General features: G+C 71.0%; 47 protein-coding genes and 1 pseudogene. 31 read left to right on the forward strand and 17 right to left on the reverse strand.

The genetic code is table 11. The features are described from left to right. Positions 1-250 precede the first annotated feature (250 nt). Complete coding sequence (locus tag GFH49_RS24515) at positions 251-877, reverse strand: TetR family transcriptional regulator (RefSeq protein WP_155058242.1); 627 nt, start codon at positions 875-877, stop codon at positions 251-253. Positions 878-997: 120 nt separating this feature from the next. On the opposite strand from GFH49_RS24515, the gene GFH49_RS39495 reads away from it, so the two are divergent. From GFH49_RS39495 to GFH49_RS24525, 3 genes are all read left to right on the forward strand, one after another. Continuing rightward, entirely contained in the window at positions 998-1165 is a 168-nt protein-coding gene (locus GFH49_RS39495; RefSeq protein WP_196218116.1) for a hypothetical protein, read from the forward strand. 32 nt (positions 1166-1197) lie between these two features. Further along, positions 1198-1464 carry a DUF4190 domain-containing protein gene (locus GFH49_RS24520; protein ID WP_155058243.1) on the forward strand — a complete coding sequence of 89 codons (267 nt, stop codon included), beginning with the start codon at positions 1198-1200 and terminating at the stop codon, positions 1462-1464. 234 nt (positions 1465-1698) lie between these two features. Continuing rightward, positions 1699-2868: a cysteine desulfurase family protein gene (locus GFH49_RS24525; protein ID WP_155058244.1), complete on the forward strand. Its 1170-nt coding sequence runs from the start codon at positions 1699-1701 to the stop codon at positions 2866-2868. A 27-nt stretch (positions 2869-2895) separates the two neighbouring features. Here GFH49_RS24525 and GFH49_RS24530 read toward each other — a convergent pair whose 3' ends face one another. Then, the gene (locus GFH49_RS24530) at positions 2896-3618 is read right to left on the reverse strand and encodes an N-acetylmuramoyl-L-alanine amidase (RefSeq protein WP_155058245.1); all 723 of its coding nucleotides are present in this window, start codon (positions 3616-3618) and stop codon (positions 2896-2898) included. 60 nt (positions 3619-3678) lie between these two features. Here GFH49_RS24530 and mnmA point away from each other — a divergent pair, with 60 nt between their 5' ends. Then, the gene (gene mnmA / locus GFH49_RS24535; RefSeq protein ID WP_155058246.1) at positions 3679-4809 is read left to right on the forward strand and encodes a tRNA 2-thiouridine(34) synthase MnmA; all 1131 of its coding nucleotides are present in this window, start codon (positions 3679-3681) and stop codon (positions 4807-4809) included. A 65-nt stretch (positions 4810-4874) separates the two neighbouring features. On the opposite strand, the gene GFH49_RS24540 is transcribed toward mnmA, so the two are convergent. Then, the gene (locus GFH49_RS24540; protein ID WP_155058247.1) at positions 4875-5654 is read right to left on the reverse strand and encodes an alpha/beta fold hydrolase; all 780 of its coding nucleotides are present in this window, start codon (positions 5652-5654) and stop codon (positions 4875-4877) included. A 51-nt stretch (positions 5655-5705) separates the two neighbouring features. Continuing rightward, complete coding sequence (locus GFH49_RS24545) at positions 5706-6029, reverse strand: DUF427 domain-containing protein (protein WP_155058248.1); 324 nt, start codon at positions 6027-6029, stop codon at positions 5706-5708. Positions 6030-6296: 267 nt separating this feature from the next. Between GFH49_RS24545 and GFH49_RS24550 the strand changes: the two are divergent. The 8 genes and pseudogenes from GFH49_RS24550 to gatB all read left to right on the forward strand — a co-directional run. Next, a pseudogene (locus GFH49_RS24550) lies at positions 6297-6992 on the forward strand (SDR family oxidoreductase); the annotation flags it as partial. Positions 6993-7111: 119 nt separating this feature from the next. Next, on the forward strand, positions 7112-8113 hold the full coding sequence (locus GFH49_RS24555) for a methionine synthase (protein ID WP_155058249.1): 1002 nt from the start codon (positions 7112-7114) through the stop codon (positions 8111-8113). Between the two features lie 15 nt (positions 8114-8128). Beyond that, a complete protein-coding gene (gene ligA, locus GFH49_RS24560) occupies positions 8129-10321 on the forward strand; it encodes an NAD-dependent DNA ligase LigA (RefSeq protein WP_155058250.1) in 2193 nt (730 codons plus the stop codon). Between the two features lie 269 nt (positions 10322-10590). Next, a complete protein-coding gene (locus GFH49_RS24565; protein ID WP_155058251.1) occupies positions 10591-12834 on the forward strand; it encodes a putative bifunctional diguanylate cyclase/phosphodiesterase in 2244 nt (747 codons plus the stop codon). Positions 12835-12976: 142 nt separating this feature from the next. Further along, on the forward strand, positions 12977-13273 hold the full coding sequence (gene gatC / locus GFH49_RS24570) for an Asp-tRNA(Asn)/Glu-tRNA(Gln) amidotransferase subunit GatC (RefSeq protein ID WP_155058252.1): 297 nt from the start codon (positions 12977-12979) through the stop codon (positions 13271-13273). Between the two features lie 7 nt (positions 13274-13280). After that, on the forward strand, positions 13281-14780 hold the full coding sequence (gene gatA / locus GFH49_RS24575; protein ID WP_155058253.1) for an Asp-tRNA(Asn)/Glu-tRNA(Gln) amidotransferase subunit GatA: 1500 nt from the start codon (positions 13281-13283) through the stop codon (positions 14778-14780). Next, a complete protein-coding gene (locus GFH49_RS24580) occupies positions 14777-15016 on the forward strand; it encodes a hypothetical protein (RefSeq protein WP_155058254.1) in 240 nt (79 codons plus the stop codon). The genes gatA and GFH49_RS24580 overlap by 4 nt, the downstream gene beginning before the upstream one ends. Positions 15017-15031: 15 nt before the next feature. Beyond that, positions 15032-16546: an Asp-tRNA(Asn)/Glu-tRNA(Gln) amidotransferase subunit GatB gene (gatB, locus tag GFH49_RS24585; RefSeq protein WP_155058255.1), complete on the forward strand. Its 1515-nt coding sequence runs from the start codon at positions 15032-15034 to the stop codon at positions 16544-16546. Positions 16547-16630: 84 nt separating this feature from the next. On the opposite strand, the gene GFH49_RS24590 is transcribed toward gatB, so the two are convergent. Beyond that, positions 16631-17476: an SAM-dependent methyltransferase gene (locus GFH49_RS24590; protein ID WP_155058256.1), complete on the reverse strand. Its 846-nt coding sequence runs from the start codon at positions 17474-17476 to the stop codon at positions 16631-16633. Positions 17477-17842: 366 nt separating this feature from the next. On the opposite strand from GFH49_RS24590, the gene GFH49_RS24595 reads away from it, so the two are divergent. The 6 genes from GFH49_RS24595 (at position 17843) to GFH49_RS24620 (ending at position 25171) form a co-directional block, all read left to right on the forward strand. Further along, entirely contained in the window at positions 17843-20077 is a 2235-nt protein-coding gene (locus tag GFH49_RS24595) for an MMPL family transporter (protein WP_155058257.1), read from the forward strand. Continuing rightward, positions 20055-20630 carry a GNAT family N-acetyltransferase gene (locus tag GFH49_RS24600; RefSeq protein ID WP_155058258.1) on the forward strand — a complete coding sequence of 192 codons (576 nt, stop codon included), beginning with the start codon at positions 20055-20057 and terminating at the stop codon, positions 20628-20630. Before GFH49_RS24595 ends, GFH49_RS24600 begins: the two co-directional genes overlap by 23 nt. Before the next feature lie 35 nt (positions 20631-20665). Continuing rightward, positions 20666-21244 carry a hypothetical protein gene (locus GFH49_RS24605; protein WP_155058259.1) on the forward strand — a complete coding sequence of 193 codons (579 nt, stop codon included), beginning with the start codon at positions 20666-20668 and terminating at the stop codon, positions 21242-21244. A gap of 199 nt (positions 21245-21443) precedes the next feature. After that, positions 21444-21629, forward strand: coding sequence for a hypothetical protein (locus GFH49_RS24610; protein WP_155058260.1), 186 nt, complete (start codon positions 21444-21446; stop codon positions 21627-21629). 131 nt (positions 21630-21760) lie between these two features. Continuing rightward, a complete protein-coding gene (locus tag GFH49_RS41235; RefSeq protein ID WP_196218117.1) occupies positions 21761-24859 on the forward strand; it encodes a helix-turn-helix transcriptional regulator in 3099 nt (1032 codons plus the stop codon). A 105-nt stretch (positions 24860-24964) separates the two neighbouring features. Then, positions 24965-25171 (forward strand): DUF6191 domain-containing protein, encoded by a 207-nt coding sequence (locus GFH49_RS24620; protein WP_155058262.1) that lies wholly within the window; start codon positions 24965-24967, stop codon positions 25169-25171. Between the two features lie 8 nt (positions 25172-25179). On the opposite strand, the gene GFH49_RS24625 is transcribed toward GFH49_RS24620, so the two are convergent. Together GFH49_RS24625 and GFH49_RS24630 are read right to left on the reverse strand one after the other, a co-directional pair. Beyond that, a complete protein-coding gene (locus tag GFH49_RS24625; RefSeq protein ID WP_155058263.1) occupies positions 25180-26388 on the reverse strand; it encodes a PQQ-dependent sugar dehydrogenase in 1209 nt (402 codons plus the stop codon). Positions 26389-26497: 109 nt separating this feature from the next. Further along, positions 26498-27496, reverse strand: coding sequence for an aldo/keto reductase (locus GFH49_RS24630; RefSeq protein WP_155058264.1), 999 nt, complete (start codon positions 27494-27496; stop codon positions 26498-26500). Between the two features lie 217 nt (positions 27497-27713). Here GFH49_RS24630 and GFH49_RS24635 point away from each other — a divergent pair, with 217 nt between their 5' ends. The 6 genes from GFH49_RS24635 (at position 27714) to serA (ending at position 37722) form a co-directional block, all read left to right on the forward strand. Further along, the gene (locus GFH49_RS24635; protein WP_155058265.1) at positions 27714-28712 is read left to right on the forward strand and encodes a 2-hydroxyacid dehydrogenase; all 999 of its coding nucleotides are present in this window, start codon (positions 27714-27716) and stop codon (positions 28710-28712) included. Between the two features lie 375 nt (positions 28713-29087). Next, positions 29088-32135, forward strand: a complete 3048-nt coding sequence (locus GFH49_RS24640) for a putative bifunctional diguanylate cyclase/phosphodiesterase (RefSeq protein ID WP_196218118.1) — start codon at positions 29088-29090, stop codon at positions 32133-32135. A 230-nt stretch (positions 32136-32365) separates the two neighbouring features. Beyond that, complete coding sequence (locus GFH49_RS24645) at positions 32366-34213, forward strand: acetolactate synthase large subunit (protein WP_196218121.1); 1848 nt, start codon at positions 32366-32368, stop codon at positions 34211-34213. A gap of 26 nt (positions 34214-34239) precedes the next feature. Beyond that, on the forward strand, positions 34240-34764 hold the full coding sequence (gene ilvN / locus GFH49_RS24650; RefSeq protein WP_062708926.1) for an acetolactate synthase small subunit: 525 nt from the start codon (positions 34240-34242) through the stop codon (positions 34762-34764). Between the two features lie 118 nt (positions 34765-34882). Further along, positions 34883-35884: a ketol-acid reductoisomerase gene (gene ilvC / locus GFH49_RS24655; protein WP_155058268.1), complete on the forward strand. Its 1002-nt coding sequence runs from the start codon at positions 34883-34885 to the stop codon at positions 35882-35884. Between the two features lie 248 nt (positions 35885-36132). Beyond that, a complete protein-coding gene (gene serA, locus GFH49_RS24660) occupies positions 36133-37722 on the forward strand; it encodes a phosphoglycerate dehydrogenase (RefSeq protein WP_155058269.1) in 1590 nt (529 codons plus the stop codon). Between the two features lie 153 nt (positions 37723-37875). Here serA and GFH49_RS24665 read toward each other — a convergent pair whose 3' ends face one another. The 5 genes from GFH49_RS24665 to GFH49_RS24685 form a co-directional block, all read right to left on the reverse strand. Then, positions 37876-38553 carry an ATP-binding cassette domain-containing protein gene (locus tag GFH49_RS24665; RefSeq protein ID WP_155058270.1) on the reverse strand — a complete coding sequence of 226 codons (678 nt, stop codon included), beginning with the start codon at positions 38551-38553 and terminating at the stop codon, positions 37876-37878. Then, complete coding sequence (locus GFH49_RS24670; RefSeq protein WP_155058271.1) at positions 38540-39499, reverse strand: ABC transporter ATP-binding protein; 960 nt, start codon at positions 39497-39499, stop codon at positions 38540-38542. Before GFH49_RS24670 ends, GFH49_RS24665 begins: the two co-directional genes overlap by 14 nt. Further along, positions 39468-41237: an ABC transporter permease subunit gene (locus tag GFH49_RS24675; RefSeq protein ID WP_155058272.1), complete on the reverse strand. Its 1770-nt coding sequence runs from the start codon at positions 41235-41237 to the stop codon at positions 39468-39470. Before GFH49_RS24675 ends, GFH49_RS24670 begins: the two co-directional genes overlap by 32 nt. Next, positions 41234-42721: an ABC transporter substrate-binding protein gene (locus GFH49_RS24680; RefSeq protein ID WP_155058273.1), complete on the reverse strand. Its 1488-nt coding sequence runs from the start codon at positions 42719-42721 to the stop codon at positions 41234-41236. Before GFH49_RS24680 ends, GFH49_RS24675 begins: the two co-directional genes overlap by 4 nt. A gap of 124 nt (positions 42722-42845) precedes the next feature. Continuing rightward, positions 42846-44063, reverse strand: coding sequence for a PucR family transcriptional regulator (locus GFH49_RS24685; protein ID WP_155058274.1), 1218 nt, complete (start codon positions 44061-44063; stop codon positions 42846-42848). A 107-nt stretch (positions 44064-44170) separates the two neighbouring features. Here GFH49_RS24685 and GFH49_RS24690 point away from each other — a divergent pair, with 107 nt between their 5' ends. Both GFH49_RS24690 and pruA read left to right on the forward strand, forming a co-directional pair. Beyond that, positions 44171-45151, forward strand: a complete 981-nt coding sequence (locus GFH49_RS24690; RefSeq protein WP_155058275.1) for a proline dehydrogenase family protein — start codon at positions 44171-44173, stop codon at positions 45149-45151. Between the two features lie 387 nt (positions 45152-45538). Continuing rightward, positions 45539-47170: an L-glutamate gamma-semialdehyde dehydrogenase gene (pruA, locus tag GFH49_RS24695; RefSeq protein WP_155058276.1), complete on the forward strand. Its 1632-nt coding sequence runs from the start codon at positions 45539-45541 to the stop codon at positions 47168-47170. Between the two features lie 104 nt (positions 47171-47274). Here pruA and GFH49_RS24700 read toward each other — a convergent pair whose 3' ends face one another. After that, positions 47275-47481 (reverse strand): DUF5988 family protein, encoded by a 207-nt coding sequence (locus tag GFH49_RS24700; protein WP_155058277.1) that lies wholly within the window; start codon positions 47479-47481, stop codon positions 47275-47277. 362 nt (positions 47482-47843) lie between these two features. Here GFH49_RS24700 and GFH49_RS41035 point away from each other — a divergent pair, with 362 nt between their 5' ends. Further along, on the forward strand, positions 47844-47975 hold the full coding sequence (locus GFH49_RS41035) for a hypothetical protein (protein WP_155058278.1): 132 nt from the start codon (positions 47844-47846) through the stop codon (positions 47973-47975). Between the two features lie 67 nt (positions 47976-48042). On the opposite strand, the gene GFH49_RS41750 is transcribed toward GFH49_RS41035, so the two are convergent. Beyond that, positions 48043-48801 (reverse strand): fibronectin type III domain-containing protein, encoded by a 759-nt coding sequence (locus tag GFH49_RS41750; RefSeq protein ID WP_456243057.1) that lies wholly within the window; start codon positions 48799-48801, stop codon positions 48043-48045. Between the two features lie 287 nt (positions 48802-49088). Between GFH49_RS41750 and GFH49_RS24715 the strand changes: the two genes are divergently transcribed. From GFH49_RS24715 to cimA, 3 genes are all read left to right on the forward strand, one after another. Then, positions 49089-50132: a 3-isopropylmalate dehydrogenase gene (locus GFH49_RS24715; protein WP_155058279.1), complete on the forward strand. Its 1044-nt coding sequence runs from the start codon at positions 49089-49091 to the stop codon at positions 50130-50132. Positions 50133-50416: 284 nt separating this feature from the next. After that, positions 50417-51505: a branched-chain amino acid aminotransferase gene (locus GFH49_RS24720; RefSeq protein ID WP_155058280.1), complete on the forward strand. Its 1089-nt coding sequence runs from the start codon at positions 50417-50419 to the stop codon at positions 51503-51505. 349 nt (positions 51506-51854) lie between these two features. Beyond that, a complete protein-coding gene (gene cimA, locus GFH49_RS24725) occupies positions 51855-53459 on the forward strand; it encodes a citramalate synthase (RefSeq protein ID WP_155058281.1) in 1605 nt (534 codons plus the stop codon). 25 nt (positions 53460-53484) lie between these two features. On the opposite strand, the gene GFH49_RS24730 is transcribed toward cimA, so the two are convergent. Further along, positions 53485-54219 (reverse strand): SLATT domain-containing protein, encoded by a 735-nt coding sequence (locus GFH49_RS24730; protein ID WP_196218119.1) that lies wholly within the window; start codon positions 54217-54219, stop codon positions 53485-53487. A gap of 79 nt (positions 54220-54298) precedes the next feature. Between GFH49_RS24730 and GFH49_RS24735 the strand changes: the two genes are divergently transcribed. After that, positions 54299-55648: a hypothetical protein gene (locus GFH49_RS24735; protein WP_155058283.1), complete on the forward strand. Its 1350-nt coding sequence runs from the start codon at positions 54299-54301 to the stop codon at positions 55646-55648. Positions 55649-55734: 86 nt separating this feature from the next. Here the strand turns inward: GFH49_RS24735 and GFH49_RS24740 are convergent, their stop codons facing one another. Beyond that, positions 55735-56517, reverse strand: a complete 783-nt coding sequence (locus GFH49_RS24740; RefSeq protein ID WP_155058284.1) for a serine protease — start codon at positions 56515-56517, stop codon at positions 55735-55737. 225 nt (positions 56518-56742) lie between these two features. Further along, positions 56743-57351, reverse strand: a complete 609-nt coding sequence (locus GFH49_RS24745) for a YceI family protein (RefSeq protein ID WP_155058297.1) — start codon at positions 57349-57351, stop codon at positions 56743-56745. Positions 57352-57671: the final 320 nt, after the last annotated feature.

Below are 57671 nucleotides of genomic sequence, written 5' to 3' on the forward strand. Positions count from 1 at the left end.
CGGTGCGCCCTCGGACATGCCGTCCGGTGCTCCCTCCGGTGCTCCCGGCGGCGGGCAGGGCGGCCAGGATGGCGGCTGCGGCTGCGGTGGCGGTATGGGCGGGGGCGGCGGCATGCCCAGCGGTCAGCCGAGCGGTCAGCCGACCTCCCAGGCCACGAAGAGCTGACCACGGATCTCGTACGACGAAGGCGGCGCACCCCGTGAACGGGTGCGCCGCTTCTCCGTGTGCTCTCGCCGTGTACGGGTGGCGTCAGTCGAGCCAGTGCTGCCGGCCGATGCTGATGAGCCGCAGCTGCCGGGTCGCGACATGGGCGACGCGCTCGCGCTCCTCCGGCGGGGCGTCCAGGGCCTCCAGGACGAGCGAGGCCGTGAACAGCATCTGGTCGACGTAGAGGCTGGCGAGCATCGACAGGTCGTCGTCCGTCCATGCCTCGGCCTGGGGGTCCTTGACCAGCTGGGCCTTCACCTCCTCGGCGAAGCGGGCCAGTTGGCCGCGGATGGCCTCACGTACCGGCCGGACCCCGCCGCTGCGCTCGCGGGCGATGAAGCGGATGTGGGCGGGATGTGCCTCCACATGGCCGACGATCAGCCCGATGGCGCTGGCTATGCGTTCGTCGGGGTCGTCCGTCGCGGACACCACCATCCGGATCATCTCGTGCAGACTGCCGAGCGCCTCCTCGACCAGTACGACACCGAGGTCCGCGATGGAGCGGAAGTGCCGGTAGAAGGCGGTCGGGGCGACGCCGACCTCGCGGGTGACCTCACGCAGGCCCAGGCTGCTCAGGCTCTGCTCCTCCAGCAGTCCCAGGGCGGCGTCCAGGAGCGCCTGCCGGGTCTTCTGTTTCTGGGCCTGCCGGACGCCGAGGGTGTGACTCATGCCATGCAGTCAACAACTGTTCTCCGTAATTGGAAAGCCGTAGGGCGCGCTAGACTCGTTGGTCAGTGAACAGTTGTAACCACAGTCGTTCACTGAACCGTAACCGAGGGGGAACCACCCATGCTGTTCATCGTCGCCGCACTCCTGCTGCTGGGCGTCGTGCTGGGCACCGTGGCCCACGCACCGCTCACCTTCACCGCCGTCGCCGCCGTCGTGATCGCCGCCTGGCTCGGCATCTTCGCGCTCCGCGAGCGGCACGCCCGCCGGCGCGTGTCATCCGTCAACTGACCGCTCATCCAGCCCGTCGGGAGCCGACCACCATGCAACTCACCGCACCCGCAACCCGTCAGACCACCGCCCACGACACCGACGGCATGGCCGTCGCCGCCTTCATCCTCGGCCTCGTGGGCCTCCTCGTCCTCAACATCTTCCTCGGCCCGATCGCCATCGTCCTGGCCACAGCAGCCCTCTGGCGCGGTACCGCGCGCAAGGGCCGCGCGTATCTGGGCCTGGGCCTCGGAGTCGCCGACCTGCTGGTCCTGGTGGCATTCATGCAGGCGGACAACACGGTGTCGTGGAGCTTCTGAGGCCAGTCGCCCGACCGCTGCTGTGGAAGGCGGGCACGGCCGACAGCGCGGGGCACGCCCGGTCCTGCGCAACCAAGGCGGTCCTGCACGACCACCGAGGTCCTGCACAACCAAGGCGGTCCTGCACAACCACCGGGGCCTTGCACAACCACCGGGGCCTTGCACAACCACCGGAGTGCAGGCACGACCTGCGGCCCGAGCCCGGCGCGGCGGACCCGTAGAATCGGCGTCACCATGGCATACCTCGACCACGCCGCGACCACCCCGATGCTTCCCGAGGCGGTCGAGGCACTCACCACGCACCTCGGCGTCACCGGCAACGCGTCCTCCCTCCACGCATCGGGCCGCCGGGCAAGGCGAGCGGTGGAGGAGGCCCGCGAGACCCTCGCGGAAGCCCTCGTCGCCCGCCCCAGCGAGGTCGTCTTCACCTCCGGCGGCACCGAGGCCGACAACCTCGCCGTCAAGGGCCTGTACTGGTCCCGTCGAGACGCCGACCCGGCCCGCACCCGGGTCCTGGCGAGCCCGGTCGAACACCACGCCGTCCTGGACGCCGTCCACTGGCTCGGCGAACACGAGGGCGCCACGGTCGAATACCTCCCGGTCGACTTCTACGGCCGCGTCCACCCCGAGGCCCTGCGCGAAGCCCTCGCCCGCAACCCCGACGACGTGGCCCTGGCCACCGTCATGTGGGCGAACAACGAGATCGGCACGGTCATGCCGATCCGCGAACTCGCCGAAACGGCGGCCGAGTTCGACGTCCCCCTGCACGCCGACGCCGTACAGGCCTTCGGCCAGGTCCCCGTCGACTTCGCCGCCTCCGGCCTCGCCGCGATGACGGTCTCGGGCCACAAGATCGGCGGCCCGTACGGCATCGGCGCGCTGCTCCTCGGCCGCGAGCACACCCCCGTACCGGTTCTGCACGGCGGCGGCCAGGAGCGCCACGTCCGCTCCGGCACCCTCGACGTCCCGGCCATCGCCGCCTTCGCGGTCGCCGGACGCCTCGCCGCCGAACAGCGCGAATGGTTCGCACGGGAGATCGGCGGCCTGCGGGACGACCTGATCGAAGCGGTCCGTACGGCGGTGCCGGACGCGATGCTCGGAGGGGACCCCGCACGCGAGGGCCGCCTCCCCGCGAACGCCCACTTCACCTTCCCGGGCTGCGAGGGAGACTCGCTGCTCCTTCTCCTGGACGCCCAGGGCATCGAGTGCTCCACCGGCTCGGCGTGCACCGCCGGCGTGGCCCAGCCCAGCCATGTCCTGCTCGCCACCGGCACCGACCCGGACCTCGCCCGTGGCACCCTCCGATTCTCCCTCGGCCACACCTCCACGGAAGCCGACGTGGATGCGCTGGCCAAAGCCATCGGCCCGGTGGTGGAACGGGCCAGGGCGGCAGGACTCAGCTGACGCCGGTCTCCGCTGATGACCGCGGACTCAGCTGACGCCGGACTCAGCGGCGGACCCAGCTGAAGCGGACCGCCCCTGGGCCCGGCCCGTCGTGCCGGCGCTCGCCTCCCGCACCAGCCGCATATACCGGTCCCAGTCCCAGCCTTCACCCGGGTCGGTGTGGTCCGTGCCCGGCACCTCCACATGCCCGATGACGTGCTCGCGGTCGACGGGGATGTCGTACCGCGCGCATATCCGGGCAGTGAGCCGCGCCGAGGCTTCGTACATCTCGTCCGTGAAGTCCTCCGGCTGGTCCACGAAACCTTCGTGCTCGATGCCGACGCTGCGTTCGTTGTAGTCGCGGTTGCCCGCGTGGTACGCCACGTCCAGCTCGCGGATCATCTGGGTGATGTGGCCGTCCTTGCGGACGATGTAGTGGGCCGCCGCCCCGTGCCCCGGGTCCTGGAACACCTTCACCGCGCTGTCGAAGCTGCCCTGGGTGACATGGATGACGACCATGTCTATGCCGTAGTCGGCGGGCCGGTCCGCGAGCCGCCAGTTCGCCGAGGACGCCGCCACCCACCTCGCGCCCGTGTAGTCGACCTCGCCCGCCTTGCGCGCCTTCTCCACACCCGGCACCCGCCACCACAGGCGCCCCAGCTGGTCGCGCGCCAGCACGGCCGTGCCTCCCGCGGTCGCGGCCAGACCGGCCAGCAGCGCCCGCCGGCCGATGCGCCGGTCGCTGTCCTTGGATGCTCGTCTCGCCCCCATGTGATCGTGAACGGATACTCGTGAGCCTTGGTTCCCGCGGGCCTTTACCCTGGAGGGGTTATGACTGAGACCCCGCAGCGCCCCCACCCCCTCCGCGTCCTCGCCGCCATGTCGGGCGGTGTGGACTCCGCCGTCGCCGCCGCCCGCGCGGCCGAGGCGGGCCATGACGTGACCGGCGTCCACCTCGCGCTCTCCGCGAACCCGCAGTCCTTCCGTACGGGCGCGCGCGGCTGCTGCACCATCGAGGACTCCCGCGACGCCCGCCGCGCCGCGGACGTCATCGGCATCCCCTTCTACGTGTGGGACCTCGCCGACCGCTTCCGCGAGGACGTGGTCGAGGACTTCGTCACCGAGTACGAGGCGGGCCGCACCCCCAACCCCTGTCTGCGCTGCAACGAGAAGATCAAGTTCGCCGCTCTTCTCGACAAGGCCCTCGCGCTCGGCTTCGACGCGGTCTGCACCGGCCACTACGCCAAGGTGCTCGTGAATGAGGACGGCACCCGCGAACTGCACCGCGCCTCCGACATGGCGAAGGACCAGTCGTACGTCCTCGGTGTCCTGGACGACCGGCAGCTCGCCCACGCGATGTTCCCGCTCGGCGACACCGTGACGACGAAGGACGAGATCCGCGCGGAGGCCGAGCGCAGGGGGCTGGCGGTGGCCAAGAAGCCCGACTCGCACGACATCTGCTTCATCGCCGACGGCGACACACAGGGCTTCCTGGCCGACCGGCTGGGCAAGGCGGAGGGTGACATCGTCGACGAGTCCGGCGCCAGGCTCGGCACGCACGAGGGTGCGTACGGCTTCACCATCGGCCAGCGCAAGGGGCTGAGGATCGGCCACCCGGCGCCCGACGGCAAGCCGCGCTACGTCCTCGACATCTCCCCGGTGGACAACACGGTGACCGTCGGCCCCGCCTCCGCCCTGGACGTCTCCGAACTGACCGCGATCAAGCCCCGCTGGTGCGGCGCGGCCCCCTCCGGCCCCGGCACCTACACGGCCCAGCTCCGCGCCCACGGCGGTGAGACCGAGGTCACCGCCGAACTGATCGACGGCACCCTGGAGGTGTCGTTCACCGCCCCGGTCCGCTCAGTCGCCCCCGGCCAGGCGATCGTCCTGTACGACGGCACGCGCGTGGTGGGCTCGGCGACGATCGCGTCGACGACGCGGGCGAGGGCCGTACCGGCGTAACCCGCGCCGGGCGGCGTGCGCGCTGGTCAGCCGGCGGCACCTGGGCGTCACCGGGCGGGCGCCGCCTACTGTGCGTAGAACTCGGCGAGCACCGGCGCCAGAACCTGCGGGTCCACCAAATGCGTCTGGCCCTCCAGGCTCCGGTACGTGCCCTGCGGCACCGTCTCCGCGACCGCCCGCGTCGCCTCGCGCAGCCACGCGGGGCTCGCGCCGCCCGCGACGGCCAGGACGGGGACGGTGATCGAGGCCAGCCGGTCGCGGGGCACCAGTCCGTCGCGCATCACGGCGTTGTCGTGGGCCAGGCTCGGCGCGATGGACTCCATGGCGGCCCACATGGGGGACTGGCGGGCGCCCTGGATCATCTCCTCGGCCAGGCCCGTCAGCCTCAGGAACAGTTCGACGGCGTCCCCGCGCCGACCCTCCGCCAGCGCCGCTGTCAGCCGCTCGGTGTACTCGGCGCGCTCCTTCGCCCCGCCCTCGTACACGGCGAACGGCGTCTCGTAGACGGCCACCTTGCTGACCGGCAGCCCGCTCGCCGCCGCCTCCAGGACCAGCGCGCCACCCGACGAGATGCCGTAGAGCGCCGCCTCCCCGCCCACCGCGTCGATGAGCGCCGCGAGGTCCTCGACCTCCCGCTCCACCGCGTACGGCGGCATGTCACCGCTCTCGCCGCGGCCCCGGCGGTCGTACACGACGACGCTGAAGCCGCCGGAGAGGTGCCCGGCCAGCGGCGCCACCGTGGCGCCGGTGGACATGGCGCCGCTCACGAGGACGACCGCCGGGCCCTGTCCGGTGCGTGTGTACGCGATCGGAGTGCCGTCGCGCGAAAGGATCTTCTTGTCCATGGCGTGGAGACTGCCACCCGGCACGGAACTAATCGGTCACGACACTTCCACTCACACCACTTCGGCGTCGTAGAAGCAGAGATGGTCCTTGATCTGGGAGACGTCCGGCTTGGGGTCGGGGTACGACCAGACGAGGTCGGCCGCGTCGGGCAGCGACCAGTAGGAGGCCGTTCCCTTGAAGGGGCAGTGGGTGGTGGTCTCAGAGGGGGTCAGGAGGTCGAGGCGTACGTCCTCGGCGGGGAGGTAGTAGCGCACGGGACAGCCGGTCTCGCGCACGACCAAGGGGCGGTCGGATTCCGCCAGTACCTGGTCGTCGCGGACCACCCGCACGCGCTGGGTGCCCTGCTCGATCGTGATCGTGTGTCCATCAGTCATACCCGGACAGCACCGGCGGGGCGCTGGTTCTTCCCGCACACGGTGACTTCATGCGAATCTGCGTCTTTCTCTCCGCACTCTCCGCACTCTCCGCCGCCGACCTGTCCGACAGACACACGCCCCCCGCGCGGGAGTTCGCGAAGCTCATCGGCAAGGGCGGCCACACGCTGGTGCGGGGCGGCTCCGACGTCGGCCTGGGCGATGGCGTGCCTGGAGGCTGTTCATCAGAGGCTCCCGCGGTGGGCCGGGGCGCGGCCCGATGCGACCATGGCGCACATGGCTACACATGTGATCACCGGGGCGGGCAGCGGTATCGGTTCGGCCGTCGCCCGCCGCCTCCACGCGCGCGGGGACGAACTCGTCCTGCACGCGCGCGACGCGGGCCGCGCGAAGGAACTGGCCATCGAGTTCCCGGGCGCCCGGACCCTGGTGGGCGACCTTGCTGACCCGGACAGGCTGAGCTGGGCCTTCTCGCACCAGACGCTGCCCGACCGGGTGGACTCCCTGCTGCACATCGCCGGTGTCGTCGACCTCGGGCCGGTCGGCGAGCTGACCCCCAAGTCCTGGCGCCACCAGCTCAACGTCAACCTCGTCGCCCCCGCCGAACTGACCCGCCACTTCCTGCCCCAACTCCGCGCCACCCGCGGCCACGTGGTCTTCGTCAACTCGGGCGCGGGACTTCGAGCCGGTGCCGACTGGTCCGCGTACGCCGCCTCCAAGCACGGCCTGAAGGCCCTCGCGGACGCGTTGCGCGACGAGGAGCACGGCAACGGCGTCCGCGTCACCTCGGTCTACCCCGGCCGCACGGCGAGCCCCATGCAGGCCAAGGTCCACCAGCAGGAGGGCAAGGAGTACGACCCCTCGCAGTGGATCGACCCCGGGTCGGTGGCGACGACGATCCTGATGGCCCTGGACCTCCCCAGGGACGCGGAGGTCAACGACCTGACGGTGCGCCCCGGGAAAACCAGCCCCTCCGGCGTTCGAGGAGCGGGGGTCCAGGGGGCGGAGCCCCCTGGAGGACGGGACGGGTAGGGGCGGCGGGGGCGAAACCATACGCGGGCTTCATACGTAGGCTTCACCGCGTGAACGAAAACCCCACCTTCGCCCCCGCCACCGGCGTCGGCTCCATGCCCGGCGGCGACGCCCGCGAGGCGGCCAAGACGGTCACCGGAACCTTCGAGGACTTCCCGTTCCTCGCCGAGCTGCCCGCCCGCGGCCCCGGTGCCGACATGATCGGCCGCACCGCCGGACTGCTCGTCGAGCTGTACGCGCGCGTGGAGCCCAGCGGCTGGCGGATCGGGGACCGGCCGGGCCGGGACACCCGGCGGGCCCGGTCCTGGCTCGGTGAAGACCTCGACGCCCTGGAGGAGTTCACGCAGGGGTACGACGGGCAGCTGAAGGTGCAGGCCGTCGGCCCCTGGACGCTGGCCGCCGCGCTGGAGCTCAAGAACGGCGAGGCCGCGCTGTCCGACGCCGGCGCCTGCCGCGACCTCGCCGGCTCACTCACCGAAGGGCTGCGGTCGCATCTCGCGGAGGTCCAACGGCGCGTACCCGGCGCCCGACTCGTCCTCCAGCTCGACGAACCCTCCCTCACCGCCGTACTGCGCGGCCGGGTGAAGACCGCCAGCGGTTACCGCACGCACCGGGCCGTCGACCGGCAGATCGTCGAGGCCGTGCTCCGCGACGTCGCCGGGGTGCACGAGAGCGGGCCGGTCGTGGTGCACTCGTGCGCACCGGACGTCCCGTTCGCCCTGCTGCGCCGGGCGGGCGTGACGGCGATCTCCTTCGACGCCTCCCTCCTCACCGAGCGTGATGACGACGCGATCGGCGAAGCGGTGGAAGGGGGCACCCGGCTCTTCACCGGTGTCGTCCCGGGCACGGACGGCCCATTGTCAGACCCTGCCGGTAGCGTCATGGGTGTCAGGACGCTCTGGCGCAGGCTGGGGCTGTCTCCCGCGCTTCTCGCGGAGGCGGTCACGGTCACGCCGTCGTGCGGACTCGCGGGGGCTTCCCCCGACTACGCACGCAAGGCCCTCGCCCACTGCGTCCAGGCGGCGAGATCCCTCGCGGACAACCCAGAGTAACGGGAGGACAACACGGTGGCCGGCGACAAGCAAGCGGAGACGACGGTGCCCGCCGAGGCACGGGAGCAGCACGCGCAACTCGCTGAGCAGATCGAGGAGCACCGCTTCCGGTACTACGTGAAGGACGCTCCCGTCATCAGCGACGCGGAGTTCGACCAGTTGCTGCGCACCCTGGAGGCGCTGGAGGAGGACCATCCCGAGCTGCGCACACCGGACTCGCCGACCCAGAAGGTCGCCGTCGAGTACGAGACCGACCTCGCCGAGGTCGAGCACCGCGAACGCATGCTCTCCCTGGACAACGTCTTCGACGACGAGGGCCTCGCGGCCTGGGCCGACCGCGTGGCCAAGGACGTCGGCACCCCTGACTACCACCTGCTGTGCGAGCTCAAGGTCGACGGCCTCGCGGTGAACCTGACGTACGAGGACGGCAGGCTCACCCGCGCCGCCACCCGCGGCACCGGACGGATCGGCGAGGACATCACACCGAACGTGATGACGATCGCGGAGATCCCGCACCGGCTGAAGGGCGACCGGCTCCCGCGGCTCGTCGAGATCCGCGGCGAGGTCTACTTCCCGATGGAGGCCTTCCAGGATCTCAACGCACGCCGCGTGGCGGCCGGCGAGAAGCCGTACGCCAACCCCCGCAACTCCGCCTCGGGTTCCCTGCGCCAGAAGGACCCCAAGGTCACGGCCACTCTGCCGCTCCACATGGTCGTCCACGGCATCGGCGCCCTGGAGGGCTTCCAGGGCCTCACCCGCCTCTCCGAGGCGTACGACCTGCTGAAGTCCTGGGGCCTGCCCACCTCCCAGCACAACAAGGTGGTCGACGGCCTGGACGGTGTAAGGGAGTTCATCGCCTACTACGGCGAGCACCGCCATTCCGTGGCGCACGAAATCGACGGCGTGGTCGTCAAACTCGACGAGATCCCGCTCCAGGGCCGGCTCGGCTCCACCTCGCGTGCGCCGCGCTGGGCGATCGCGTACAAGTACGCGCCGGAGGAGGTCAACACCAAGCTCATCAACATCCGTGTGGGGGTGGGCCGTACGGGCCGGGTCACGCCGTACGCCCAGGTCGAGCCGGTGACGGTGGCGGGCTCGGAGGTCGAGTTCGCCACCCTGCACAACCAGGACGTCGTCAAGGCCAAGGGCGTCCTCATCGGTGACACGGTGGTGCTGCGCAAGGCCGGTGACGTCATCCCGGAGATCCTGGGACCCGTCGCCGACCTGCGCGACGGCAGCGAGCGCGAGTTCGAGATGCCGGCCGAGTGTCCCGAGTGCGGCACGGCGCTGCGGCCGATGAAGGAGGGCGACGTCGACCTGCGCTGCCCGAACGCCCGCACCTGCCCCGCCCAGCTGCGTGAGCGCCTGTTCTATCTGGCCGGCCGCAAGGCGCTGGACATCGAGCACTTCGGCTATGTCGCCGCCGCCGCGCTCACCAAGCCGCTGGAGCCCGCCGCACCGCCGCTCGTCGACGAGGGCGACCTGTTCGACCTGACCATCGAGCGGCTGCTGCCCATCAAGGCGTACGTCCTGGACCAGGACAGCGGCCTGCCCAAGCGGGATCCGAAGACGGGCGAGGAGAAGATCGCCACGGTCTTCGCCAACCAGCAGGGCGAGCCGAAGAAGAACGCGACCGCCATGCTGGAGAACATCGCGGCGGCCAGGCAGCGCCCGCTCGCCCGTATCCTCACCGGCCTGTCGATCCGTCACGTCGGCCCGGTCGCCGCCGAGGCGCTGGCCCGCAACTTCCGCTCCGTCGACCGCATCGAGCAGGCCACCGAGGAGGAGCTGGCGAACACCGACGGCGTCGGCCCGATCATCGCCGCCTCCCTCAAGGAATGGTTCGCCGAGGAATGGCACCAGGAGATCATCCGTAAGTGGAAGGCGGCGGGCGTCCGTACGGAGGAGGAGGGCGCCGGCGAGGACGAGGGCCCGCGTCCGCTCGAAGGACTCACCGTCGTCGTCACCGGCACGCTCGACCACTTCACACGGGACGGAGCCAAGGAGGCGCTCCAGGACCGAGGGGCGAAGGTGACCGGTTCTGTTTCGAAGAAGACGTCTTTCGTCGTAGTGGGTGACAATCCTGGTTCGAAGTACGACAAGGCGATGCAGCTGAAGGTGCCGGTTCTGAACGAGGACGGGTTCAACGTCCTGCTGGAACAAGGGCAGGACGCTGCCGCCGAAGTCGCCCTTCCGGCAGCGGAGTAGCGGTTGAAGGCCACCCGATCGGCGCATACCAGATGCATACGGGTGGCCGGGCCGCAATCGGGCAACCGACGACGACCGCTGCCCGTGGAAGCCTTCCGCGGCCTACTGTTGAGGGGTGCGCCTGCCGTGCCCAGCTGCGGTCGGGGCATTTCCTTGCTCGGAGAGGGCTTTGAAGAGCAGGGGGAAGGGTTTTCCGACCCGGCGCCACTGAGGGATGTCGGGCACCGGGCCGCGTGGCGAGGGCACCGCCGGCTGTGAGAGGGACGGGAATGGAACCGACCGAGAGCGCCGCCCCGTACTCGCGGCTGCGCCTGCGCCGGGTCGCCGACGCATGGCGGGCGAGCCGGTGGGGCGGACGGTCCGGGGGGCGTCCGGGCGCGGGGGAGCGCGCCGCCGGGCCGTGTGCCGCGGCCGACACCAAGAGCAGCGCACAGCTCACCGTTGACCGGGCGCACAGCGCACTGCCGGGCACCGACGCGGAACGGCACACAGCCTGGCCCGCGCTGCCCGCCGCGGTCGTCGCGGCGGCCGGATTCGTCCTGGGCGGTGGCTTCTTCCGCGCGTTCACCGGGGACCACGCCCTCTTCCCGTCCGGCACCGTCGGCTGGTCGCTCGCCGTGCTGACCGGCATCATCGTCGGCCACCTCGTCGCCCTCGGCCGCGCCCGCTGGTGGGGCGGCACCGGCTCCGGCGCCGCCCTCACCCTCGCCGTCCTGATGCTGTACGGCTGGGTGCCCGCCGGAATGGTCAGCCTCACCGTCGTCGTCCTGGTCGGCACAGCCCGCCGGGGCCGCTGGCGCCAGGGCCTGCTGCACGGCTCGGTGGACATCCTCGGGCTCGGCGCCGGCGCCCTGGTGCTGGCCGCGTTCGGCCGGGTGCCGTCCGTCGAGACCCCCTGGGCCCCCGGCACCTGGACCTTCTACACCGCCCCCGAAGTGGTCCTCGTCGCGGTGGCCTATCTCGCGGTCACCCGCACCCTGCTCTGGTATCTGCACGCCCCGCGCACCGGCGGCCTGCCCACGGTCGCCCGCACCGCCCTGGTCAGACAGGGCCTGGTCACGGTCGCGCTGCTCGGTATCGCACCGCTGGTGTGTGTCGTGGCCGTGGCCAAGCCGGTGCTGCTGCCGCTGTTCTCGATCCCGCTCATCGCCCTCGACTTCACCCTGTGGATAGCCCGGGCCCGGGCCGAGGAGCAGCTGCGCGACCCGCTCACCGGGCTGCCCAACCGGCAGTGGCTGCTCGAACGCATCTGGACCGCGCTGGACGACGCCGAGCGCATCGGCGCACGGTCCGCTCTGATGCTGATCGACCTCGACCGTTTCCGGTCGGTCAATGACACGCTCGGTCATCTCGCCGGTGACCGGCTGCTGCTGCAGATCGCCGACCGGCTGCGGGTGGCGCTGCCGCGCGGGGCGGAGGCCGCGCGGCTCGGCGGTGACGAGTTCGCCGTGTTGCTGCCGGTCGCCGACTCCACGACGTCCGCGACACGTATCGCCCGGGGCCTGGTCGCCGCGCTCAGTTCCCCGCTCGACCTCGACGGACTCACCCTCGTCCTGGAGGCCAGCGCCGGCGTCGCCGTCTTCCCGGACCACGCCCTCGACGCCGAGGGCCTGCTGCGCCGGGCGGACGTGGCGATGTACCAGGCGAAGCGGGACCGTACGGGCGTCGAGGTCTACGAGTCCAAGCGGGACTCCAACACCCCGGACCGGCTCGGGCTGCTGGGCGACCTGCGGCGCGCGCTCGACGCGCACGAGGTGGAGCTGCACTACCAGCCCAAGGTCCGCTTCGACGGGCAGGTCGCCGGCCTTGAGGCGCTGGTCCGCTGGGTGCACCCCGAGCGCGGGAAGGTGCCGCCGGACGAGTTCATAGCGATCGCCGAGTCGTCCGGGCTGATGCCGCATCTGACGGAGTACGTGCTGGACACCGCGCTCGCGCAGGTCGCCGTGTGGCGGGCACAGGGCCTGCGCGTCCCGGTCGCGGTGAACGTCTCCCCGCGCGACGTCCACACCCCCGGTTTCGCGGGCTCCGTCGCCGCCCGGCTCGCCCGCCACGGCGTCCCGGCGGGCTCGCTCCAGCTGGAGATAACGGAACACGTCCTCCTGGAGGACCCGCAGCGGGCCGCCGACACCCTCGCCGGACTGACCGGGCACGGCGTGAAGATGTCGCTGGACGACTTCGGCACCGGCTACTCGTCGCTGGTGCATCTGCGGCGGCTGCCGGTGAGCGAGCTGAAGATCGACCGCTCCTTCGTCGCCCGGCTGGCCGTCGACCCCGAGGACGCGGAGATCGTGCGCTGCACCGTCGACCTCGCCCACTCCCTCGGCCTCCTCGTCGTAGCCGAGGGCGTCGAGGACGACGAAACCTGGGAGCGCCTCCGCGACCTCGGCTGCGACGCCGTACAGGGCTGGCTGGTAGCAGCGGCCATGCCCCCGGAGGAGACCACGGCCTGGCTGAGGGCACGGGGATCGAGGGGCTGGCAGCGCCCGAGGGCAGCACTACCTGCGGCGGAGTGAGGCCCCGTTCCAGCCCACCTGTGCGGTAGCGCCCCCCGACAACCCAGTCCAGGCACCCCTGGGGAAACCGTGTAACCGCCGGAGGCCCCCGCCCCATAGGATTGGCCCCAAACCACACGCACTCACCCCAGAGGAACGCTGCATGCCTGGCATCACGCGCGAGGAGGTTGCCCACCTCGCTCGGCTGGCGCGTCTGGAATTGTCTGGCGACGAGCTCGACCACTTCGCCACCCAGCTGGACGACATCATCGGCGCGGTCGCACGCGTCAGCGAGGTCGCCGACCAAGACGTACCGCCGACCTCGCACCCGCTCCCGCTGACGAACGTCATGCGGGCGGACGAGGTCCGTCCGTCGCTCACCCCCGAGCAGGCGCTCTCCGGCGCCCCGGCCCAGGAGCAGCAGCGTTTCAAGGTGCCGCAGATCCTGGGGGAGGACTAAGACCACCATGACGGACAACAGCATCATCAAGCTCACCGCCGCCGAGACCGCCGCGAAGATCGCCTCCGGTGAGCTCACCGCGGTGCAGGTCGCCGAGGCCCACCTGGCCCGTATCGAGGCCGTCGACGAGAAGGTGCACGCCTTCCTGCACGTCGACCGTGAGGGTGCGCTCGCCCAGGCCCGCGCCGTCGACGAGAAGCGGGCCAAGGGGGAGAAGCTCGGGCCCCTCGCCGGCGTTCCTCTCGCGCTGAAGGACATCTTCACCACCGAGGGCATCCCGACCACCGTCGGCTCGAAGATCCTCGAAGGCTGGGTCCCGCCGTACGACGCGACGCTCACCAAGCGGCTGAAGGCCGCCGACGTCGTCATCCTCGGCAAGACCAACATGGACGAGTTCGCCATGGGGTCGTCGACGGAGAACAGTGCCTTCGGTCCGACCGGCAACCCGTGGGACCTCACCAAGATCCCCGGCGGTTCGGGCGGTGGCTCCTCCGCCGCGCTGGCCGCGCACATGGCCCCCCTCGCCATCGGCACCGACACCGGCGGCTCCATCCGCCAGCCGGCCGCCGTCACCGGGACGGTCGGTGTGAAGCCGACGTACGGGGCGGTCTCCCGCTACGGCATGGTCGCGTTCTCGTCCTCCCTCGACCAGGGCGGGCCCTGCGCCCGTACGGTCCTGGACGCGGCGCTGCTGCACGAGGTCATCGCCGGGCACGACCCGCTCGACTCCACCTCGATCGACGCACCCGTCCCGCCGGTCGTCGAGGCCGCTCGCAACGGCAGCGTCGAGGGCATGCGCGTCGGCGTGGTCAAGCAGTTCCGCGGCGAGGGCTACCAGGCCGGTGTCATCCAGCGCTTCGACGAGTCCGTGGCTCTGCTCAAGGAGCTGGGCGCCGAGATCGTCGAGCTGGACTGCCCGTCCTTCGACCTGGCGCTGTCGGCGTACTACCTGATCGCGCCCTCCGAGTGCTCCTCCAACCTCGCCCGCTTCGACGGCCTGCGCTACGGCCTGCGGACCGGCGACGACGGCGGGCACTCCGCCGAGGAGGTCACCTCCCTCACCCGTGAGGCGGGCTTCGGCCCCGAGGTCAAGCGCCGCATCATGCTCGGCACGTACGCCCTGTCGAGCGGTTACTACGACGCGTACTACGGCAGCGCCCAGAAGGTCCGTACGCTCATCACACGCGACTTCGAGAAGGCCTTCGAGCAGGTCGACGTGATCGTCTCGCCGACGACGCCGACCACCGCCTTCGCGATCGGCGAGCGCGCCGACGACCCGATGGCGATGTACCTCGCGGACCTGTGCACCATCCCCACCAACCTGGCGGGCAACGCGGCCATGTCGCTGCCCTGCGGCCTCGCCCCGGAGGACAACCTCCCGGTCGGTCTCCAGATCATCGCCCCGGCGCTGAAGGACGACCGCCTGTACAAGGTGGGCGCCGCGGTCGAGGCCGCCTTCGTGGAAAAGTGGGGGCACCCGCTGCTTGAGGAGGCTCCGTCGCTGTGAGCGCACTGACCAAGGCCAAGGGCTTCAAGAAGTCCAAGTCCGGTACGTACCTGTCCATGGCCGCCACCGCGTTCGGCGCGTTCGGCGTCGCCAGGCGGCTGAAGAAGGCCCGCGCGGAGAACGACACGCTGGTCCTGATCGACGCCACCGTGTCCGCCGCCGCGATCGTCACCGGCCTCGCCATCCTCTACCGCGAGCTGAAGCGGCTGGGCGACGACGACGTCCTGCTGGGCTGAGAGGGAAGTTTCACCGTGACCACCACGACCGACCTGGTGTCGTACGAGGACGCGCTGGCGTCGTACGACCCCGTCATGGGCCTTGAGGTCCATGTCGAACTCGGCACCAAGACCAAGATGTTCTGCGGCTGTTCGACCACGCTCGGCGCCGATCCGAACACCCAGACCTGCCCGGTCTGCCTCGGCCTGCCCGGCGCGCTCCCGGTCGTCAACGCGACCGGCGTCGAGTCCGCGATCAGGATCGGTCTCGCGCTGAACTGCGAGATCGCCGAGTGGTGCCGCTTCGCCCGGAAGAACTACTTCTATCCGGACATGCCGAAGAACTTCCAGACCTCCCAGTACGACGAGCCGATCGCCTTCGACGGCTACCTCGACGTACAGCTGGAGGACGGCGAAACCTTCCGCGTGGAGATCGAGCGCGCCCACATGGAGGAGGACACCGGCAAGTCGACGCACGTCGGCGGCGCGACGGGCCGTATCCACGGCGCCTCGCACTCGCTCCTCGACTACAACCGCGCCGGCATCCCGCTCATCGAGATCGTCACCAAGCCGATCGTCGGCGCGGGCGAGCGCGCTCCCGAGGTGGCCAAGGCGTACGTCCGTGAGCTGCGCGAGCTCATCAAGGCGCTCGGCGTCTCCGAGGCCCGCATGGAGATGGGCCAGATGCGCTGCGACGTCAACCTGTCGCTGATGCCCAAGGACGCCGACAAGTTCGGCACGCGCAGCGAGACGAAGAACGTCAACTCGCTGCGTTCCGTGGAGCGCGCGGCACGCTACGAGATCCAGCGGCACGCGGCCGTCCTCAGCGGCGGCGGCACGATCGTGCAGGAGACCCGGCACTTCCACGAGGACACCGGGTCGACGACCTCGGGCCGGGTGAAGGAAGAGGCCGAGGACTACCGGTACTTCCCGGAGCCCGACCTGGTGCCGGTCGCCCCGGCCCGCGAGTGGGTCGAGGAGATCCGCGCCGGGCTGCCCGAGCTGCCGCTGGTGCGCCGCAACCGGCTGCGTGAGGAGTGGGGGATCTCCGCCACCGACATGCAGGCGATTCTCAACGCCGGTGCGCTGGAACCGATCGTCGCCACGATCGAGGCCGGCGCGGACGCCGCCGCCGCCCGCAAGTGGTGGATGGGCGAACTGGCCCGCAGCGCCAACGAGTCGGGCGCGTCCCTGGACGAGCTGGCCATCACGCCGACGCAGGTCGCGCGGGTCGCCGAGCTGGTCTCGAAGGGCGACCTGAACGACAAGCTGGCCCGCCAGGTCATCGAGGGCGTCCTCGCGGGCGAAGGCACCCCGGACGAGGTCGTCGACAAGCGCGGTCTGAAGGTCGTCTCCGACGAGGGCGCGCTCGGTCAGGCCGTCGACGAGGCCATCGCCGGCAACCCCGGTGTCGCGGACAAGATCCGCGGCGGCAAGGTGGCCGCGGCCGGCGCGCTGGTCGGCGCGGTCATGAAGGCGACCCGGGGCCAGGCCGACGCGGCCCGCGTCAAGGAGCTGATCCTTCAGAAGCTGGGCGTCGGCGAGGGCTGAGCCACGGTGTGTACGGCCCCGGAGGCACGTCGGCACGTCCTCCGGGGCCGTTGGCATCCCGCGCGACGCGGGCGAACCGTGCGCTCAGTCGTCGGCCGTCGGCCGTCGGCTGTGTTCGCCAACGGCATCAGCCGTACGACGCCCAACGAGTCGTACGAAGCCCAGCGTGCGGCCCTCGTCCGCCCGCACCGCCTCGCCGACCCGGCGGGCCATCGTGCGATGGAACTCCTCGGGGCTCTCTTCGGCGATCACCTCGCACCACAGCAGCCAGTCCCGCCAGCCGTCGTCCAGCCAGTCGGCCGCCTCCACTTCGACGCCGCCGCGGGTCCACTGGCGTCGCCACCAGTCCGCGGAGTGGAAGCACCACCAGTCGGGCTCCCACCATGGCTTGAGGTGCTCCGGCGGCTCGGTGCCGTCCCACTCCGCACGCGACGCCGGCACGACGACACCGATCCGCCCGCCGGGCTTCAACAGGCGTGTCAGGGTGGGCAGATAGAGGTCGTCGGTGCCGAAGTACTGGTACGCGTCGATGCTCACGATCGCGTCGAAGCTGCCCTCGGCGAAGGGCAGGTCGTGCGCCTCGACGCGCAGGGGCAGTATCCGGTCGGCGAAACCGGCCTCGGCGATACGCCGGGCGTTGTCGTCGGGTTCGATCCACAGGTCGGCGGCGGTGACCTGGGCGTCGTACTCCCGGGCCAGGAAGACCGAGGTCATGGCCCGGCCGCAGCCCAGATCGAGGACGCGGGCGCAGGGGCGGAGGGTGTCGAGGCCGAGGGCGGGGGCCAGCCACTCCAGCAGCCACAGCGCGTTCGGGCCCATCTGGTTGGCGACGACCCAGCGGGCGTCGTAGCTGTTGCTGCGCGGGTAGCGGGCGTGGGTCAGCCGCTTGGTGAGGTCATCGTCCGACGTCCTCGGGGTGATGTCCGGCATCGTTGAACGGGCTCCTTGAGTCCTGGGAAGCGGAGAGGGATACGGCGGAGCTCGGTCGGACGCTCAAACAACGCACCTGCTTCGGCCGGCGGCGAAGGCGCCGCGTGGACGGCGGACGGCCGGAAGCTAACAGTCTGGCCCGGCGTCCGCACCCGAATTCTCAGCGGGAGGCGATGACAGAGTGGCCGTTACTGCCCTGTGATGTTCCTCCCATCTCCTGTGAATAAGCCCACGAACGTGATAAACGATCACTTCCGCCTGCGAGAGTGGTCCTCGCACTGCTCATATGTTCTTTGCGGGCCGTTCACGTCCTGAGCGACTGTTCCCGGTCAAAGATCCACACATCGCACCTCCGGGAGCACGTTCGTGGCAGCCCTAGCACGCTGGTGTGTTCAACGCCGCCTCGTCGCCGTTCTGCTGTGGCTCCTCGCCTTCGGCGGGGTGAGCGCGGCCGCCGCCGTCGCCGGCACCGCGTACTCGAACGACTACGAGGTCCCCGGCACCGAGTCCGGGCACGCCACCCAGCTGCTGCGGGACGGCTTCCCCGGACTCGGCGGCGACAGCGACACCGTTGTCTGGCACACCACGTCCGGCACCGTCCGCGCCGCCGACGTCGAGCAGACCATGACCCGCACCCTGAACGAGATCGCGGAACTGCCCGGCGTGGCCGGAGTGGTCAGCCCATACGACGGCCAGGGCGCGGCGCGGATCAGCGGCGACGGACGTACGGCCTACGCGACCGTCACCTTCGACGACCCGGTGGAGTCCGTCGGCAGGTCCGAGGCGCAGACCGTCGTCGACACCGCCGAGTCCGCCGAGTCCCAGGGGCTTGACGTGGAGCTGGGCGGCAGTGCCATCGCGCTGACCGAATCGTCCGGCGGGCACCTCGCGGAGATCGTCGGGGTGGCGGTCGCCGCGGTCGTGCTCTTCCTCGCCTTCGGCTCGCTCGCCGCCTCGCTGCTGCCCATCGCCACCGCGCTGGTGAGCGTCGGCACGGCGTACGCCGGGACCGTGCTGCTCGGGCATGTCATGACCGTGGCCGACTTCGCGCCCATGCTCGGCATGCTGATCGGGCTGGGCGTCGGCATCGACTACGCGCTGTTCATCGTGACCAGACACCGGCGCGGCCTGAAACAGGGACTGTCCGTCACCGAGTCGGTCACGAGCGCCGTCGCGACGACCGGGCGTGCGGTGGTCTTCGCGGGCGCCACGGTGTGCATAGCCCTGCTGGGGATGCTGATCCTGCGGCTGAACTTCCTGAACGGCGTCGCCCTCGCCGCCTCGCTGACCGTGGTCCTCACCGTCGTCGCCGCCGTGACCCTGCTGCCGGCCCTGCTCTCCTTCATCGGCATACGGGCGCTCAGCCGCCGTGAGCGCCGCAGGCTCGCCGAGCACGGTCCCGAGCCCGAGCTGCCGACCGGGTTCGCGGCCCGCTGGTCGGCCTTCGTGGAACGGCACCCCAAGAAGCTCGCCGCCGTCGCCCTCGCCGTGATCACGCTGCTGGCCCTGCCCACGCTCGGGCTCCGCCTGGGCACCTCCGACCAGGGCAACAACTCTCAGGCGACGACCACCAGGCAGGCGTACGACCTGCTCGCGGACGGCTTCGGCCCCGGCGTCAACGGGCCGCTGACCCTCGTCACCGCCGTCGACGGAGCAGAGGACAAGCTCGCCCTCGACAACCTCGACGCCACCCTCCGTGCCACCGAGGGGGTCGCGTCCGTGACGCCGGTGACCTACAGCTCCGGCGGCAGCACGGCGTATCTGACCGTCGTCCCGCAGTCCTCTCCGCAGTCGGAGCAGACCAGCGCCCTCGTCGACCGGCTGCGCACCGAGGTGCTGCCGCGTGCCGAGACGGGCACCTCGCTGGATGTGCACGTCGGCGGGGTGACGGCGGCCTACGACGACTTCGCCGATGTCATCGTCGGCAAGCTGCCGCTGTTCGTGGGCGTCGTCGTGGGCCTCGGCTGTCTGCTGCTCCTGCTCGCCTTCCGGTCCGTCGGCATTCCGCTGAAGGCCGCCGCGATGAACGTGGCCGCCGTCGCCGCCGCGTTCGGAGTGGTCGTCGCGATCTTCCAGTGGGGGTGGGGAAGCGAGCTGCTGGGGCTGGGCCGGGCCGGGCCGATCGAGCCGTTCCTGCCGGTCATCATGGTGTCGGTGCTGTTCGGCCTCTCCATGGACTACCAGGTCTTCCTGGTCAGCCGGATGTACGAGGAGTGGCTGGAGACCGGCGACAACCGGCGGGCCGTCCGCATCGGCCTCGCCGAGACCAGCCGGGTGATCAACTCCGCCGCGGTCATCATGATCTCGGTCTTCCTCGCCTTCGTGCTCAGCGGCGACCGCGTGATCGCCATGTTCGGCATCGCACTGGCCGCCGCGGTCGCCCTCGACGCCTTCGTCCTGCGTACGTTGCTGGTGCCGGCCCTCATGCACCTGCTCGGCGGCGCCAACTGGTGGCTGCCGCGCGCGCTGGACAAGCGCCTGCCGCGCATCAGCATCGAGCCGCCCGAGTGCCGTGCCGCCCATGAGAGGCTCGCCGACGTCGACGTCGTGGAGCAGCTGGAGAAGGAGCGGGATCAGGATGTACGCGATATCCCTGGGTGACGACGGAGCGCAGCTGCGGCCCCTGGAGCCCTGGCACGCCCAGGAGTTCCTGGCCCACCTGGACCGGGGGCGCGAGTTCGTCAACCAGTACATCCCGTTCGGGGCCACGGCCGTCGATGCCGGCTCCGCGCGGGAACTCCTCCAGTCGTACGCCGACAAGCGCGCGGCCGACACCGGGAGCCTTCACGGGCTGTGGCTGGACGGCAAGCTCGTCGGCGGCGTGCTGTTCCTGCTCTTCGACGCCGAGCGGGGCACCTGCGAGGTCGGCTGCTGGCTGGAGCCGGCCGCCGCCGGGCGCGGACTGGTCACGCGGGCCATGCGGGTCCTCATCGACTGGGCGGTTGACGAGCGCGGCATCCACCGTGTGGAGTGGCAGGCGTCGTCCGCCAACGAGCCGAGCATCAACGTGGCGCGGCGGCTGGGCATGAGCCGCGATGGCGTACTGCGGCAGAGCTATCCCTACCGGGACGTGCGCCACGACCTTGAGGTGTGGTCCGTCCTCGCCCCCGAATGGCGTGAAGCACGCGCGCGTGCCGCTGACAACGATCATTAAGAGACTTCTCAGACAGGATCCGTACGGTGCGCGACATGGGAACCAAGACAGCTGACGAAGCCGGCGCCGGGACAGGCACCGAGGCCGCGACAGACGAGGAGAAGGTGGACGTCACCAAGTCCGGCGACGTGACGGAGGACGCGGCCGAGCCGGCCGACATCCTGTCCGCCGGGGACGAGGACGGTGACGAGCTGCCCGAGGCCCGGGTGAAGGAGCCCTCCATCGTCGGTCAGGGCGCCGGCGCCATAGTCTCCGCCGCGATCGGTATGGTCTCCCTGTCCGGCAGCTGGGTCGGCACGGTGGCTTCGGCGCGCGAAAACATCAACGGCCAGCTGGAGATGCAGGCCGTGTCGAACCCGAGCATCGCCACGCAGCTCGAAGCGCAGTACGGTGACGCCTGGCACGCCACCGCGCTGTGGGGCGGGATCTTCGCGCTGGTCGCGCTGATCGTCGGCGTCGCGGTGCTCGCCCGGCCGGCGTTCGGCGTCCCGGGCAAGCCGCAGCCGGTCTGGATCAAGTCGGTGTCCTGGGCGGGCGTCTCGCTCGGCGTCATCGGCCTGCTCCTCGCGGTCCTCAAGTACACCGACGTCCTGCTCGGACTGCCGTCCACCTGAACCACCGCGGGTCCTGAGGGGTCTTAGGGCGATCCGTGAGCACCTTACGGATCGCCCTGAGGCTCCTCACGCACGTCTAAGGCCCCGCCCGCCGCCCAAGATGCGGAACTCTGCCGATGTGGCAGGCCCCCCTGGGAGACGAAGGTTGAGGCATCGCAGAAAGCGAGACCCGAAACCGACTCTCACCGGGGGAGACACCATGTACGACTACGAGATGCTGCAGCTCCGCTCCGCCGACTTGATCCGCCAGGCCGAGCAGGAACGGCTCGCCCGCGAGGTCGTCCGCGCTCGCCGCGCCGCCCGCCGCGAAGCGGCCCGACGCACCGCCGAGCCGGACAGCCATCCCCACCGCCCACGCCGGGACCGGTTCGCCCGGGTCGCATGAGCGTGGCGGAGGGCGGGGGTGGCAGGGCCGTACCGACCAGCGGTACGGCCCGCGCTCGCACTCCGGCCCGTACGACGGTCCCGACGACCCCCCGGAAGAAAACCGGTCCCGCGTTGTCAGACCCCCGTGCGATGCTCGGGACTGTGGAGACCAGGTCCGTGAGTCCCGTTTTCGTCGGCCGTGGCGACGAGTTGGACATGCTGAAGGACGCGCTCGCCGGCGCCGCGGCCGGCGAGCCGCAGGCGTTGCTGATCGGCGGTGAGGCCGGGGTCGGCAAGACACGGCTCGTCGAGGAGTTCGCCGCCGCGGCGGGCCGGCAGGGCGCGGTCGTCGCGCTCGGCGGCTGTGTCGAGATCGGCGCCGACGGACTGCCCTTCGCCTCCTTCTCCGCCGCGCTGCGCGCCCTGCGCCGCGCCCTGCCCGGCGAACTGGCCGCCGCGGCCCAGGGACAGGAGGAGGACCTGGCCCGGCTGCTGCCGGAGATGGGCGAAACACCCACCGCCCGGACCCCTGGCCGGTCCACCGCCCGGACCACCGGCCGGGACGACGAGCAGGGCATGGCCCGCCTCTTCGAAATCACCGCACGCCTCCTGGAGCGCGTCGCCGCCGACCACACGGTCGTCGTCGCGCTGGAGGACCTGCACTGGGCCGACGCCTCCACCCGGCACCTCCTCGCCTATCTGTTCCGCACGCTGCGTACCGGCCGCCTCCTCGTCCTCGCCACCTACCGCTCCGACGACATCCACCGCCGCCACCCACTGCGCCCCCTGCTCGCCGAACTCGACCGGCTGCGCACGATCCGCCGGATCGAACTCGGCCGGTTCAGCCGCGAGGAAGTCGGCCGCCAGATCGCCGGCATCCTCGCCGCCGAACCCGACCCCGCCCAGGTCGACGAGATCTTCCAGCGCTCCGACGGCAATGCCTTCTTCGTCGAGGAACTCGCCGTCTCCGCCGCCGAGGGCTGCCGCACCGGGCTCACCGACTCCCTGCGCGATCTGCTCCTGGTCCGGGTCGAGTGCCTGCCCGAGAGCGCCCAGCGGGTCGCCCGGATCGTCGCCGAGGGCGGCTCCGCCGTCGAGTACCGGCTGCTCGCCGCGATCGCCGGGCTCGCCGAGGACGACCTGATCGACGCGCTGCGGGCCGCCGTGAACGCCAACATCCTCAGCGCCGCCCCCGACAAGGACGGCTACCGCTTCCGCCACTCCCTGGTCCGCGAGGCCGTCGGCGACGACCTGCTGCCCGGCGAGCGCTCCCGGCTCAACCGCCGCTACGCCGAAGCCCTGGAGGCCGATCCCACCCTCGTCCCCGCCGACGAGCGCGTCATGCGCCTGGCCAGCTACTGGTACCACGCCCACGACGCCGCCAAGGCCCTGCCCGCCGTCCTCGCCGCCTCCGTCACGGCCCGCCGCCGACACGCCCACGCCGAGCAACTGCGGCTCCTGGAACGGGCGATGGAGCTGTGGGACACCGCCCCCGAGGAGATCCGGGCCACGCTGCGCCCCGTCGACTACACCGAGGTCTATCCCCCCTGCGGCTGCGACCCCGCCACCACGCCCCTGCGCTCCCTCGACCTGATGGCCGAGGCCGCCGTCGCCGGGCGGCTGTGCGGGGAGCGGGAACGCGCCCTGAAGATCACCAAGCGGGCGCTGCGGCTGCTGGAGGACGAGGGAGACGCCCTGCGCGCCGCCTGGTTCTGGAACCAGCGGGCCCGGCTGGTCCAGGCCCTGGCCCGCGGCGACGGATGGCGGGAACTGGCCACCGCCCAGGACCTGGTACGCGGCCTGCCGCCCTCCGAGGTGCATGCCGAGGTCCTCGCGACGGTGGCCAACTGGTGGATGCTGCACGACCCGGGCCCCGATGCGCTCATCTCGGCCGAGCGGGCCGTGGAGTACGCACGCATGGTGGGCGCCCGCGACATCGAGATGAACGCACGGCTGACGCTCGGCGGGCTGCTGGTCGACGCGGGTGACATCGAGGCCGGACTCGCGGAGGTGCACCGGGTCAAGGAGCAGGTGGAGACGCTCGGCGCCGCGTCCGTGATGGCGCGCGTGTATGTGAATCTGCCCTCCCACCTGGAAGGGATAGGCCGCTCGCAAGAGGCCGTCCCGCTCCTTGAGGAAGGCATCGAATTCACCCGGAGACTGCGCCTGCTGGACAGCGAGGCCTGGGTGTGGGGCAACCTCTCCGATTCCCTCTTCTCCCTGGGCCGTTGGGACGAGGCCGGGGAGGCCGCCACCAGCTCGGAGCGGGTCAGCCTGAGCGCCAAGCCCCGCGGCATGTACGCCACACGGCACGCCGGACTCGCCCTTGAACGCGGTGATCTGGCCGAGGCCGCCCGCCAACTGGCCGCAGCCCGGGGGCATTTCGGCGCCCATGAGAGCGCCCCCCAGTACACGCTGCCCCTGGCCCACATCGCCATCGGCATCGCGGCCGGCCAGGGCCGCCTCCGCGACGCCCGTGCCGAACTCGGGCGCGTCCTGGACACCGGATTCCCACCCGGCACCCAGCGCTACGCCTGGCCGCTGCTGCTCACCTCCGCCACCGCGGAGGCCGACGCGTGCGGCCTGCCCGCCCCCGATGCGGGCCGGGCCGAGATCCTCGACCGCATCCGCACCGCCGCCAAGTCCCTGGCGACGAACGTCCCCATCTGGCAGGCGTACGAACGCTGGGTCCGCGCCGAACTGCTGCGGGCCGAGGCGCGCAGCACCCCGGACGACTGGTCCGAGACGGTCACCGCCTTCGAACGCCTCGACCGGCCCTACGATCTCGCCCGCGTCCGGTACCGCCTCGCCGAGGCCCTGCTGCCGCACGGCGGCGACGACGAGCGTGACCGGGCCGCCGAACTGCTCCGCCTGGCCCGTGCCGTCGCCGGCCATCTCGGCGCCCGCCCGCTGGCCGACAGGGCCGCGCTGCTCGCCCAGCGCGCCCGCCTCAGCCTGACCCACACCCCCAAGCAGCCGCTGGCTCCCGCCGACCCCGCCGAGGCCCTCGGCCTCACCGGCCGGGAACGCGACGTCCTGCGCCTGGTCTCCGCCGGCCGCACCAACCGCCAGATCGCCGAGGAGCTCTTCATCTCCCCCAAGACCGCCAGCGTCCACGTCTCCAACATCCTGTCCAAGCTCGGCGTCTCAGGCAGGGGAGAGGCGGCGGCGGTGGCACATCGGCTGGGACTGTTCGCCCCCGACTCCGTCCCGGGCGCCCCCGGCGCCACCCCCCTTTCCGGCTGCTGAGTGAGGCGCCCCGCGCCCGGTGCACGGCCCCGGGAGGCCCTTCTCACGCCCCGCTCTCCGGCATCGGGTGCGGCGTACGCTGTAAGGGACCGGCAGGGAGGCGCGGTGTTCAATATGTTCGAGGAGCTTTTCGCTCCGGGCCGCAAGCACACCCGCGACGAGCAGAACCGGCTGGAACTGACCCGGGAGGACGTCGGCGACGGGGACCCCGGGCGCGGTCCGATAGATCTCGCCTCGGGGAAGGTCGTCGTACGGCCGCCGAAGCCGGACGAGGACGATGGCTGTGGCGATGACGACTCCGCCGAGGAGTGAGCGCCGGTCTACTTCACCCGCACCTCCAGGATCCGGTCGTCACCGCCGGACGGAGAACCCCGCCCGTCCGTCTCGCTCGTCACCAGCCACAGCTTGTCGCTGCCCGCCGAGACCACCGTGCGCAGCCGGCCGTACTCGCCTTCGAGGAAGGCCTGGGGGTCGGCCGAGGCCTCGGTGCCCTTCAGGGGGATGCGCCACAGGCGTTCGCCTTTCAGGCCCGCCATCCAGACGGAGCCCTCGGCGTAGGCGATGCCGCTGGGGGAGGCGTCGTCCGTGGCCCACTGGGCTATGGGGTTGTGGTACGCGGCGTTGTCGGACGTGCCCTCGGCTTCCGGCCACCCGTAGTTGTCGCCCGGCTTGATCGCGTTCAGCTCGTCCCAGGTGTCCTGGCCGAACTCGGCGGCGAACAGGCGCTGTTCGGAGTCCCAGGCGAGGCCCTGCACATTGCGGTGGCCGTAGGAGTACACGGGCGAGTTCGAGAACGGGTTGCCCGGTGCCGGTTCGCCCTCCGGGGTCAGGCGGAGGATCTTGCCGCCCAGGGAGTCCTCGTCCTGGGACAGGCCCTCCTCACCGCTCTCGCCCGTGCCCGCGTACAGCATCCTGTCCGGGCCGAAGGCGATCCGGCCGCCGTTGTGGATGAAGCCCTTGGGGATGCCCCGGAAGATCGTGTCGGGTGCGCCGAGCTGTTCGCCGGACGCCTTGTCCTCCTCGTACAGCATGCGGACGATGCGGTTGTCCGAGGCCGAGGTGAAGTACGCGTAGATCATGTGGTCCGAGGCGTAGTCCGGGGAGAGCGCGAGGCCCATGAGGCCGCCCTCTCCGGCCGGGGACACCCCGGGCACCTCGCCCAGCTCGGTCTTCCTGCCCGTCTCCGTGTCGACCCGGGTGATCGTGGCCTCGTCGCGCGAGGAGACCAGCAGGTCGCCGTCCGGGAGCGGGGCAAGGCCCCACGGCGAGTCCAGGTCCTCGGTGACCGTGCGCACGACGTTCACCGAGCCCTTGGCCGGCGGGGTGGCGTCGGCGGCCTGTCCCGAAGGCGGGGACTGAGGGCTCGTACCGTTCGATGACGCGCTCTCCTCGCCGCCCGACGATCCCGAGCCTCCGTCGTCGGAGGAGCAGCCGGCTGTCAGCAGGAGTGTGGCCGCGGCCACTGCGGCCGCCACAGCTCGACGTTGCACGATCATGGTCCCTTCGACGCGGCGAGTTCTACTTTTCATACACCGCTCGCGCGACACAGGTTCCCGATCGAAGAATCCCGAATCGTCGTCGCACGGCGAGATTCCACGCATCAGCCCCGGCGCACGTCGACGCGTCCGGACCCGCTTCTCAGTCCCAGGATCCCCGCGCCACCGGCAGCTCCGCCACTTCCGCCAGGTCGTGCGCCGTGAGCCGTACCCCGGCAGCCGCCGCGTTCTCCGCCACCCAGCGCTCCTGCTTGGCGCCCGGCACCGCGACCACGTGCCGCCCCTGGGCCAGCGCCCACGCCAGGGCCACCTGGGCGGGTGTGACGTCCTCGCCGTGGCGGTGCGCCACCCGGCGCAGACCGGCCACGATCGGCTGGTTCGCGGCCATCATCTCGGCCGTGAAGCGCGGGTGGCGGGCCCGGACGTCGTCCGGTTCGAAGCCCTCGCCGGGTGTCAGCGTGCCGGTCAGGAAGCCGTTGCCGAGCGGCATCGCCGCCAGGAAGCCGACGCCGCGCGTTTCGCACCACGGCAGCAGTGCCGCCAGCGCATCCGGCGACCACACCGACAGCTCCGCCTGCACCGCGCTCACCGGGAACACCTGCTGCACCCGCTGCAACTGCCGGACCGTGGCGTCGTGCAGCCCGGCCCCCGGCCGCCGCCCGGAGCGCGCGCCGACCGCGCACAGCCCCAACGCCCGTACCTTTCCGGCCTGGACCAGCCCAGCCATCGCGCCCCAGGTCTCCTCGACCGGAACCTCCGGGTCCGCTCGATGCAGCTGGTAGAGGTCGATGTAGTCGGTCTGCAGTCGCCGCAGCGACGCGTCGCACGCCCGCTTCACATAGCCCGGCCGCCCGTTGGCCACGACGTGCTGCTCGCCGACCAGCAGGCCCACCTTGGTCGACACGAAGGCGTCCTCGCGGCGCTCCTTGAGCACCCGCCCCACCAGCAGTTCATTGGTGAACGGGCCGTACATGTCGGCCGTGTCCAGCAGGGTCGAGCCCAGATCGAGCGCCCGGTGCACGGCCCTGAGCGATTCGTCCCCCCGCTGCCGCGAGCCGCTGTACGCCCAGCTCATCGGCATGCACCCGAGTCCGACGGCCCCCACCGCGAGCGCCGCCGCCCCGATCGTCCTGCGCTCCACCTGCCCGCAACCCTCCCTCTTCCGCGCCCCCCAACCTAACCTCTGCGCCGTCGCACCCCTGACCGGGACCTGCCCGGCGGAGCCCGCCGCCGCGCGGCCCGCGCTTCGGGCGGACGACGGGAACGTGCCGCCAGGCCCTGAGCGGCCCTGATGGCATCGGCTGCAGTCGGCCGACGGCAGATCACGGCACTTCCCGCGGAGCGCTTAGCCTCCTGGCATGACTGCTGACGTGTGGCTGCCCATCCCGCCGGAAGAGATCGAAGGGCTCCCGGAAGGGCCGAACTACCGCTTCTGGGACGGTGGCGAGGACTTCCCCGCGGACCCCGCGGACTGCGTCTTCTACGTGGTGCCCTATATGAAGGCCCCCGAGCTCGGACAGCGCCCGCTGCCCGGGATGACGTCCGTACAGGTCGTGCAGACCCTGTCCGCCGGCATCGACCACGTGGAGCCGGGGCTGAAGCATCTGCGCCCCGGCGTACGGCTGTGCAACGCGCGCGGGGTGCACGAGGCGAGCACCGCCGAACTCACGCTCACCCTGATCCTCGCCTCGCTGCGCGGGGTCCCCGACTTCGTGCGGGCGCAGGACCGGGGCGAGTGGCTGGGCGGGTTCCGGCCCGCACTGGCCGACAAGAACGTGCTGATCGTGGGATACGGCTCGATCGGCGCCGCCATCGAGGACCGGCTCGCGCCTTTTGAACTCGCGCGGGTGGCGCGCGTCGCGCGCTCTCAGCGCACCATGGCGCGCGGCCTGGTGCACCCGCTCACCGAACTGCCCGCGCTGCTGCCCGAGGCAGACGTCGTCATCCTGTCCACGCCGCTCACCGAAAACACTCGCCACCTGGTCAATTCCGACTTCCTGGCCCGGATGAAGGACGGCGCGCTCCTCGTCAACGTCGCCCGCGGCGCAGTCGTCGACACCAAGGCCCTGCTCGCCGAAGTGGAGCGCCGCCGCATCACCGCCGCCCTCGACGTCACCGACCCCGAACCGCTGCCTCGCGAGCACCCCCTGTGGCGCGCGCCCGGCGTGCTCATCAGCCCCCACGTCGGCGGGCCCACATCCGCCTTCCTGCCGCGCGCCGAGCGGCTTCTGAGGGACCAGTTGAGCCGCTTCCTGAACCATCGCCCGCTGCGGAACGTGATCCTTACGACAGGCGCGACCGGCATACGGCCGACGGATGCCACGAGCGCACAGCAGCCGGACGAAACGGGCACGTAATCCGCTTCGGGTACCCTCCGCAATCCTCCGAACGCGGTACGTGCCCGTATCGCCGCTGGTCGTCACGGAGCGTAGAGAAGCTATGTCCCTGAGTGACGAGACTGGTGTATCGTCCCGACAGGGGATGCGCCGCGGACCGTTCGGCGCCGGGGATGGATATTTCAGACTGTGAGGGGGGCGACGGGCGATGCACGGCCTATGCACGAACGATCCGACGCGACGGAGCCGCCGACGGCGACCCTGGCGCACGGCCGCGCGCAGACGCGGCCACCACGCCAGTCACCACAGCCATCACCACCGCAGGCACAGCGGCCGCAGGAGGCATACGCACCGGGACCCCCGGGGCCCGGGAGCGACGCGGACCGGGAGGGCCCGGTGACCTCGCCGCTGTCCTCCACGACCACCCTCGACGCAGCGCTGCGCGCGCAGCGTCCGAGGCGGGCGCTGCCGACCGGGCCACCGTCCTGCGGCGGCGGGTCGAGCCTGGTCCTCCAACTGTCACTGGCCCTGGTGTGCGCGGGATACGCCGTCGGTTCCGCGCTCGGCTGGGGCTCGCACCAAGTCGCGCTGATCATGGGCGACTTCGGTCTGAGCGCCGCGGCGGCCGCCGCGGCCGTGTCCTGCTTTCTCTACGCCCGAAACCGGCAGATCCGGTTTCGGCTCGCCTGGCTGCTGTTCGCGCTCTCCTCGGCGATGGCGGCCCTCGGCAACCTGGTCTGGGGGTGGTACGAGGTGGTCCTCGGCCAGCCCGTACCCAGCCCCAGCTACGCCGATCTGTTCTTCCTGTGCTTCGCCCCGCCCGCCATCGTGGGCCTGCTGGTCCTCGCCAAACGGCCGGTGACGAAGGCGGGGTGGGTCTGCCTGGTCCTCGACGCCTGGCTGATCGGCGGCTCGCTGCTGACGCTGTCGTGGAGCCTCGCGCTCGCCCAGGCGGCCAAGTCCGAGGGATCGAGCGTGGCGCACACCGCGCTGTCGCTGGCCTACCCGCTGCTGGACATCGTCCTGGTCAGCATGGTGCTCGCCCTGCACTTCCGGCGCTCCTCCGGGAACCGCACCGCCGTGAACACCGCGATCGGCGCGCTCGCCCTGACGGTGATGTGCGACGCCCTGTTCACCTCACCGCTGCTGCACTACACGTACCGTTCGGGCCAGTTGCTGGACGCGGGGTGGTTCGCCGGCTCGCTGCTCCTGGCGTACGCCCCCTGGGCCGCGCCGCGGCGCGGGCAGGCGGAGGACGAGGGGCACACGCGCGTGGTGCACGAGCACGTGCCCGGACAGCGGGGCGGCGGCCATCACCACGCACCCCCGCAGGGGGGTGATCTCAGCCGGTACCCCGCCGCCCGGCCCATCGCCGGTTCCCTGGCCGCCCTCACGCCGTATCTCGCCGCCGCGGTCTGCACCCTGGGGATCCTCTACAACGTCCTCAACGGCCGCAGCGTCGACCGCGTGGTGCTTCTCACCGGTGGCACCGTCGTGCTCGCCCTCGTGGTGCGCCAGGGCATCATGCTGCTCGACAACATCACCCTCACCCAGGAACTGGCGCAGAAGGAGAACCACTTCCGGTCCCTGGTGCAGGGCTCCAGCGACGTCATCATGATCGCCGCACCCAACGGCATCCTCCGGTACGTCTCCCCGGCCGCCGCCGGGGTCTACGGCCGCCCCGCCGAGGACCTCGTGGGCACGGAACTGGCCGATCTCATCCACCCGGAGGACCTGGGCTGCGTGGTGCACGAGGTGCGCCGCTTCCTCGCCGCCAGCCCACTCGAAGAACCCACTACGCGCATCGAGTGCCGCTTCAAGGCCGGCGACGGCGACGGCGGCTGGCTCAATGTCGAGTCCACCGTCAACCGTCACCACGGCGGACTCATCTTCAACAGCCGGGACGTCACCGAAAGAGTGCGCCTGCAGGCGCAGCTCCAGCACAACGCCGAGCACGACCCGCTCACCGACCTGCCCAACCGCGCCCTGTTCACCCGGCGCGTCCAGCAGGCCCTGTCCGGCCGTCGCGCCTCCGACCGGGGCGCCTCACTCGCCGGTACGGCGGTCCTCTTCATCGACCTCGACGGCTTCAAGGCCGTCAACGACACCATCGGGCACCAGGCCGGGGACGAGCTGCTCGTCCAGGCCGCCCGCAGACTCCAGGACGGCGTCCGGCAGGGCGATACCGCGGCCCGGCTGGGCGGCGACGAGTTCGCGGCCCTGATCGTCGGCGACGGCACCCGTGACCGTGCCTCTCGCCAACGCCACATACTGGAGCTCGCCGACCGCCTCAGGGTCACGCTCTCGCAGCCGTATGCCATCGACGGCAACGATGTCCGGGTCGCCGCGTCCATCGGGGTCGCCTTCGCCGAGGCCGGCCTGGGCGCGGGCGAGATCCTGCGCAACGCCGACCTGGCCATGTACCGCGCCAAGGCGGCCGGCAAGGGCCGCGTGGAGCTGTACGCACCGCAGATGCAGCAGGACGTCGTACGAAAGGCGGAGCTGGCCACGCGCCTGCGGGCCGCGCTGAACGACGGCGAGTTCGCGCTGCTGCACCAACCCGTCGTCTGTCTGGAGAACGGCCGGATCACATCGGTCGCCGCGCAGGCGCGCTGGCGCTCCTCGCAGGGCGTGCTGTTCACCCCGGCCGAGTTCCTCCGGGTCGCCGAGGACGGCGACAAGACCCAGGAGCTGGGCCGCTGGATCCTGGAGGAGGCCGTCGAGCAGGCCGCCGAGCGGGCCGCGACGGGGTCGGCCGTCCCGGTGACCGTACGGGTGGGCGCCCGGCGCCTGCTGGACCGGTCGATGCCGCTCGGCTCGATCGAGGCGCTGCTCACCCGGCACGGGTTGCCGCCCGGGGCGCTGGTGATCGAGTTGGCGGACACCGATGCGCGGGTGTCCCTGGACGAGCTGGAGCGACGCCTGGGGGTATTGCACCGGCTGGGTGTCCGGATCGCGCTCGACGGCTTCGGCAGCGGATACGCATCGCTCGCCGCGCTCAGGCGGCTTCCCGTCGACGTACTGAAACTCGACCGCTCCCTGGTCGAGGGCGTCGTCGAGTCGGCACGGCTGCACAAGATCACCAGTGGGCTGCTGCGGATCGCCGGTGATCTGGGGCTGCAGTCGGTGGCGGACGGCGTGGACCTTCCGGAGCAGGTCGTGGCGTTGCGCGCGATGGGCTGCACGCACGGGCAGGGCATGGCCTTCTCCGGTCCGCTGGACGAGTACCGGCTGCGCAGAGCGCTGGCTTCCGGCCACTATCCGGTACCGAACGGTCCGGCTGAGCCCGCGTTCGCCGGGGGCGTGAGAGAACCGCAGGGGCGCGTCGGAGGTGAACGGACCGTGGAAAGGGGCTCGGGGGTGTACACCAGTGGTGTCCCCGCTGTCCTCGGAGGCGGCAGTGCCCTTCGTTCACATAATGAGACTCCCGTCCCACCAGCTTGACATGCGGTGTCTGCCGGGGAGAGGGTCTGTGCCATGCGCACCCGAATTCTCGTACTTGGAAAGCGCGTCGGCTGAAGCTGAGCCCCTGACCGCTCAGCGACCCCTCCCGGCGCGCTCCCCTCGCTTGCCTTACGGCACGAGGGGTTTTTTGTTGCACAGGCACCTGTCGTACAGCAGCCGCACACCGCACGAACTTCGCAAAAACCCTCAGCATCGAGAAGAGAATGACGATGACCGAGCAGGCCACCGGGGCCCAACACCCGCAGCCGCGGCCCCGATCCGGAGGACAACAGTCCGCCCCCGAGCGCGTCACGGGTGCGCAGTCCCTCATCCGCTCTCTCGAGGAGGTCGGCGCCGACACGGTATTCGGCATCCCCGGCGGCGCGATCCTTCCGGCGTACGACCCGCTGATGGACTCAGGCAAGGTCCGCCACGTCCTGGTCCGGCACGAGCAGGGCGCCGGCCACGCCGCCACCGGTTACGCGCAGGTCACCGGCAAGGTCGGTGTCTGCATGGCGACCTCAGGGCCCGGTGCCACCAACCTGGTCACGCCGATCGCCGACGCCCACATGGACTCCGTGCCGCTGGTCGCGATCACCGGGCAGGTCGCCTCCAAGGCGATCGGCACGGACGCCTTCCAGGAGGCGGACATCGTCGGCATCACCATGCCGATCACCAAGCACAACTTCCTGGTCACCAAGGCCGACGACATCCCACGGGTGATCGCGCAGGCGTTCCACGTCGCCTCCACCGGCCGCCCCGGCCCGGTCCTGGTCGACATCGCCAAGGACGCCCTCCAGGCGCAGACCACCTTCTCCTGGCCGCCCGCCATGGACCTGCCCGGCTACCGGCCCGTCACCAAGCCGCACGCCAAGCAGATCCGTGAGGCCGCCAAGCTGATCACCTCCGCACGGCGACCCGTCCTGTACGTCGGCGGCGGCGTCCTCAAGGCGCAGGCCACCGCGGAGCTGAAGGTCCTCGCGGAGCTCACCGGAGCGCCCGTCACCACCACCCTGATGGCGCTCGGCGCATTCCCCGACAGCCACCCGCTGCACGTGGGAATGCCGGGCATGCACGGTTCGGTCACCGCCGTCACCGCGCTGCAGAAGGCCGACCTGATCGTCGCCCTCGGAGCCCGCTTCGACGACCGCGTCACCGGCAAGCTGGACAGCTTCGCCCCGCACGCCAAGATCGTCCACGCCGACATCGACCCGGCTGAGATCGGCAAGAACCGCGCCGCCGACGTGCCGATCGTCGGTGACGCCCGCGAGGTCATCGCCGATCTGATCCAGGCGGTCCAGAAGGAGCACAGCGAGGGCAACCAGGGTGACTACACCGCCTGGTGGACCGACCTGAAGCGCTGGCGCGAGACGTACCCGCTCGGCTACGACCACCCCGACAACGGCTCGCTCTCCCCCCAGCACGTCATCGAGCGCATCGGACAGCTCGCCCCCGAGGGCACGATCTTCGCCGCGGGCGTCGGCCAGCACCAGATGTGGGCCGCGCACTACATCGAGTACGACAAGCCCGCGACCTGGCTGAACTCGGGCGGCGCCGGGACGATGGGCTACGCGGTCCCGGCCGCGATGGGTGCCAAGGCCGGAGCCCCGGAGAAGACCGTCTGGGCGATCGACGGCGACGGGTGCTTCCAGATGACCAATCAGGAGCTGACCACCTGCGCCCTGAACAACATCCCGATCAAGGTCGCCATCATCAACAACGGCGCCCTCGGGATGGTCCGCCAGTGGCAGACCCTGTTCTACAACCAGCGCTACTCCAACACGGTCCTGCACTCCGGTCCCGACGACGTCAACCCGGAGGCCAGGGGCACCCGCGTCCCTGACTTCGTGAAGCTGTCGGAGGCCATGGGCTGCCACGCGATCCGCTGCGAGTCCCCGGACGAGCTGGACAAGGTCATCGAGGAGGCGAACTCGATCAACGACCGCCCGGTCGTCATCGACTTCATCGTCCACGAGGACGCGATGGTGTGGCCGATGGTCGCCGCCGGCACCTCCAACGACGAGATCATGGCCGCCCGGGACGTCCGCCCCGACTTCGGCGACAACGAAGACGACTGAGAGCCGCAGGTAAAGGAAGCAGACCCATGTCCAAGCACACGCTCTCCGTCCTGGTGGAGAACACGCCGGGCATCCTCGCCCGGATCGCCGCCCTGTTCTCCCGCCGCGGCTTCAACATCGACTCGCTCGCGGTCGGCGTCACCGAGCACCCCGACATCTCCCGCATCACCATCGTGGTGGGCGTCGAGGACCTGCCGCTGGAGCAGGTGACCAAGCAGCTCAACAAGCTCGTCAACGTGCTGAAGATCGTCGAGCTGGAGCCCGGTTCGGCGGTTCAGCGCGAACTCGTTCTGGTGAAGGTGCGCGCCGACAACGAGACCCGCTCCCAGATCGTCGAGATCGTCCAGCTGTTCCGTGCCAAGACCGTCGACGTCTCCCCGGAGGCCGTCACCATCGAGGCCACCGGCAGCGGCGAGAAGCTGTCCGCCATGCTCAAGATGCTGGAGCCGTACGGCATCAAGGAGCTGGTCCAGTCCGGCACGATCGCGATCGGACGCGGTGCGCGTTCGATCACGGACCGGTCGCTGCGCGCCCTGGACCGGTCCGCGTAACGACGGATCCGGGCGGCCGGGGGACACCGGCCGCCCGTATACCGAGACCCGCAGACTTCACCTCAGCCCGCCGTCATACGGTGGGACGCAACACCTGCACACAAGGAGAGAACCCAAAGTGGCCGAGCTGTTCTACGACGCCGACGCCGACCTGTCCATCATCCAGGGCCGCAAGGTCGCGGTCATCGGTTACGGCAGCCAGGGCCACGCCCACGCGCTGTCGCTGCGTGACTCGGGTGTCGACGTCCGGGTCGGTCTGCACGAGGGCTCCAAGTCCAAGGCGAAGGCCGAGGAGCAGGGGCTGCGCGTGGTGACCCCGGCCGAGGCCGCCGCCGAGGCCGACGTCATCATGATCCTGGTCCCGGACCCGATCCAGGCCCAGGTCTACGAGGAGTCCGTAAAGGACAACCTCAAGGACGGCGACGCCCTGTTCTTCGGCCACGGCCTGAACATCCGCTTCGACCTCATCAAGCCGCCGGCCGGCATCGACGTCTGCATGGTCGCCCCCAAGGGCCCGGGCCACCTCGTCCGCCGCCAGTACGAGGAGGGCCGCGGCGTTCCCTGCATCGCCGCCGTCGAGCAGGACGCGACCGGCAACGCCTTCGCGCTGGCCCTGTCGTACGCCAAGGGCATCGGTGGCACCCGCGCCGGCGTCATCAAGACGACGTTCACCGAGGAGACCGAGACCGACCTGTTCGGTGAGCAGGCCGTCCTCTGCGGTGGTACGGCCGCGCTGGTCAAGGCCGGTTTCGAGACGCTGACCGAGGCGGGCTACCAGCCGGAGATCGCGTACTTCGAGTGCCTGCACGAGCTGAAGCTGATCGTCGACCTCATGTACGAGGGCGGCCTGGAGAAGATGCGCTGGTCCGTCTCCGAGACCGCCGAGTGGGGCGACTACGTCACCGGGCCGCGGATCATCACCGACGCCACCAAGGCCGAGATGAAGAAGATCCTCGCGGAGATCCAGGACGGCACGTTCGCCCGTGAGTGGATGGCCGAGTACCACGGCGGTCTGAAGAAGTACAACGAGTACAAGCAGCAGGACGCCGAGTCCCTCCTTGAGACCACCGGCAAGGAGCTGCGCAAGCTCATGAGCTGGGTGAACGACGAGGAGGCGTGAGTCCTGCCCGCGGCGGTACCCTCGGCTGGGGGTACCGCCGCGGGGCTGTGCCCCGGACCCGTACAAAGGGAGTTTCACGTCCGGGTGATCCTTCCGCAGAGTCGTAAGACGACCTCCGCCGCGCCACTACACTGCCGTACTACATACGCGTCAGGCCCACAGCGTCGTGCGTCTCCACGCGGCCAAGCACCCCTCCACCGCCTGCGGCCGTCGGGACGGCCGTCCGCATTGGACATGTGAGGACTCACGTGAGCTCGAACCCCGTCGTACTCATTGCTGAAGAGCTGTCGCCCGCCACCGTCGACGCGTTGGGGCCGGATTTCGAGATCCGGCACTGCAACGGAGCAGACCGAGCCGAACTGCTCCCCGCCATCGCCGACGTCGACGCGATCCTGATCCGCTCGGCCACGAAGGTGGACGCCGAGGCGATCGCCGCCGCGGGCAGACTGAAGGTCGTCGCACGAGCCGGCGTCGGCCTGGACAACGTGGACGTCTCCGCCGCCACCAAGGCCGGCGTGATGGTCGTCAACGCCCCCACCTCGAACATCGTGACCGCCGCCGAGCTGGCCTGCGGTCTCATCCTCGCCACCGCCCGCAACATCCCGCAGGCGAACGCCGCGCTGAAGAACGGCGAGTGGAAACGCAGCAAGTACACCGGCGTGGAGCTGGCCGAGAAGACCCTCGGTGTGGTCGGGCTCGGCCGTATCGGCGCGCTCGTCGCCCAGCGCATGTCCGCCTTCGGCATGAAGGTCGTGGCCTACGACCCCTACGTGCAGCCCGCGCGCGCCGCGCAGATGGGCGTCAAGGTGCTGTCGTTGGACGAGCTGCTGGAGGTCTCCGACTTCATCACCGTCCACCTGCCGAAGACCCCCGAGACCCTCGGCCTGATCGGCGACGAGGCGCTGCGCAAGGTCAAGCCGAGCGTGCGCATCGTCAACGCGGCGCGCGGTGGCATCGTCGACGAGGAGGCGCTGTACTCCGCCCTCAAGGAGGGCCGGGTCGCCGGTGCCGGTCTCGACGTGTACGCGAAGGAGCCCTGCACGGACTCGCCGCTGTTCGAGTTCGACCAGGTCGTCTCCACCCCGCACCTCGGCGCCTCCACCGACGAGGCCCAGGAGAAGGCCGGTATTGCCGTCGCCCGCTCGGTCCGCCTCGCCCTCGCCGGTGAGCTGGTCCCGGACGCGGTGAACGTCCAGGGCGGCGTCATCGCCGAGGACGTCAAGCCGGGCCTGCCCCTCGCCGAGCGCCTCGGCCGGATCTTCACCGCGCTCGCCGGTGAGGTCGCCGTCCGCCTCGACGTCGAGGTGTACGGCGAGATCACCCAGCACGATGTGAAGGTGCTGGAGCTGTCCGCCCTCAAGGGTGTCTTCGAGGACGTCGTCGACGAGACCGTGTCGTACGTCAACGCCCCGCTGTTCGCCCAGGAGCGCGGCGTCGAGGTGCGGCTGACCACCAGCTCGGAGTCCCCCGACCACCGCAACGTCATCACCGTGCGCGGCACGCTCGGCAGCGGCGAGGAGGTCTCGGTCTCCGGCACGCTGGCCGGTCCCAAGCACCTGCAGAAGATCGTCGCGGTCGGTGACTACGACGTGGACCTCGCGCTCGCCGACCACATGGTGGTGCTGCGCTACGAGGACCGTCCGGGAGTCGTCGGCACCGTCGGCCGTATCTTCGGTGAGGCCGGGATCAACATCGCCGGGATGCAGGTCGCTCGCGCGGTGGCGGGCGGCGAGGCGCTGGCCGTGCTGACCGTCGATGACGCGGTGCCCGCGGGAGTGCTGGCCGAGGTCGCGGAGGAGATCGGGGCGACGTCCGCTCGCGCGGTGAACCTGGTCTGAGGCCCCGTTCGGGCCTTGTCCTCAACGCCGGACGGGCTGAGGGTTTCCTCGGCTCGTCCGGCGTTTCGCATGCCCGCTCCCGCACCCCCACCCGCCGGCGCGCTGGCGTCACGACAGCGGGACAAGACCCCGGACACGCTCTGCTGCGCCAGGTCAGGGACGCCGCCAGCCGGAAATGACCCGCCCCTCGCGCATCTCGACGACCCGGTCCGCGAAGTGCCGTACGACCGCCCGGTCATGGCAGATGAACAGATAGCCCAGGCCCAGGTCGTCCTGGAGGTCGGCGAGCAGGTTCAGCACGCCGGCCCGGACGGACGGGTCCAGGGCCGACACCGGCTCGTCGAGGACCAGCAGGCGTGGGCCGGAGGCCAGCGCGCGGGCGATTCCGGCGCGTTGGCACTGACCGCCGGAGAGTTCGTGCGGGCGGCGGTCGCCGTACGACGGGTCCAGGCCCACCCGGTCGAGGAGTTCGGCCACTTCGCCGGGGGTGGGCCGGCGCCCCTGGACACGCAGCGGTTCCGCCACCGCGTCGCGGATGCGGTGGCGGGGGTTCAGGGAGCCGTAGGGGTCCTGGAAGACCGGCTGCATCCGGGGGCGGAGCGGGCGCAGCTCGCGGTCCGTCAGGCTCGTCAACTCCTGTCCTTCGAAGTGGACTTCACCGCCGTCCGGGCGGCGCAGCTGGAGCACGGCCAGGGCGGTGGACGACTTGCCGCAGCCGGAAGGGCCGTTCAGGGCGAGGGTCTCGCCCGCTTCCAGCGAGAAGGACACCCGGTCCACCGCCGTGACCGTGCCGTATCGGACGACCAGGTCGCGTACGTCAAGAAGAGGCACGGTACGCCTCCTGGAGCAGGTCGGGGGTGTCGGCCCAGCGGTGGCAGGCGACCAGACGCCCCGCCACCTGCTGGGGCTCGGGTTCAGTCGCGTGACAGGCGTCCGCCGCGAGGGAGCAGCGCGGCGCGAAGGCACATCCGGGCGGGAGAGCACCCGGGGCGGGCGGGGTGCCCGGGAGGGCGGGCAGACGGCGGCGCCTGGGCGCATGTTCCGGAAGCGAGGCCAGCAGGCCCGCCGTGTACGGCGCCCGGGGACGCGCCAAGACCTCGTCCGCCGGGCCGAGTTCGGTGAGGCGCCCGGCGTACATCACCAGCATGCGGTCGGCGTGCTCCCGTACGACGTCCATGTCGTGCGTGACCAGTACGAGCGCCGCCCCGACCGCCTCGCGCCGCTCGCCGAGCACGCGCAGCACCTGGTCCCGGTGCTCCTCGTCGAGGGCGGTGGTCGGCTCGTCGGCGACGACGATGTCCGGTTCGTTGACCGTGGCCATCGCGATGACCGCGCGCTGGCGCATGCCGCCGGAGTACTCGTGCGGATACGCCCGTGCCTTGCGCGCCGCGTCCGGGATCCCCACGCGTTCGAGCGCCGCCACCGCCCGTGCCCGTGCCTCCTTGCGGGAGACGCGGGCCACCGACCGTACGGCGGCGGCGAGTTGGTCGCCCACCGGGTGCACCGGGGAGAGGGCGGAGAGGGCGTCCTGGGGGACGAGTGCGATACGACGGCCGCGCCGGTCCGACAGGTCAGGCCGGATCGTGCCGCCCGTCGTCGCGCCCGCCGGCACCATGCCCAGCAGCGCCCGAGCCGTCAGCGACTTGCCCGCGCCCGACTCGCCCACCACGGCGAGCACCTCACGCGGGCGCACGTCGAAGGACACCCCGCGCACGGCCTCCACCCCGTCGAAGGCGATCCGCAGATCACGCACCGACAACAGCACGTCCGGCTCCACCGGGCGCCTCCTTCCTGGCACGGGTCACACCGGTCACCCGGGTCACTCGCCTTCCTTGTGCGTACGACGCTCCCGACACCGCGAGCCCCGCCAGCAGGGCCAGCGCCACGGCGGGCGCGAGGGCGGCCCACGGCGCCCGTTCCACATAGGCGCGCGACTCGTCGAGCAGCAGGCCCCACTCGGGCGCCGGCGGCTGTGCCCCCAGTCCCAGGAAGCCCAGCGAGGCCAGGGCGAGGGCCATACCGGGCAGTCGCAGCAGGGCGTGCCGGGCGACCGGCGCGGCCACGGACGGCAGCACATGCCGGGTCAGGATCCACCACGGCGTCGCCCCGATGGCCCGTTGGGCGGTGAGGAACGCCGACGCGCGTACCTCCTGCACCAGCGCCGCCGCATGGGCGGCCAACGGCGGCCAGGAGATCAGCGCGACCGCGAAGGCCGCACCGCCCGTGCCGGGCCCGGCGGCGGCCGCGACCAGGATCCCGACGATCACCGGCGGCAGCGCGTTCGCGATGTCCGCCGCGCCCGCCGCGACGCCCGGCAGGAAGCCGAGGCCCAGCGCGAGCACCAGGCTGACCAGGCATACGCCGGCCGCGGTGCCGACCGTCGGCGCGGCACCGTGCCCGAGCCGGGCGAGTACGTCCCGGCCGAGTCCGTCGGTGCCGAGCGGGTGGCTCCACGAGGGCGCGGCAAGGCGGGCGGCGGTGTTCACGGCGTACGGATCCCGCGCCAGGCCCCAGCCGATCGCCACGGCAAGGACGGTGAACAGCGTCAGCGGGATCGCCGGGTGGGTACGGACCGGCCGGACCGGCGGCAGGGAGAGCCCGGCGTCACGCAGCGCGGGCCCCAGCAGCCGCCGCCGCAGCAGAGCCGCGACGGCACCCGTCACCAGGCCCAGCGCGAGCAGGGCGAGCACCGCCCCCTGGAGCAGCGGCAGGTCCTGCGACTTGGCCGCCCCGAGCGCCGTACGCCCGATGCCCGGCACCGCGAACACCGTCTCCACGGCCACCGCACCCCCGGTCAGACCGACGGCGGCCATCCCGAACTGCGGTACCAGCGGCGGCAGTACGCGCCGCAGGGCCGCCGCCGCGATACGTGCCCTGCTCACCCCGGCGCCCCGCCACAGCTCCACCCACCGCTCGTCCAGCACGGCGGGCAGCGCGTCCGCGACCAGTCGGCCGAGGATGCCGCCCGCCGGGACGCCGAGTGCGAGCGCGGGCAGGACCATGTACTCGGGCCCCTGCCAGCCCGAGGTCGGCAGCCAGCCCAGCCACACCCCGCAGACCAGCAACGCGACGGTGGCCAGCAGGAATTCGGGTACGGCAGCCAGCATCGCGGCCCCCGCCCCGGCCGACCCCCGCCCCCGTACCAGCACGGGCGCGACCAGCACGCAGGCCAGCACCACCGCGAAGCCGAAGGCCGCACCCACCAGCCCCAGCGACACCTGGAGCCCGGCGGTGACGGACGGCAGCACCTCGGTGCCGGACACCCACGACGTCCCGAGGTCCCCGCGCACCAGATCGGAGGCCCAGCTCCCCAGCAGCGAGAGGGGACCGGCGTCCAGCCCGAGATCCCGTCGTACGGCGTCCAGCGCCTCCTTCGTCGGCTCCTGCTCGGCGGACCTGGCCCGCAGGACCGTCAGCGCGGGGTCCCTGCCGGAGAGCCAGGGCAGCAGGCCTACGGCGGCCAGGACCGCGACGAGACACAGGGCCCGGGTCACCCCGGCGGCGGTCGGCCTCACCTGACGTACGTGTCCGCCGTGACCAGCTCACGCTCGCGCGGGTCGTGCGCGGCGCCGACGACACCGGCCGCGTCGCCCTGGATCACGCGCTCGTGGAGCATCGGGACGGCGGCGTCGGTGGCCAGCACGGCGGCCTCGGCGTCGATGACGGCCTTGCGGCGCGCGTCGCCCACCGCGGTCTCGCCCGCGCTCTTCAGCGCCTTGTCCACGGAGTCGTCCGCGAGCTGGGAGATGTTGAAGGAGCCGTCGGAGGCGAAGTCGCTGTAGAGGTACGCGGCCGGGTCGCCGGAGTCCAGGACGGTGGCCCGGGACAGGATGAACGCGTCGAACTCGCCCGCCAGCGCGTCCGATTCGATGTTGGCGTACTCGCGGACGTCCAGCTTCACCTTGAAGCCGGCCTTCTGGAGCTGCTGTTGCAGGGTGGCGGCGACCTCGGGCAGCTCGGCGCGGTCGGTGAAGGTGCCGATGGTGACGGTCTGGCCGTCCGCCTTCTTCGCCGCCGTCCGCCGCACGTCGGTGCGCAGATCGGCGGCCCACGGCAGCGCGGGCCCGAGCAGCCCCTCGGCGACGTCCGCGCGCCCCTCGTACACGCCCTCCACGATCGACTCGGCGTCGATGGCCTCGCGGGCGGCGGCCCGCAGCGAGGCGTCCTTGAAGACGCCGCTGTCGGTGTTGAGGTACAGCGTGTTGGTACGCGGCATCGGCACCTCGGTGATCAGCTCCTCGTCCAGCAGCGCCGCCTGCGACACCGGCACGGCCTCGACGATGTCGGCCTCACCGCTGCGCAGGGCGGCGGCGCGGGCGGTGCCGTCCGGCACGAATGTCACGTCGATGCCGGGAGCCTTGGCCCGCTCGCCCCAGTAGTCGTCGTAGCGGTCGAGGGAGGCGGACGAGGTGCCGCCCACCTTCGTCAGCTCGAAGGGGCCGGTGCCCGCGCCGACGGGGTCGACCGTGTTCCCGGTGTACGCCTTCGCGGCGAGGATCGACAGCTGGGGCGAGCTGAGCCGCTGCGGGAGCAGGGGGTCCTCGTCGGCGGTGGTGACCGTGACGGTGCCGGAGTCCCGCGCTTTCGCGGTCAGCTCGACGCCGTCGAGGATGCGGGGCTTGGGGGAGGCGGTGGCCGCTTCGGTGAGGGAGTTGACGACGGCCCGCGCGGTGAGCTGCGTACCGTCGTGGAAGGTGACGCCGTCCCGGATGGTGAAGGTCCACGTCTTCCCGGACTGCGTCCACTCGGTGGCCAGGGCCGGCCGGGCATCGCCGTCCGCGTCCAGCTTCACCAGGGTCTCGGCGGTGGACCAGCGCGACAGCTTGAACGCGTCGTCGGACAGCGGGGAGAGCCCCGAGCGCGGCGGCTGCATCATCGCCAGGCGGACGCGATTCCCCGCGTCGGAGGAGGCTGACTCACTCGACGCGAAGCAGCCGGTGAGCAGCGCGGAGGCCGCGGCGACCGCGGAGAGGGGCAACAAGCGGGCGGGCAGGCGCACGGGACACTCCGGGTAAAGACGTGGTCAAAGGTTGAGCGCGCGACGACCGTAGCATGATGACAATCATTTTCATATCCCGCTTGATCGCTGCGGGCGGCCTGCCTGCAGCGAGATCGCGGCTGTGTCAGAGTCGGGTGCCCTTGAGGGCCATGTGGAGCAGGAGCCGGTCCTCGCCGTCGTCGAGGGCGAGGCCTGTCAGCTTTTCGACGCGGGACAGCCGGTAGTAGAGCGTCTGCCGGTGGATGCCCAGTTCGGCTGCGGTGCGGGCGGCCTGGCCTGCGCAGTCGAGGTAGGCCTCGGCGGTGCGGGCGAGTTCGCGGTGGGCGGGGGAGAGGAGGGGAGCGACCGCCGGGTCGTGGGTGGCCGCCGGGGGCAGGGAGGTGAGGAGCCGGTACGGGCCGATGCGGTTCCACTCGGCCACCGGTCCGAACCGGGGTTCCGCGAGGGCGGCACGCGCGGCTGCCGAGGCCTCCTGCCAGGCGGTGCCCAGCTCGGCGAGACCGGTGCGCGGTTCGCCGACCCCGGCCGCGCCCGCTCCCTCCTTGAGCAGCCGCGCCGCCGCCGCGAGCGCCGGGGTCCGGGCGTCCGCCGACCGCAGCCGGACCAGTACGGCGAGGCTCTGGCCGGCGGTGCCCCACGGGACCGTGCACAGCGCCGTCGCGTGCGGGACCGTACGGGCCGACGGGGCGTCGTCCGGGTCCGCCGACGGCCAGGGCGCGGCACACACCACGGCGTGCGGGCCGTCCCCCCGAGGGCCCAGCGCGGTGCCCAGCGCCGCCACCGCCATGTCCCGCTGCCAGCCGCGCTCGGCGGTCAGCACCGCGCGCAGCTCACGCGTGAGATCCGCGCCCGCCTGTGCCTCGTCGGCGAGCAGCGCGCCGATCCGCCCGGTCACGTCCATCGCGGCGGCGAGCTGCTGCCCGGTGGGCCCCGGCTCGCCGTCGAGCAGCCAGACGTAACCGAGGACGACACCGCGATGGCGTACGGGGAGACAGATCCGCCCCCGGTGGACCCCCGCCTCCGGAGTGGGCGGGATACGGACCGGGGCGGTCGCGCGCGTGATGCCGAAGCCCTCGAACCACGCCCGCACCGCCGCCGTCGAGCGCCGGGTCAGGATCGAGCGGGCACGCACCGGGTCCAGGGCCGACGCGTCCAGCTCGTCCTCGCTGTCGTACGCGCCGAAGGTGATCAGCTCGAAGTCGCGGTTCTCCAGTGTCGCCGGGACGCCGAGCAACTCGGAGATCTCGTCGACCAGCTCCTGATAGTCGTCCGCTCGGTGGAAGGATGGAGTATCGGCGGTCACCCGGGCATTCTCCCGCAGAACCGCAGGGCCTTCATACATCTGTCTGAGAACTGCGGCACGGATGCGTGACAGCTGTCGATGGCCGACGATCGGAGGGATCCTTAGGTTTCACGGTGGTTCTGTCTGCTGGTTTGTGGAGGTGCCCCGTGCTGGCTCCCGTGATTCTCGCCGCGTCGCGCAGCGACCGGATGCGACGCCTGATCTCGGCGGCCCCGGTGACCAAGCAGGTCGTCGACCGGTTCATCGCGGGCGAGACGGTCGACGACATCGTGCCGGTCATCCAGGACCTCACGTCCAAGGGTCTGGAGCTGACCATGGACGTCGTCGGCGAGGACATCACCACCCCCGAGCAGGCCGGGGCCGCCCGCGACGCCTACCTGGAGCTGGTCGGCCGGCTGGGGGAGCTGGAACTGGGCACGCGTGCCGAGATGTCCGTCAAGCTGTCGATGTTCGGCCAAGCCCTCCCGTCGCCCACCACCGCCCTGCCCGTTGGGCCCTCCGGGCCCGCCCCCGCATTCCGCAGCGGTCACGAACTGGCCCTCGCCAACGTCCGCCCGGTCGTCGAGGCCGCCGCCGCCATCGGCACCACGGTCACCCTGGACGCCGAGGACCACACCACCCTCGACTCGATGTTCGCCATCCACGACGAACTGCGCAGGGACTTCCCGCAGACCGGCTGCGTCATCCAGGCCTACCTCTTCCGCACCGAGGCCGACGCCAGCCGCCTCGCCGCGAACGGCAGCCGCGTACGGCTGGTGAAGGGCGCGTACAAGGAGCCCGCCGAGGTCGCCCACCAGCGGAAGCACGAGATCGACAAGGCGTACGTCCGCGTCCTCAAGGTTCTGATGGAGGGCGACGGGTACCCGATGATCGGGTCGCACGACCCGCGCCTGCTCTCCATCGCCCAGGAACTGGCCCGGCGGGCCGGGCGCAAACTCGACGAGTACGAGTTCCAGATGCTGTACGGGATCAGGACCGACGAACATCTGCGACTTGCCGCCGAGGGCCACCGCATGCGCGTCTACACGGCCTACGGCACCGACTGGTACGGCTACTTCATGCGACGGCTGGCGGAGAAACCGGCCAACCTGCGCTTTTTCGCTCGCAGCATGCTCACCCGAGGCTGATCGATGATGCACGCGCTGAGTTTTTCGGCCGGGGGGCCGGGGGTTGTCCCCCGGGAAGGCACAGCATGCGACGGCTGGCGGAGAAACCGGCCAACCTGCGCTTTTTCATACGCTCGATGGTCAGCAAGGGGTGATGCGCTGGATGAGCGGCGAATGTCGGGCCCCGAGAGACGCTCGGAGGCCGGCAGCCGCCGCCCCGCGGCCGGTTGAGCCGGACCCGGTTCCGTGGAAAGGAGTTACGGAACCCGTGACTCCGACCCCTGGAGAGCTTCTCACGAGCCCGCCGAGGCGAGTTCGTGACGGTCAAGCCCTGACCGCTGCTCACGATACGCAACGGCTTCAGCTCCCCGCGGCTGGAGCCCGGGAATGACTCGGAAGAGGTAACCCATGGACGCTGTGACCCAGGTCCCCACCCCCGTCAACGAGCCGGTGCACGGCTACGCCCCCGGCTCGCCCGAGCGCGCCCGGCTGGAGGCCAGGCTGAAGGAGCTGGCCGAGAACCCGGTCGACCTGCCGATGACCATCGGCGGTGAGAAGCGGATGGGCGGCGGCGAGGCCTTCCAGGTCGTGCAGCCGCACAACCACAAGGCCGTCCTCGGTACGTACCGCAACGCGACGCAGGCGGACGCGCGGGACGCGATCGACGCGGCGCTCGCCGCCGCGCCGGGCTGGCGTGCGATGTCCTTCGACGACCGTGCCGCGATCATCCTGCGCGCGGCCGAGCTGCTGTCCGGGCCGTGGCGCGAGACGCTGGCCGCCTCCACCATGCTCGGCCAGTCCAAGACCGCCCAGCAGGCGGAGATCGACGCTCCCTGCGAGCTGATCGACTTCTGGCGCTTCAATGTCGCCTACGCCCGACAGATCCTGGCCGAGCAGCCGGTCGCCAACTCTCCGGGCGTCTGGAACCGCCTCGACCACCGCCCGCTGGAGGGCTTCGTCTACGCGATCACGCCGTTCAACTTCACGGCGATCGCGGGCAACCTGCCGACCGCGCCCGCGCTGATGGGCAACGTCGTCGTCTGGAAGCCGTCCCCGACGCAGACCCATGCCGCCGTGCTGCTGATGCGGCTGCTTGAGGAGGCCGGTCTGCCCAAGGGCGTCATCAACCTCGTCACCGGTGACGGCATCGAGGTCTCCGAGGTCGCCCTGGCCCACCGCGACCTCGCCGGCATCCACTTCACCGGCTCGACCAAGACCTTCCAGTACCTGTGGAAGACCGTCGGCGCCAACATCGAGAAGTACCGCTCCTACCCGCGCATCGTCGGCGAGACCGGCGGCAAGGACTTCGTGGTCGCCCACCCGAGCGCCGACCCCGCGATCCTGAAGACCGCGCTGACCCGCGGTTCCTTCGAGTACCAGGGCCAGAAGTGCTCGGCGACCTCCCGGGCGTACATCCCGGCGTCGATCTGGAACTCCGGCTTCCGTGAGGAGTTCGCGGCCGAGGTCGACGGCATCGCCATGGGCGACGTCACCGACCTGTCGAACTTCATCGGCGCGGTCATCGACGAGCGCGCCTTCGCCAAGAGCAAGGCCGCGATCGACCGCGCGAAGGAGGATCCGGCCTGCACGATCGTCGCGGGCGGCTCCTGCGACGACGCCGTCGGCTACTTCGTCCGCCCGACGGTCGTCGAGTGCACGGACCCGGCGAACGAGGTCTTCACCACCGAGTACTTCGGCCCGTTCCTCGCGGTGCACGTCTACGAGGACGAGCAGTACGAGGAGATGCTGACCCAGATGGAGTCGGTGTGCGACTACGCGCTCACCGGCTCGGTCATCGCGGGCGACCGCCAGGCTGCGGCGTACACGATGGACAAGCTCCGCTACGCGGCCGGCAACTTCTACATCAACGACAAGTCGACCGGCGCCGTCGTCGGCCAGCAGCCCTTCGGCGGCGGCCGCGCCTCCGGCACCAACGACAAGGCCGGCGCCCCACAGAACCTGATGCGCTGGACCCTGACCCGCGCCATCAAGGAGACCCTGGTCCCGCCGACCGACTACGGCTACCCGCACATGGGCTGACGGCCCGCTCCGACCCCCGCCCCCGCTCCGGATCCCCCCTCCGGAACGGGGGCGTTCTGTGCGGGCGGCCCGCCTGCGGGACGTGTCCGGGGCGCCACGTGAACCTACTCGGCGATCTCCGTCCGCTCCCACCACTCGTACACGGGCAGCCTGCCCTCCGTGGTGTCCTCGTGCCGCTCGGTCGGCCGGAAGTGCTCGTATCCGCCGCGCAGCTTGATCTTGACGTCTGCTCCCGGGGGCGGGACCGGGACGATCCGCTCGGGCAGATCGTCCGGGCCGCCCGCGAGGAGTGCCCTGGTCGTATCGCTCATGAGGTCACGGGTACCCCCCTGCCGTGGCCTGAAGTCGCCTGTCGAGAAGAGGATCAGTCGTGTGGGCGACGGGACTGCGATGAAACCCCAGGTCAGCGCCGTGTGACCCAGCCCACCGTCTCAGATAGTAGGAAGCCCGAGTAATTGTGGAGACAGGAGCGCGGTCCTCCCATAGCTTTGTAGAAGCCGAACGTCTCGCTCGATCAAGCGAATGGCGGATGTGAGCCGGGCCCCGTGCAGGCAACCCCTGCGGCCCCCGCTCCCCGCCCCACCTGGGGGCACCTCCCACGCCCTTGAGGCAGTGGGGGAGTCTCGGCACCCCCTGTCCGTACTCCAGGTTTGTTCGAAGGAGTCGATTTCTCATGGCCGAGACGACCGCCCGCCGTCGAGTCCGCCGTATCTCCCGTACCAGCGAGTCCGACCGCAAGAACGCGGCCGCCGCCCTCCAGCGCGCCCTCGACCGCCGGGACAACGGCGGCGCGACCGGCCACTGAGCCGGCCCGTCGGACAACGAAACAACCTCCATACCGGGAGCCGCCCGTACGAGGTGCGGTGCGGGGCCTACGCTCCGCGCCGCACCTCCAAGTGGTCGATGCGCTCGCCGCTCTGCGCCGGCGCCGACACCTTCAGCCGTGGCGCCGTACCGCTCTCCGCCTCCACCGAGAGTAAGGAGAAGCCCCGTTGACGCCCTCTCCAGCCCGAGGGCTGGAGATTCCGGTCCGTGCCGCTTCGCGGTACCACCACGGGTTCCTGCTTCACAGGCCCCTGCCGGTCTCCGGGGAGATCGGTCTCACATGGGCCTCCACAGGCGTCACTTCCCGCCCGTCCGGCGGCAGGTGCGCCAACTACGTTGTCGGACAAGGCGACTTCAGCGCCCGCGCCCTGGTCACCGAAGGCGGTGAAGGCGAAGGTCTCCGGGGCCGCCGGCGCCGTACGGAAGGAGCTGATCGTCGAGCGGCGGTCCGGGGAGGCCGGGTCGAAGCCGTCGTGGCCGACGCCGTAGTAGTACGTCGTGCCGGGGCGCAGGCCGTCCAGGGCCACGTGCACGTAGTACTGCTCGAACGCCGGGCGCACGCCCCGGAGTTCGGGCGTGTGCAGATCGCGCACCTCGGCCTCGGTCCTCCGGATCGGCTCCTCGGGCCGGGTGCCGATCCGGACGTACGGCTTCCGCACCGCGGCCGGCACCTGCCAGGAGATCCGCATCTGCGTCTTCGGGTCGGCGCCGAAGGCGAGATGGCGGCCGAAGGGGGTGACGACGGAGCCGGGCACCTTCGAGGTGGCGATGGCGGACGGCCTTGTCCTCCCCCCGACTCCGAGCATCCGGTGAGCAGTCCGCCCGCCAACGCGCCCGCCGTCACCAGCGTGCGGCGGCGGGTCAGTCTGGTGCGCAGGTACTCGTGCTGTTCGGCCATGCTCATCCGGCGCGCGAGCCGCGGGGGAATGCCGAAGTCCGGGAGGCCCATGGCCAATGAACTTCCCAGCGAACCCCAACCCCCGCCATACGTACGGGTGAACGCGGACCGGCGCCGTGGTGTCGCCGTCGATCCGGTTGTCCGTATCGCGGACACCCCGTGTCATCTCATGGGATGGAGGGGTAGGGTGCCGACATGTCTCGCAGCATCAATCTCGCAGTGATTCCCGGTGACGGCATCGGCCAGGAAGTCGTGGCCGAAGGCCTGAAGGTCCTCTCCGCCGTCCTTCCTGAGGATGTGAAGCTGGAGACCAAGGAGTACGACTTCGGAGCCAAGCGCTACCACGCCACCGGTGAGACCCTCACCGACGCGGACGCGAAGGCCCTGAAGAACCACGACGCCATCCTGCTCGGCGCCATCGGCGACCCGTCGGTCCCCTCCGGCGTGCTGGAGCGCGGCTTCCTGCTGAAGCTCCGCTTCCTCTTCGACCACCACGTCAACCTGCGTCCGTCGAAGCTGCTCCCGGGTGTGGACACGCCATTGAAGGGTGAGCCGTCCATCGACTTCGTCGTGGTCCGCGAGGGCACCGAAGGTCCGTACACCGGCAACGGCGGCACCATCCGCAAGGACACCCCGCACGAGGTCGCCACCGAGGTCTCCGTGAACACGGCCTTCGGTGTCGAGCGAGTGGTGCGCGACGCGTTCGCCCGCGCGCAGGCCCGTCCGCGCAAGAAGCTCGCGCTGATCCACAAGAACAACGTGCTGACCTTCGCGGGTCACCTGTGGACGAACATCTTCAACAAGGTGGCCGAGGAGTTCCCCGAGGTCACCACGGAGTACATGCACGTCGACGCGGCGACCATCTACCTGGTCACCCAGCCGGAGCGGTTCGACGTCATCGTCACCGACAACCTCTTCGGTGACATCATCACCGACCTCGCCGCAGCCGTCTCCGGCGGCATCGGCGTCGCCGCGAGCGGGAACATCAACCCGTCCGGCGAGTTCCCCTCGATGTTCGAGCCGGTCCACGGTTCCGCGCCCGACATCGCCGGCCAGGGCAAGGCCGACCCCACCGCCACGGTCCTGTCCGTCGCCCTGCTCCTGCGCCACCTCGGCTACGAGGCCGAGGCCGCCCGCATCGACGAGGCGGTCTCCGCCGACCTCGCCGAGCGCACCGGCAAGCCCGCCCGCTCCACCGCCGAGATCGGCGACGCACTGGCAGTACGAGTAGCCGGCTGACCCTGCCGCGCACTCGCCCCCTCCCGACGTCGTGCGAGCGGGGGACCCAGAAGCCGCCGGGTCACATCGATCCCGGCGGCTTCCCCATGTCCGCCGCCGGGTGTCACCATCGAACTCCGGGTCGCGAACCACGCCGAACAGGCCGATTTCTTCGCCGTCTCCCGCTTGCGATAATCGAACGCGGAGCCGCCGAATGAGGGAATGCTCGGACGTCCTAGCACTGGCCACTGACAGTACTGGCGTGAGCGCGGCCCGTCACACACAACGGTGAAGGACAACCACTCATGACGACGCCCACGATCGAGCTCAAGCCCTCGGCCTCGCCACTCTCCGACGCGCAGCGTGCGGCGATCCTGGCCAGCCCCGGGTTCGGCCGCCACTTCACCGACCACATGGTGGTCATCAAGTGGACGGAGGGCCGCGGCTGGCACGACGGCCAGCTCGTCCCGTACGCGCCGATCTCCCTCGACCCGGCCACCATGGTCCTGCACTACGCGCAGGAGATCTTCGAGGGCCTGAAGGCCTACCGCCAGCCCGACGGCGCCGTCGCCACGTTCCGCCCGGACAAGAACGCCAGGCGCTTCCAGGCGTCCGCCCGCCGACTGGGCATGCCGGAGCTGCCCGTCGAGACGTTCATCGAGGCGTGTGACGTGCTGGTGAAGCAGGACGCGGCCTGGGTCCCGGCGCACGGTGGCGAGGAGTCCCTCTATCTGCGCCCGTTCATGATCGCCACCGAGGTCGGGCTGGGTGTGAAGCCGGCCGGCGAGTACCTCTTCATGGTCATCGCCTCTCCCGCGGGCGCCTACTTCCCCGGCGGCGTCAAGCCGGTCTCCATCTGGCTCTCCGAGGACCGCGTCCGCGCCGTCCCCGGCGGCATGGGCGACGCCAAGACGGGCGGCAACTACGCGGCCTCCCTCCTCGCCCAGGCGGAGGCCGCCGCAAAGGGCTGCGACCAGGTCTGCTACCTCGACGCCGTCGAGCACAAGTGGATCGAGGAACTCGGCGGCATGAACCTGTACTTCGTGTACGGCGACCGGATCGTCACCCCCGCCCTCACCGGTTCCATCCTGGAGGGCGTCACCCGCGACTCCCTGCTCACCGTCGCCCGTGACCTCGGCTACACCTCCGAGGAGGGCCGCATCTCCATCGACCAGTGGCAGCGCGACGCCGAGAACGGCTCCCTGACCGAGGTCTTCGCCTGCGGTACGGCAGCCGTGATCACCCCGGTCGGCACCGTCAAGCGCCGGGGCGCCGAGTGGCAGCAGTCGGGCGGCGAGCCGGGCGAGGTCACGCTGAAGCTCCGGCACGCCCTCCTCGACATCCAGCGCGGCGTCACGGAGGACCAGCACGGCTGGATGCACCGGCTCGGTTAGACCCCGGCCGTCCGGGCGGGCGCACGTCCATGTCGCCGCCTGAGGTGATCGACCGCATTCTGAGACAACCGTGAGCGAGGCGCGGGGGCTGTGCCAGACTGCCCCCGTGCTCTCGTTCGCCATGATTATTGGCAGCAGACGCGCCGGTCCGCAGTGACCGCCACGTACGACCAGGTACGGGCGGACACCGTCGTCCTCGACCCGCGCGCAGACCTCTCGCACCCGCGAGGGGTTTTTCGCTTTTCTGGCCCACCTACAGCCGGGAGCGCAGCGCGAGGGAACATTGGAGGACGGTGGAGCCGGTCATTCCGGTAACGACCGAGATCCCTTCATCAGGAGCCAACAGATCATGACGGAAACCAGCGAACTCGACGACTCGTTCCACGTCTTCGACACCACCCTGCGCGACGGCGCGCAGCGGGAGGGCATCAACCTCACCGTCGCGGACAAGCTGGCCATCGCACGGCACCTGGACGACTTCGGCGTGGGCTTCATCGAGGGCGGCTGGCCCGGCGCCAACCCGCGGGACACGGAGTTCTTCGCCCGTGCGCAGGCGGAGATCGTCTTCAACCACGCCCAGCTGGTCGCCTTCGGCGCCACCCGTCGCGCGGGCGGCAAGGCGAGCGAGGACCACCAGGTCAGGGCGCTGCTGGAGTCCGGCGCTCCGGTGATCACGCTGGTCGCCAAGTCCCACGACCGGCACGTCGAGCTGGCGCTGCGCACCACACTCGACGAGAACCTCGACATGGTCCGCGACACGGTCTCCTTCCTGAAGGAACAGGGCCGCCGCGTCTTCGTCGACTGCGAGCACTTCTTCGACGGCTACCGCGCCAACCCCGAGTACGCGAAATCCGTCGTCCGTACGGCGTCGGAGGCGGGCGCCGACGTCGTGATCCTGTGCGACACCAACGGCGGCATGCTCCCGGCGCAGGTCCAGGCGGTCGTCTCCACGGTCCTGGCCGACACGGGCGCCCGGCTCGGCATCCACGCCCAGGACGACACCGGCTGCGCCGTCGCCAACACCCTCGCCGCCGTCGACGCGGGCGCGACCCACGTCCAGTGCACGGCGAACGGCTACGGCGAGCGCGTCGGCAACGCCAACCTCTTCCCCGTCGTCGCGGCCCTGGAGCTGAAGTACGGCAAGAAGGTCCTCCCCGACGGCCACCTCCGCGAGATGACCCGTATCTCGCACGCGATCGCCGAGGTCGTCAACCTCACCCCCTCCACCCACCAGCCCTACGTCGGCGTCTCCGCCTTCGCGCACAAGGCCGGACTGCACGCCTCCGCGATCAAGGTCGACCCCGACCTGTACCAGCACATCGACCCCGAGCAGGTCGGCAACACCATGCGCATGCTGGTCTCCGACATGGCCGGCCGCGCCTCCATCGAGCTCAAGGGCAAGGAACTCGGCGTCGATCTCGGCGGCGACCGCGAACTGGTCGGCCGGGTCGTCGAGCGGGTCAAGGAGCGGGAGCTCAGGGGCTACACGTACGAAGCGGCCGACGCGTCCTTCGAGTTGCTGCTGCGCGAGGAGGTGGAGGGCAGGTCGCTGAAGTACTTCGAGGTCGAGTCCTGGCGCGCGATCGTCGAGGACCGCCCCGACGGCACCCACGCCAACGAGGCCACCGTGAAGCTGTGGGCCAAGAGCGAACGCATCGTCGCCACGGCCGAGGGCAACGGCCCGGTCAACGCCCTGGACCGCGCCCTGCGGGTGGCGCTGGAGAAGATCTACCCGCAGCTCGCCAAGCTCGACCTCGTCGACTACAAGGTCCGCATCCTCGAAGGCAAGCACGGCACCCAGTCCACGACCCGCGTCCTGATCTCCACCTCCGACGGCGAGGGCGAGTGGTCGACGGTGGGTGTCGGCGAGAACGTCATCGCCGCGTCCTGGCAGGCACTGGAGGACGCCTACGCCTACGGGCTGCTGCGGGCGGGCGTGGTGCCGGCGAAGTGAGCCGGCCCTCCCCGGCACCCGCCCGCTACAAGGCCGTGTCGCGCTGCCTCGGCATCGGGTCGGCGCCCCGGTCACGTCCGGGCATCCGGTCCAGGCGGAACAGCCCGGCGCCGCCCGCCCGCTGCCCGGGGGCGTGCGCCGTGGAGCGGGTCAGCTCCTCGACGCCGTCCGCCAGGTAGCCGATCCAGGCCGTGCTCTCCTCCTCCATGATCCGCTGGGTGTCCATCCGCAGCCGCTCGATGATGCCCAGCAGCGTGGCCTGCTCCTTGTCGCTGGGCGCGTCGGTGGTCCTCAGGTAGGCCTGCGCCCAGTCGGCCTGGGCCTTCTTGAGGACCTGCTGCAACGAAACCTCGGTGCGGATGTAGCGGGTCCAGGAGGCGGAGAAACCGAAGATCCGGTCGAACAGGACACAGCCCGCGCCTCCGGCCAGGAACACGAAGCCCCATTCCGGCTGGATGCTCTCCGGAACGGCCGCGTGCACCAGCGGCGTGAGAGTGCCGACGATGCCCAGCAGCGCGGCCAGCGCCCGCAGTGTCCGCGACCACCGAGACGGACGCCGGCGCTTCTCCAGATACCAGCCGATGGCGCCCGTCACCTCGCGCTCGGCATGCCGGAACAACTCCCACAGCAGCTCGACCCGGGTACGCGACCGGTCCAGCTCGCTGAGTTCGGACACCGTCATGTCGGCGGCCCTGCGTCTGCGGAGCATCCCCCTGCCCTTCTGCTGCGACTGGTGCGCCGTCCACGGCGGCGAGGGCATCGTAGCGGCCCTGCGGAACTGACGTCGGCCTATCGTCGAGGGCGCCCGATCTACAGGTATTTCAGGTACTTTCGACAGTATGAAGGTCGCGATACCGGGCCGAGGCTTCATCGGACTGCTGATCGCCCTGGCGCTCGCCGCACTGACCGTCGTGTCGGTGAGCGCCCCGCGCGCCTCCGCGGCCACGAGCGTCTCGGCCGTAGCCGAAGCACTCAAGGACAACCCCGTCTACGTCGACCCGGCCGCCTCCGCGCAGCTGTCGGCGTCGGACGCGGACACGCTCGCCGAGCAGATCAAGGACGCGGACAAGCCGCTGTTCGTGGCGGTTCTGCCCGCGGACCAGCCCACCGACAACCTCTTCGAGAACCTGCGCACCGCGACGGGCATCACGGGTGCCTACGCGATCCGGGTGGGCGACGACTTCGACGCGAAGGCCGACTCGTCCGTCCTGTCGAACGACGCCGTACGGAACCTCGTCACCAGCGTGCAGGACGAGCCGAACGCCCAGAGCCAGCTCACCGCCTTCACCGACCGGGCCCTGGCCAACATGGGCGGTTCTGCCCCGTCCTCCTGGGGCTCCACCGGCACCGACGACGGCGTTCCGGTCGCCGGGCTGATCACGATCGGCGCGGTGCTGGCGGCCGGCGGCGCGGGCGCGTACTCGCTCGTACGCCGCAACCGGCTCCGGCACGAGGAGGAGCAGCGGGCCGCACTGGAGAAGCTGCGGGTCGTCGTCGACGAGGACATCACCGCCTTCGGCGAGGAGCTGGACCGCCTCGACTTCCATCCGGGGGAGCCCGGCGCGGACGACGCCATGCGGGAGGACTACGAGCACGCGCTCGACGCCTACGACAAGGCGAAGACGCACATGGCGCAGGCGGAGAAACCCGAGCAGGTCCGTGCCGTCACCCAGTCCCTGGAGGACGGCCGTTTCTCGCTGGCCCGGCTGGCGGCGAGGCGGGAGAAGAGCCCGTTGCCCGAGCGGCGTCCGCCGTGCTTCTTCGACCCGCGGCACGGCCCGTCCGTCGCCGACGAGACATGGACGCCGTCCGGCGGCGCACCGCGCGAGGTGCCCGTCTGCGTCGCGGACCGGTCCCGGCTGGCCGACGGCCGCGATCCGATGGTCCGCGAGGTGGACACCGACTCCGGCCGCCGCCCGTACTGGGACGCGGGGCCGGCGTACGGCCCCTGGGCGGGCGGCTACTTCGGCGGCGGCATCCTGCCCGGCCTGCTGATCGGCACCATGCTCGGCACCATGATGGCCGCCCCCGCCTACGCGGCCGACTACGGCTCCGGTTACGGCGACTTCGGCACCGGCGGCTATGAGGGCGGCGACGTCTCCGGCGCCGACTTCAGCACCGACGACTTCTCCGGCGGCTTCGGCGGAGGGGACTTCGGGGGCGGAGGGGACTTCGGCGGAGGGTTCTGAACCGGTCCGGATCCGACGTGCCGCCCAGGGCCGGGCCCCGGCGCACATCGGCGCCGGGGCCCGGCGGGCCGTACGGGAGCGGGAGTTCAGAGCGAGGATGCGGCCGAGGCGATCGCGGAGGCGAAGGTGGAGACCTCGGTGTAGACGCCGGGGGCGTTCGGGCGGGCGCAGCCGATGCCCCAGCTGACTATGCCGACCTGGACCCACGCGTTGGACGCGTCGCGGCGGAACATGGGGCCGCCTGAGTCGCCCTGGCAGGTGTCGACGCCGCCGGCGGCGTAGCCGGCGCAGATCTCCTCGTTCGCGACGAGGCCGCTGTAGCCGCTGTAGCCGCGGCAGGTGGCGTCACTGACGAACGGCACGTTCGCCTTGAGCATGTACCGCTGCTGGCCGCCGTTCTCGGTGGCGGCGCCCCAGCCGGCGACCGTGAAGGTGCCGGTGTTGTACTGGCTGGTCGTGGCGATGTTCAGCGTGGGCAGGTTGATCGGCTGGGCGAGTTTGATGAGGGCCCAGTCCCTGCCGTTGCCGTTGTAGCCGGGGGCCCGGTAGACGTACGTCGAGCGGACCTGGACGCGTCCGGAGGTGGACTGCAGGTCCACGACACCGGCGGTGGCGGTGATGCTGGTGTCGGGGCCGGTGGAGCCCACGCAGTGCGCGGCGGTGAGCACGATCTGCTGGGTGTAGAGCGCGCCGCCACAGCCCATGGAGAGCCGGACCATGAACGGGAACTCACCCTGTGCGGCGCGGGTTCCGCCGACGACGGGCGCGGGGGCGGCGTGCGCCGCGGACACGGGCTGGAGACTGACGACCGCGAGCACGGCCGCACCGGCGACCGCGCATCTCTTGAGGGCCTTGAGGAGGTTCTGCAACGTGACGCCTTCCGTGGGGGGTTGGCAATCGACCGCCCCTCGCCGGTTCACCTCAGACGGAGGTGTTCCTGGCATGGACCAGTCAATTCGTGGTTGCTGGATTATGAGGACGCTGCGAGCGCGCACACAAGGACCGAAATCCGGCCAACCACCCAGGGCCCTCCCTCAGTTGCCCCGCCTGCGCAGCGCCGGTGAGGCGAGGCTCACCGGCGCTGTCGTGGAGGGTCACGCGTTCTTGATCGCCGAGATGTCGAAGTTCAGCTTGATCTTGTCGGAGACCAGGACGCCGCCGGTCTCCAGCGCCGCGTTCCAGGTCAGGCCCCACTCGGAGCGCTTGATCTCCGCCCTGCCCTCGAAGCCGACGCGCTCGTTGCCGAAGGGGTCCTTCGCGGCGCCGTTGAACTCCAGGTCGATGGTGAGCGGCTTGGTGACGCCGAGGATGCTCAGGTCGCCGGTGATCCGGTAGTCGTCGTCGCCGAGGGCCTCCGCCTTGGTGGAGCGGAAGGTCATCGTCGGGAACTCCTCGGTCCTGAAGAAGTCGGAGCTCTTCAGATGTCCGTCGCGGTCCGCGGAACCCGTGTCCACGCTGTCCATCTTGACGTCGATGGAGGCCGTTGACCGGGTCGGGTCGCCGCCGTCCAGGTGCAGCGAGCCGGTGAAGTCGAGGAACGTGCCCTTGACGTTGGTGACCATGGCGTGGCGGGCGACGAACCCGAGCGAGGAATGTGCCGGGTCGATGGCGTAGTCGCCGGTCAGGGCCGCCAGGTCGGCGGTCACCGCGGCGGTCTCGCCGACGGTCTCGGCGGTGTCGTCCTTACGGCCGAAGATGCCCATGATCTGCTCCTGAGGGGACGGGTCGTGGCTCCGGGCGGAGGCCACGGCCGATTATGTTGAACATTCAACGAGATTAACGCGGTCGACGGCAGGGCTATTCCGCGCTCCGAGGTACGCTCGACCGGCCGCCGACCGGGTCTGTCGTTTCACTCCGGCGATGGCATGTGCCGCACCTGAATGTGAGGCGGCTCTCGGTGACGGCTTTGTGTGATCTCTACAAGCCCGGTCCCCTCTGAGCAGTCGGAAAGCCTGCACGCCGTCGAGGTTCTGTTCAGGGGCACCAGGAAAACGCGCCGGAGACTGTACGGAGTCAACGGCCC

Source organism: Streptomyces blattellae, from assembly GCF_009709555.1.
In the GTDB taxonomy this organism is placed as follows: Bacteria; Actinomycetota; Actinomycetes; order Streptomycetales; family Streptomycetaceae; genus Streptomyces; species Streptomyces blattellae.

Bases quoted from the DNA above. Each gene is read 5' to 3' on its own strand.
- GFH49_RS24735 (WP_155058283.1), top strand. From the start codon at position 54,299: ATGAAGGTCGCGATACCGGGCCGAGGCTTCATCGGACTGCTGATCGCC.
- GFH49_RS24720 (WP_155058280.1), top strand. From the start codon at position 50,417: ATGACGACGCCCACGATCGAGCTCAAGCCCTCGGCCTCGCCACTCTCC.
- cimA (WP_155058281.1), top strand. From the start codon at position 51,855: ATGACGGAAACCAGCGAACTCGACGACTCGTTCCACGTCTTCGACACC.
- gatC (WP_155058252.1), top strand. From the start codon at position 12,977: ATGCCTGGCATCACGCGCGAGGAGGTTGCCCACCTCGCTCGGCTGGCG.
- GFH49_RS24565 (WP_155058251.1), top strand. From the start codon at position 10,591: ATGGAACCGACCGAGAGCGCCGCCCCGTACTCGCGGCTGCGCCTGCGC.
- pruA (WP_155058276.1), top strand. From the start codon at position 45,539: ATGGACGCTGTGACCCAGGTCCCCACCCCCGTCAACGAGCCGGTGCAC.
- GFH49_RS24645 (WP_196218121.1), top strand. From the start codon at position 32,366: ATGACCGAGCAGGCCACCGGGGCCCAACACCCGCAGCCGCGGCCCCGA.
- GFH49_RS24715 (WP_155058279.1), top strand. From the start codon at position 49,089: ATGTCTCGCAGCATCAATCTCGCAGTGATTCCCGGTGACGGCATCGGC.
- GFH49_RS24745 (WP_155058297.1), bottom strand. From the start codon at position 57,351: ATGGGCATCTTCGGCCGTAAGGACGACACCGCCGAGACCGTCGGCGAG.
- GFH49_RS24515 (WP_155058242.1), bottom strand. From the start codon at position 877: ATGAGTCACACCCTCGGCGTCCGGCAGGCCCAGAAACAGAAGACCCGG.
- GFH49_RS41035 (WP_155058278.1), top strand. From the start codon at position 47,844: ATGGCCGAGACGACCGCCCGCCGTCGAGTCCGCCGTATCTCCCGTACC.
- GFH49_RS24530 (WP_155058245.1), bottom strand. From the start codon at position 3,618: ATGGGGGCGAGACGAGCATCCAAGGACAGCGACCGGCGCATCGGCCGG.
- GFH49_RS24635 (WP_155058265.1), top strand. From the start codon at position 27,714: ATGACTGCTGACGTGTGGCTGCCCATCCCGCCGGAAGAGATCGAAGGG.
- GFH49_RS24545 (WP_155058248.1), bottom strand. From the start codon at position 6,029: ATGACTGATGGACACACGATCACGATCGAGCAGGGCACCCAGCGCGTG.
- GFH49_RS24700 (WP_155058277.1), bottom strand. From the start codon at position 47,481: ATGAGCGATACGACCAGGGCACTCCTCGCGGGCGGCCCGGACGATCTG.
- GFH49_RS24540 (WP_155058247.1), bottom strand. From the start codon at position 5,654: ATGGACAAGAAGATCCTTTCGCGCGACGGCACTCCGATCGCGTACACA.
- ilvN (WP_062708926.1), top strand. From the start codon at position 34,240: ATGTCCAAGCACACGCTCTCCGTCCTGGTGGAGAACACGCCGGGCATC.
- GFH49_RS41750 (WP_456243057.1), bottom strand. From the start codon at position 48,801: ATGCTCGGAGTCGGGGGGAGGACAAGGCCGTCCGCCATCGCCACCTCG.
- GFH49_RS24605 (WP_155058259.1), top strand. From the start codon at position 20,666: ATGGGAACCAAGACAGCTGACGAAGCCGGCGCCGGGACAGGCACCGAG.
- GFH49_RS24590 (WP_155058256.1), bottom strand. From the start codon at position 17,476: ATGCCGGACATCACCCCGAGGACGTCGGACGATGACCTCACCAAGCGG.
- GFH49_RS24685 (WP_155058274.1), bottom strand. From the start codon at position 44,063: ATGTATGAAGGCCCTGCGGTTCTGCGGGAGAATGCCCGGGTGACCGCC.
- GFH49_RS24610 (WP_155058260.1), top strand. From the start codon at position 21,444: ATGTACGACTACGAGATGCTGCAGCTCCGCTCCGCCGACTTGATCCGC.
- GFH49_RS24520 (WP_155058243.1), top strand. From the start codon at position 1,198: ATGCAACTCACCGCACCCGCAACCCGTCAGACCACCGCCCACGACACC.
- GFH49_RS41235 (WP_196218117.1), top strand. From the start codon at position 21,761: ATGCTCGGGACTGTGGAGACCAGGTCCGTGAGTCCCGTTTTCGTCGGC.
- GFH49_RS24600 (WP_155058258.1), top strand. From the start codon at position 20,055: ATGTACGCGATATCCCTGGGTGACGACGGAGCGCAGCTGCGGCCCCTG.
- mnmA (WP_155058246.1), top strand. From the start codon at position 3,679: ATGACTGAGACCCCGCAGCGCCCCCACCCCCTCCGCGTCCTCGCCGCC.
- GFH49_RS24525 (WP_155058244.1), top strand. From the start codon at position 1,699: ATGGCATACCTCGACCACGCCGCGACCACCCCGATGCTTCCCGAGGCG.
- GFH49_RS39495 (WP_196218116.1), top strand. From the start codon at position 998: ATGCTGTTCATCGTCGCCGCACTCCTGCTGCTGGGCGTCGTGCTGGGC.
- GFH49_RS24625 (WP_155058263.1), bottom strand. From the start codon at position 26,388: ATGAAAAGTAGAACTCGCCGCGTCGAAGGGACCATGATCGTGCAACGT.
- gatA (WP_155058253.1), top strand. From the start codon at position 13,281: ATGACGGACAACAGCATCATCAAGCTCACCGCCGCCGAGACCGCCGCG.
- GFH49_RS24730 (WP_196218119.1), bottom strand. From the start codon at position 54,219: ATGCCCTCGCCGCCGTGGACGGCGCACCAGTCGCAGCAGAAGGGCAGG.